The organism is Streptomyces sp. EDA2-14 (assembly GCF_054963755.1).
In genome coordinates, this window is sequence record NZ_JBUEGE010000027.1 from 56,157 (window position 1) to 102,855 (window position 46,699).

The following is a 46,699-nucleotide window of genomic DNA, read 5'->3' on the forward strand; positions in this document are numbered from 1 at the left end:
GCGTCGGTGAGGCGGGACACCTCCGGGTCGGCGGCCCGCATGCCGCCGGTCTCGACGACAGGTCGGTGACGTGTGTCGGTGACCACGAGTGCCTCCCCGTACAGCCGGGTGTAGCGGCGCGCCTCCGCGACGACCGCGGAGGTGTCTCCCGTCGTCGCGGCCTGGTCCATGAGGGAGCCGAAGCGGTCGAGGTCGGAGCTGCGGGCCAGCACCAGCTCCTGCGTACGGTCCGAGGCGGTGACCACGAGCAGCGGTACGGCGAACGCCGCGACGGCGAGCACCACGAAGGCGAGCAGCGCGGCCTGGACCCGGTTGCGCACGGCGTGGCTCCTCAGCCCGTCGCGTCGCCGAACCGGTAGCCGAAGCCCCGGATCGTGGTGAGGAGGTCGGGGCGGCTCAGCTTGGCGCGGAGCTGGGTGAGGTGCACGTCGAGGGAGCGGGACACTCCGTGGTGGGCGTCGCCCCACACCTGGTCGAGGACCTGCTCGCGGCTGACGGCGGTGCCGGCGCGCGCGGCGAGGACCGCGAGGATGTCGAATTCCTTGGTGGTCAGCTCGATGTCTGTGCCTCCGGCCGTGACCCGGCGTGCGTCGAGGTCGATCTCGACGTCGCCGACGCCGACCTTGCGGGCCCCGGGTGCGCTCCGGGCCGCCGTGCGGCGGGTGACGGCGTCGATCCGGGCGAGCAGTTCCGCGAGTCGTACCGGTTTGACCAGGTAGTCGTCGGCTCCGAGGCGCAGCCCGCGCACCACCGAGCGTTCGTCGCCGCGGGCGGTGAGCACCACCACCGACATGTCACTGACCGCCCGCAGCGAGCGCAGTACCTCCAGTCCGTCGATGTCGGGCAGGCCGAGATCGAGGAGCAGCAGGTCGGAGCTGCGGTGGTAGGTCAGCACGTCCGAGCCGTGCGTGACCCGCCTGGTGTCGTGTCCGTGGTCGTAGAGGACCTCAAGCAGCGCGCCGGCCACTCCGTCGTCGTCCTCGGCCAGCAATATGTGCACGTTTCCCGGCCTCCCCTCAGCGGTGTCTGTGCGGTTGCCGCCGGCCTACGAATGTAGACCACGTCCCTGAGACACGTGTCTCGGGTGACCGCCGGGTCCCGCATGTTAAGGGACGGTTAGTTCCGTGTGCGGGGCGCTCGCACGGTCCGTACGGCGGGGTCAGGGTGCGGTCGTCGACGACGATCCGTACCTCCGAAGGACACCACCATGATCATCGACTGTCACGGTCACTACACGACCGCGCCACCCGCGCTCGCCGCCTGGCGCGAGCGGCAGATCGCCTCGCTCACGGATCCCGCCGCGGCCCCCGCCCGCGCGGACCTGAGGATCAGCGACGACGAGCTGCGGGAGACCGTCGAGCCGAACCAGCTGCGGCTCATGGACGAGCGCGGCATCGACCTGACCGTCTTCTCGCCGCGCGCCTCCTTCATGGCGCATCACGTCGGCGACTTCGCCACCTCGGCGGCCTGGGCGTCGATCTGCAACGACCTGTGCCACCGCGTCGCCCGGCTGTACCCGCGGCGATTCGCCCCCGCCGCGATGCTGCCGCAGTCCCCCGGCGTCGACCCGGCCACCTGCGTCCCCGAACTCGTGCGCTGCGTGGAGGAGTTGGGCGCGGTCGCCCTCAACCTCAACCCCGACCCGTCCGGCGGGCACTGGACGGCGCCGCCGCTCACCGACCGCTCCTGGTACCCCGTCTACGAGAAGATGGTGGAGTACGACATCCCGGCCATGGTTCATGTCAGTACGAGCGTGAACCCCGCCTTCCACACCACCGGCGCGCACTACCTCAACGCCGACACCACGGCGTTCATGCAGCTCGTCCAGGGCGACCTGTTCACCGACTTTCCCACGTTGCGCCTGGTCATCCCGCACGGCGGCGGCGCCGTCCCGTACCACTGGGGGCGCTTCCGCGGGCTGGCGATGGCCCTCGGCAAGCCGCCGCTGGAGGAGCACGTCCTCGGCAACGTCTTCTTCGACACATGCGTGTACCACCAGCCGGGCTCGGACCTCCTGTACGACGTCGTACCGGCCCGGAACATCCTCTTCGCCTCGGAAATGATCGGCGCCGTCCGGGACATCGACCCGTGCACCGGCCACCACTTCGACGACACCCGCCGGTACGCGGAGGCGGCACGGCTGCCCGCGGACGATCTGGCGGCCGTCCAGGAGCACAACGCCCGCGCCGTGTACCCGCGCCTGGACGCGCTGCTGAAGAGCCAGGGCCGCTGACCACCGGCCGCCACTCCACCACCGCGAGAGACCGGCGGCCACCCCACACACCGCGAGGGATCAGACCCGTGCACACACTTTCCCCCAAGACCCCCGGCTGGCTGGACTGGTACCAGAACCCGTCCGAGCCGACATTCCGGCTGCCCGCAGGAGCCGTGGACACCCACTGTCATGTCTTCGGCCCGCAGGCCTCGTTCCCCTTCGCGCCGGAGCGCAAGTACACACCCTGCGACGGCGGCAAGGACCAACTCTTCGCCCTGCGGGACCGCTTGGGCATCACCCGCAATGTGATCGTGCAGGCCACCTGCCACGGCGCGGACAACTCCGCGATGGTCGACGCCGTGCGCGCCGCGGACGGCAGGGCCCGCGGCATCGCCACCGTCCGCCCCGACATCACCGGGCGCGAGCTGCGCGACCTCGACGCCGCGGGTGTACGCGGCGTGCGCTTCAACTTCGTACGGCGCCTGGTGGACACCTCGCCCACGGAGGCGCTCACCACCATCGCGCGGAAGATCGCCCCACTGGGCTGGCACATCGTCCTCTACTTCGAGAGCGTCGACCTGCCCGAACTGGAGGGATTCTTCGGCTCGTTGCCCACTCCCCTGGTGATCGACCACATGGGGCGCCCGGACGTGCGCCAGCCCGTGGACGGCCCCGGGTTCAGCCGGTTCCTGCGCTTCGTGGACCGTCATGACGTGTGGGTGAAGGTGACCTGCCCCGAGCGCCTCAGTGTCACAGGACCCGCCGCGCTCGACGGGCAGCGGCGCGCGTACACGGACGTCGTCCCCTTCGGCCGCCGCGTGGTCGAGGAGTTCGGCGACCGGGCTCTGTGGGGCACGGACTGGCCCCACCCCAACCTCACCGACCACATGCCCGACGACGGACTCCTGGTCGACCACGTGCCGCAGGTGGCGGTGACCGAGGAGGAACAGCGCAGGCTCCTCGTCGACAACCCGATGCGCCTGTACTGGCCCGGCGAGCCCCTCTGAGTCCTGCCCCTCCCCCTGAACCCACTCACCTGACTCATCTGACGAAGGCGTCACATGTCCCCCTCCAACGCACTCAACCGGATCGACAGGCTGCCGATATCCCGGTTCCACAAACTCACCCTGCTCGCCGTGTCGTTCGCCTACTTCTTCGAGTTCGCGGACATCAACAGCTTCGCCGTCACGGCGCCGAAGCTCGTGACCATCTGGGGAGTGACGGTCAATCAGATCGCCTATGTCACCTCCCTCTCCTTCGTCGGCATGTTCATCGGTTCGGTCGTCGGTGGCGCCGTCGCCGACCGGTGGGGGCGCAAACGGGCGCTGGTGCAGACGACGTTCTTCTTCGCCTTCTTCTCGTTCGCCTCGGTCTTCGCCTGGGACCTGGTGTCCCTCGGTGTGTTCCGCATCCTGACCTCGGCGGGCCTGTCGGCGATGACCGTCGTGGCCGTCGTCTACGTCAATGAGCTGTATCCGGCGGCGGTGCGCGGCAAGTACCAGGCCTACGCCATCGTCATCGGCATCTGCGGCACGCCGGTCACCAACCTGATCGCCAGCGCGGTGGTCCCGCTCAGCGACTGGTCGTGGCGACTGGTCTACCTGTGGGGGTCGCTCGGCATCCTGCTGGTCCTGTTCACCCGGCACCTCAAGGAGTCGCCGCGCTGGCACGAGAGCCGGGGCGATCACGCGGCGGCCGACCAGGTGCTGTGTGAGATCGAGGAGCAGGTCGCCGCGGAGAAGGGCCCGCTGCCCGAGCCGGCACCGCCGATCGAGGACGTCCCCGCCCAGAAGGCGCCGTTGAAGCTGCTCCTGCAGAAGAAGTACCTGCTTCCGACGCTCCTCCTGACGGTCCTGTGGGTGACCCAGACCATCGGCTTCTTCGGCTACTCGAGCTGGGCGCCGACACTGCTCGCCAAGGAGGGCTTCAGCGTAGAGAAGTCCGTCTTCTACGTGGCGCTCACCACGGTCGGCGCGCCGCTCGGCTCGTATCTGGCGTCCCTGGTCACGGACCGCTTCGAGCGCAAGTGGTCGCTGACGGTGTTCGGCACGGTCATCGCGGTGTGCGGCCTGCTGTACGGGCTCACCTTCAGCCCGGCCTTCATCGTGGTGTTCGGCTTCCTGGTGAACTTCTTCGAGCGCGGCTACACGGCGCTGGCGTACGCCTACTCCCCCGAGCTCTTCGACACCCGTGGCCGCTCCCTGGGCACGAGCATCTCCTACGGCCTCGGCCGGCTGTCGAATGCCGCGGGCCCGCTCATCGTGGCAGCGCTCTACAACGGGCACGGGTACCGGAGCGTCTTCTACTTCATCGCCGGGACCTGGATGGTCGGCGCCGTCGTGCTGGCACTGTTCGGCCCGCGCACCCGCCGGGCCCGCCTCGTCCTGGCCGAGGCACGCGGAGCGGCGGCCGCGTCCGGCCCTCGTCGGGAGGCCGGGTCGCCAACCTCTCCGGGGCAGTGACGCGGCGCATGGACCGCGGGCACGGGGTACCCGCGCAATCAGCCGCGTGCCGCAGCGCGGCTGCGCCCTCACCGTGGTCAGCTGGAACGGACTCAGCGGGTTCGGGAGCAGCCGGCCCGCCTGCCGCGCCGGTGCTCGCCGGTCCGCCGATCCGCCGATCCGAGGGAGATGTTGCCGCCATGTCTTTCGCGGACGCGTTCGTGGAGCGTCTGGACCCGGAACTGTGCGTCGTCACCGCCGCGGTTGACGGCGAACGGGCGGGGTGCCTGGTCGGCTTCTCCTCACAGTGCTCGATCCGCCCCGTCCGCTACCTCGTGTGGCTCTCGAAGGCCAACCGGACGTACGGGATCGCCAAGAACGCCGACCACCTCGCCGTACACCTGCTGGGACGTGATCAGTACGCCCTGGCCCGGCTGTTCGGCGGCGAGAGCGGCGACCACGTGGACAAGTTCGCGGCGGTTGCCTGGGCCCCGGGTCCGCACGCGACCGTGGTGCTCGGCGCGGCCCGGGCCTGGCTGGTGGGCCGCGTGGTGACGCGGCTCGACGAGGGCGACCACGTGGGATTCGTCCTCGCCCCGGAGGCCGCGGGCACCGACGGCGCGCCCGAGCGGCAGCCGTTCAGGCTCTCCGACGCCGAAGGCATCGCACCGGGCCACCCGGTCGACTGAAGACACCTGCCGACAGGACCGGGCCGCTGGGCACCATCGGCTCAGGCCTGGTGTGTCGTCGGCGTCGCCCCGTCGTGGTCGCCCTGCGGGCACAGCACGGTGATGCCCGAGCGGCGGGCGGCGCCCTCGGCGAACAGCAGGGGTACGGCTTCCTCCATCCCGACCGCGTGCGTCACGAGATCGGCCGGCCGCAGCACCCCACGCTCGACCAGGTCGAGCAGTTCCGGGTAGTCGCTCGCCGCCATGCCGTGGCTGCCCAGAACATCGAGTTCCCGGGCGAGCACGCGGTCCAGCGGGATCGCGGGGGGCGGCCCCGCCAGGAGCCCGATCTGCACATGGCGTCCGCGCCGGCGCAGCGACCGGATGCTCATGTCGATCACCTCGGACGCCCCCACCGCGTCCACGGCGACATGGGCTCCCCCACCGGTGAGTTCCACGATCTCCGGGACCGTGCTGTCCGAGACGGTCAGCACGTGTGCGGCACCGGCCTTCGCCGCGAGCGCCAGCGCATCGGCCGAGTGGTCGATCGCGATCGGCCGCGCGCCGAGCGCGACGGCGACCATGACGGCGCTGAGCCCGACGCCCCCGGCCCCGAAGACGGCCACCCACTCGCCGGCCCGCACCTGCCCGCGCGCGGACACGGCACGGTAGGCGGTGGCGAACCGGCAGCCGAGGCCGGCCGCCGCGGCGTCCGAGACGGTCGGGGGGACTGCCACCAGGTTCACGTCGGCCGCCCGCACGGCGACCAGCTCGGCATGCGAACCCCAGTGGGTGAAGCCGGGTTGCGTCTGGTCGGGGCAGACCTGCGCGTTCCCGCCCTTGCACCACTCACAGATTCCGCACCCGTTGACGAAGGGAGCGGTCACCCGGTCCCCCACGGACCAGTTCCGTACCTTCGCGCCCACGGCCTCGACCCGGCCGACGAACTCGTGCCCGGGGATCTGCGGCAGGGTCACCGTGTCGTCGTGCCCGGCCCAGGCGTGCCAGTCGCTGCGGCACAGGCCGGAGGCCGCGACGCGCACCACGGCGCCGTCCTCCGGAACCTGCGGGTCGGGGACCGTCTCGACGGCGACAGGGCCTCCGAAGCGGTGGTAACGCAGCGCCTTCACTTCTTTCCTCCTCCGACACAGGCCGACCCACGAAGGGGCGTGAGAACCCTCATGCGCACCTTGTCCCACGCCTTCGTGCTCCATCCTGCCCCTCGACGATGCGGAGCGAGGGAATCCCCGGTGAAGGACGTACTGACAGGGCATCCCTCACAGCGGCGCGGCGCTTTAGCGTGGAACGCATGGATGCCAGGATCGAAGCACGGGAGTACCTCATGTCCCGTCGAGCGGTGGGTGCCCCGGGACCGCATGACCCGACCACGACCCAAGAGGGCTGACCATGCACACCAGAACACTCGGACAGGGCCTGGAGGTCTCCGCGATCGGGCTCGGCGCGATGGGCATGTCCCAGAGCTACGGCCCCAATCCCGGCAGCCGCGACGACATGGTCGCGGTGCTGCGTTCCGCGGTCGACGAGGGCGTGACCTTCTTCGACACCGCCGAGGTCTACGGGCCCTACGTGAACGAGGAGCTGGTCGGCGAAGCGCTGGAGCCGATCCGCGACCAGGTCGTGATCGCCACCAAGTTCGGATGGGACATCCAGGGCGGCCGGAGCGTCGGCCTCGACAGCCGCCCCGAGCAGATCCGCCGCGTCACGGAGGCGTCGCTGCGGCGGCTGCGTACCGACACGATCGACCTGCTCTACCAGCACCGCGTCGACCCCGACGTGCCGGTCGAGGACGTCGCGGGCACGGTCGGCGAGCTGATCGCCGAGGGCAAGGTCAGGCACTTCGGGCTCTCCGAGGCCTCGGCCGCCACCGTCCGCGCCGCGCACGCCGTCCAGCCCGTGACCGCGGTCCAGAGCGAGTACTCGCTCTGGACACGGGACCCGGAGGCCGAGGTGCTGCCCACGCTCGCCGGGCTCGGCATCGGGTTCGTGCCGTTCAGCCCCCTCGGCAAGGGCTTCCTCACCGGCACCGTCGACACCTCCACGACCTTCACCGACGGGGACATCCGCCGGCGGGTCCCGCGCTTCGAGGCGGAGAACCTCACCGCGAACCAGGCGCTCGTCGACCACGTCCGCCGGCTCGCCCACGTAAAGGACGCGTCGCCGGGACAGATCGCCCTGGCCTGGCTGCTCGCCCAGCAGCCGTGGATCGTGCCGATCCCCGGCACCCGCCGCACGGCACGCATCCAGGAGAACAACGCCGCGACGGCCCTCGCGCTGTCCGCGGACGAGGTCGCCGACCTCGACGGCCTTGCCCGGCGCGTCGGCGTCAGCGGCGACCGCTACAACGCCCAGCACATGGCCTACGTCAATCGCTAGGCGAGACACGCTGAACAGCGGGACGCGCTGAAGCGCTGAACCAGAAAGAAAGCACGACATGACTGTCAACGGATTCGACCAGATCTTCCCGCTCGGGGAGAAGAACGACGCCTTCGCGCAGTACTTCACCGGCCAGAGCTACCTGGCCCCGCTCGCCTCGGGGAGCGTCCCCGTCAGCAATGTCTCCTTCGAGCCGGGCTGCCGCAACAACTGGCACATCCACCACGGCACGGGCGGCGGCGGTGACCAGGTCCTGCTGTGCACGGCGGGCAGCGGCTGGTACCAGGCCGAGGGCGAGGACCCCGTCGGCATGGAGCCGGGAACGGTGATCCGCGTCCCGGCGGGCACGAAGCACTGGCACGGCGCGAAGGCCGACTCGTGGTTCTCCCACATCGCCTTCATCACCCCGGGCGAGAACGTCAGCAACGAATGGCTCGAGCCGGTCACCGACGAGGTGTACGGCGAGCTGCCGAGGAACGGAGCAACCGCATGACCATCCTGGACGAGACCCTCACCCTGTCCAACGGCGTCCGGATCCCGAAGCTGGGGCTCGGCACCTGGTTCATCGACGACGACCAGGTCGCCGAGGCGGTCCGCGCGGCCGTGGAGCTCGGCTACCGCAACATCGACACCGCGCAGGCCTACGGCAACGAGCGCGGCGTCGGCGAGGGCGTGCGCGGCGCCGCGGTCCCCCGCGACGAGCTGTTCGTGTCGACCAAACTCGCCGCGGAGGTCAAGGACTACGACCGGGCGGTCGCCGCGATCAATGCGTCGCTGGAGAAGCTCGGCATCGAGTACATCGACCTGATGCTCATCCACAGCCCGCAGCCGTGGGACGACTTCCGCGGCGGCGACTACGCCGAGGGCAACCGGGCCGCATGGCGCGCGCTCGAAGAGGCGTACCAGGCCGGCAGGATCCGCTCCATCGGGGTGTCCAACTTCCAGCAGCAGGACCTGGAGAACCTCCTCCAGGGCGCGACCGTCGTACCGCACGTGAACCAGCTGCTCGTGCACGCCGGCAACACCCCCTCGGAGCTCCTGGACTACTGCGAGGGCAAGCAGATCCTCGTCGAGGCGTACTCGCCGATCGCACACGGAGCGATCCTGAAGAACGCCGAGGTCCAGGCGATGGCGGAGAAGTACGGCGTGTCCGTCCCGCAGCTGTGCATCCGCTACACCCTGCAGCTGGGCACGGTGTCGCTGCCCAAGACCGCGAACCCCGCGCACATGCGCACCAACGCCGAGGTCGACTTCGAGATCTCCGGCGACGACATGGACGCCCTGCGGGGGCTGCGCGATGTCGACTACGGCGAACACAGCGCGTTCCCCGTCTACAGCGGCAAGTGACGGCAGCCGAGCGGCTCGACGCGGACCACCGCCCCGCCCGCTGGCGGACGCGGCGCTTTGCGGTCAGCGTGAGGGAATGAGGCTGACCTTGCGGGCGCAGGGCGCCGCGGACGTGGACACGGTGTGGCTGCGGTATGCCCGGCCCGCTCTCTGGCCGACGTGGGCACCGCAGATCCGGTCCGTGGAGGCAGGCCCCGAGCTGCGCACCGGGATGCGGGGGCGGTTGCGTCCCGTGGCGGGGCCGGCCGTGCGGTTCCTCGTCACGGACGTCGATCACGAGGCCCGCACGTGGAGCTGGCGCGTGCGGATGGGCCCCGTCCGCATGCGGCTGGGGCACGCCGTGGACAGCTTGGCGGGATCGGGCGTCTCGACGCGGCTGACCATCGAGGGGGCCGCGCTCGTCGTTCTCCTCTACGCCCCACTCGCCCGTCGCGCCCTGCGCCGCCTCGTACGTCCCTGAGACGGGCCTCTCCCCCTCAGTCGGCCGAGTGAGTCGAGGCGCTCCATGGTGTGCCGTACTTGTGGGCGAGGTCCTGCGCCTCCTGCGGCGTGAGCAGTCGGGGCGGGAGGTCCCCGAGGGAGAGGAGGAGGGCGGCGGTCTCCTCCAGCTCGACGGCGGCGTCGACGGCGCCTGCGACCGTGGTTCCGGACACCACCGGGCCGTGGTTCTGCAGGAGCGCGGCGCGGAACGGGAAGGGCAGCTTTTCGAGTGCGTCGGCCTGCTGGACGTCTCCCGGGGGCGCGTAGGGCAGCAGGGGTGTCTGGCCGACGCGCATCACGAAGTACGGGGTGAGGGGCGGCAGCGCGCTGTGAGGGGACCACGCGGGGCGGCAGGAGATGGCCGCGGCGTGGCGCGAGTGCAGGTGGACGACCGCCCGGGCGTCGGGGTCGCGTCGGTAGAACGCGGTGTGGAGCGGGAATTCCTTGGACGGCCGGGGGCCGTCGAGGTGTGTGCCGTTCAGGTCGAGTGCCGTCAGGTGGTCGGGGTCGAGGGAGGTGAGGTTGGCGCCGGTGGGTGTGATGAGGACGCGGTCGCCGTCCCGGACACTGAGGTTTCCCGAGGAGCCGGGGCTCAGGCCGAGTGCGGCCAAGTGGGCTCCGGCCGCGGCGAGTTCGTGGCGGAGGCTCATGCGAGGTGGTCCCAGGCCGTGGTGAAGATGTCGGTGCCGCCGAAGTTGCCGGACTTGAGGGCGAGGTCGATGCCCTCGGACACCCCGCCGGCTCCCGGCTGGGTGCGGGCCCAGGCGACGCCCGGGGCGATCTGCTGTCCGATGCGCAGGGTGCGGCTGTCCAGGGCGGTGGTGACGGCCCCGGAGGTCTCGCCGCCGGCGACGAGCAGCCGCCTGGCTCCGGCGGCCACGAGTGCGGTGGCGCAGTCGGCCAGCGCCTGTTCGATGAGTTCGGATGCGGGGGTCGCACCGGCGGGGGTGTCGTGTTCGAGGTCGTCGAGCGAGGCGGCGGCGTAGACGAGCGGGGGCAGCTTCGGGTCGCGGTGCCAGCAGGCCCGGGCGAAATCGACGAGGCCGGCCACGGTCGCCGCGGGGTCCGCGCGCAGCGCCGCGATGTCGAGCTTGCGGTACGGCAGGTGCTGTTGCGCGTGGGCGACCTGGGCTCGGGTGGCGGCGGAGGCGCTGCCGGCCAGGACGGCTCCGTACGCACCGGATGCGGAGGCCGCGGTGGCGCGGGCGGTGCCCTGGTGCGGTCCTGTGAGGCCGAGGGCGAGGCCGGCCGCGCCGGTGATCAGGCGCATGCCGCTGGTGGCTTCGGCGATGGTGCGCAGGTCGTCGTCGCTGGTGGCATCGACGACGGTGAGGGCCCCGGAGAACTCCGGGGCGGTCAGGGCGTCGCGCACCGGCAGGAAGCCGGAGCGGACGGTGTCGAGGCCGACGGCGCGCACCGGGCGCCGGGTCTGCGGCGCGAGGAGCCGTCCGACGTGTGAGTCGTGCATGGGCGTGAGGGGGTGGTGGCGCATCGGGCTCTCGTCGAGCAGTTCGTCGTGGACGAACAGGCGCGACTTGTAGACGGTGCGGCCGGTGGCGGGGAAGGAGGGGACGACGACGGTCGCGCTCTCCCCCAGGGCGTCGAGGAGTGCGTCGGTGACCGGGCCGATGTTGCCGCGGGACGTCGAGTCGAAGGTCGAGCAGTACTTGAAGTAGAAGCGCTCGCAACCCGCGCCCTTCAAAGCCCGCAGGGCGGCCAGGGACTCGTGGACGGCCTCGTCGACCGGGGTCGTCCGGGTTTTGAGCGCGACGACCACGGCGTCCGCCTCGTTCACCTCGAGAGCGTCGGGCCCGTCGTCGGTCAGGCCGTCGGAGCCGACGGCCACCACCGTCCGGAACCCGCGGGCGACGAGCGTGGTGGCGAGATCTGTGGCTCCGGTGAAGTCGTCGGCGATCGCTCCGAGCAGTGGCATCGGACCTCCATGGTGCGGTGGGTGTGACGTCGGTGTGTGCTCCCGACGTTCCTGCGTGTGAATTTATGTTAACAACCTTTACTCGGATGGGAATGGCTGATACATGTTGTTAACCGGTGGGAGTACATCCAGCCACCGTCTGTCGACCCCTGGCCCCTTGTGCCGAGGTCACGTCTGCCTGTGAGCACTCATCGAGGAGGGCCCGTGAACCTGCACCACCTGTTCGCCGCTACCGAGGGCCGGAGCGTGCGCTACGCACTGTCCGGCGCCGGCGGCGGATTCGCCCGCACCCTCCTCGCGCAGACCCTCCGGATCGAGGCCCTGCAGCCGTCCGTGCTGTGCGACCGCGACCTGCCGAGGCTGCGCGCCATGCTCGGCGAACTCGGCTACGACACGGCCCGCCTCGCCGACTGCCCCGACGAGGCGGCCGTCGCCCGCGCCCGGCGCGAGGGACACATCGCCCTGGTCGCCGACGGAGCCCTCCTCGGCGCGGCCGACTGGGACATCCTGGTGGAGGCCACCGGCAGCCCCGTGCACGGCTACGCCATGGCCAAGGAGGCACTGGAGGCCGGCCGTCACGTGGCGATGGTGAGCAAGGAAGTCGACTCCGTCGCCGGACTCCACCTGGCCGAACTCGCCGAGCGGGCGGGCCTCGTCTACACGACCGCCGACGGGGACCAGCCCGCCAACCTGATCGGGCTTGTCACCTGGGCGCAGTTCCTCGGCCTCGACATCGTGGCCATCGGCAAGTCGAGCGAGTACGACCTCGTGTTCGACCCGGAGCAGGGCACCGTCACCCAGCTCGACACCACCGTCGCCGCCCCGGACCTCGGCGCGCTCCTCACCCTCGGCGACGACGCGCCGGGCACCCTCAAGGCCCGCGCCGAAGCCGTGTCCGCCCTGCCCCAGGGCGCCACCGCCGACTACTGCGAGATGGCCGTCGTCGCCACCAACACCGGATTCAAGCCCGACACCGAGCGGCTGCACTACCCCGTCGCCCGCATCGCGGAACTGGCCGACATCTACCGGCTGCGCGAGGACGGCGGCGTGCTGCGCCGCGACGGCGCGGTCGACGTCTTCAGCGCCCTGCGCCTGCCCGACGAGGCCTCCTTCGCGGGCGGCGTCTTCGTCGTCGTGCGCACCGGGGACCCCGAGACCTGGGAGACACTGCGCGGCAAGGGCCACGTCGTCAGCCAGGACGGCGGCTACGCGGCCGTCTACCTGCCGTACCACCTGATGGGCGTCGAGACCCCGCTGTCGCTGCTGTCGGCGGTGCTCCACCACCGCCCCTCCGGCGGCACCGATCCCCGCGGCCACGCCGTGCTGGCCGGCCGCGCCCGCCAGGACCTGCCCGCGGGCACCGTCCTCGACATGGGCGGGCACCACCACGACGTCACCGGTGTCCAGGCCGTGCTGCTGCGCGACGAGGACTCCCCCACCGACGTCGCCCCGCTCTACCTCGCCGCGCACACCACGCTGGCCCGCCCCGTCGCCGCCGGCGAACTCGTCCGCCTCGGCGACCTCGCCGACGCCGACACGGACCTCGCGCAGGCCTGGAACGCCGGCCGCGCCGCCCGCCCCGCCACCCCGGCGGTGCGGTCGTGAGCACCGACGTCCAGCACCTGCTGCTCGGCGCCGCGGCCGTCGCCGTGCTCGTCGTGCTCATCACCAAGTTCAAGCTCCACCCGTTCCTGGCGCTCGCGCTGTCGGCCCTCGGCCTCGGCCTGGCCGCCGGCATCTCGCCCGGCAAGACCGTCGAGCACTTCCAGGACGGCTTCGGCGACGCGCTCGCCAGCAGCGGCCCCACCATCGGCCTCGGCACCCTGCTCGGCGGCATCCTGCTCGGCTCCGGCGGCGCGGACCGCATCGCGACCGTCTTCATCGGAGCGCGCCCGGTCAAGTGGATCCCGACCGCGATCACCGCGGCGGCCCTGCTCATCGGCATGCCGCACCTCTTCGACGTCAGCTTCGTCATGCTGGTGCCGCTGGTCTACGCGGTCGCCAAGCGCACGAACACGCATCTGCTGTACGTCGGCCTGCCGATGGCCGCGGGCCTGTACGTCTCGCACGGCCTGCTGCCCCCGCACCCCTCGCCCACCCTCGCCGTGTCCGCCTACAGCGCGAACACCGGCCTCACCATCCTGTACGGCCTGCTGATCGGCATCCCGCTGGCCGTCGTCACGGGACCGCTGCTGACCAAGGTGGCCTCCCGGTGGTTCGGCCCGGCCCCCGACCTGGACCGCGGCCCCGTGCCGCAGCCCGACCCGGCGCCGGACAACCAGCGGCGCCCCGTCTCCTTCGCGCTCGCCCTGATCACGGTCCTGCTCCCGCCGGGCCTCATGCTCATCGGCACCCTGGGCACCTCGAACACCGCCGAGGGCACGCTGCCGTACTACTTCTTCGAGGCCTGCGACTCCTCGGTCCTCTCGCTGCTCGCCGCCGTGGTCTTCGCCTTCTTCGCGCTCGGCGTGCGCTCCGGCTTCGGCCTGACGCAGCTTCAGAAGATGGCGGGCAAGGGGCTCGGGCCCGTCGGCGCGATCGTGCTGATCCTCGGCGCGGGCGGCGGACTCAAGGAGATGCTGACCGCGACCGGCATCGACAAGATCATCTCCGACTACGCCGTCGACTGGTCGATACCGCCGCTGCTGCTCGCCTGGCTCGTCGCCGCCCTGCTGCGCATCTGCCTCGGCTCCGCGACCGTCGCCACGGCCGCCGCGACCGGCATCGTCGCCCCGCTGCTCACCGCCTACCCCGGCGTCTCCCCGGAACTGATGGTGCTCGCCACCGCCTCCGGCGCCGTGATGCTCTCCCACGTCAACGACTCCGGATTCTGGCTGTTCAAGGAGTACTTCCAGCTCTCCGTCTCCCAGACGTTCCGCACCTGGACCCTCATGCTGTCCCTGCAGTCCCTGCTCAGCCTCGGCGGCGTCCTGCTGCTCAGCACCTTCGTCGGAGGCTGACGCACCGACGGAGCAGCATGATCATCGGCTAACGTCACATACGAATCACAGAGGAGAGTGACGATGACCGCTCAGGAGCACCTGCCGCTCATCCCGGACCAGCGGCGAGAGCGACTCCTGCGCCACCTGCGCAAGGAGGGCGTGCTCAGCGTCCAGCAGATCACGCAGCTGTTCAACGTCTCCCACATGACCGTACGACGGGACATCGCCGAGCTGGAACGACAGGGGCTGGTCGTCTCGGTGCCCGGTGGCGTCAGGATCGCCAGCCACGTCAGCACCGAACCCAGCTTCCAGGACAAGACCCACGTCGAGCAGCCCGCCAAGGGGGCCATGGCCGCCGAGGCCGCCCGCCTCGTCACCGACGGCATGACCGTCTACCTCGACGCGGGCACCACCCTCCTCGCCATGGTCCCGGCCCTGGCAGGGCTCAACGACCTGACGGTCGTGACCAACGACTTCGCCACGGCCGACGAACTCATGGCCGCGCCCCACCTCGACGTCGTCCACACCGGCGGCCGCATCGACAAGGCGAACCGGTCCAGCGTCGGTCGGCTCGGGGCCGCGACACTGCGTCAGCTCGCCCTCGACATCGCCTTCATCAGCACCAGTTCCTGGGACCTGCTGCGCGGTGTCACGACCCCGTCGGAACCCAAGGTCGACGTCAAACAGGCGGCCATGGAGTCCGCGGCGAGTTCGGTCCTGGTCGCGGGCTCCTCGAAGTTCGGCACCTTCGGCAAGTACCGGGTGGCTCCGCTGGCCGCGTTCGACACGGTCATCACCGACACCGCCCTGGCCGAAGGCGCCGCCACGGGAGTCCGCGACAGCGGCTGCGAACTCCGCCTGGCCCAACCCTGAAGAACAGCGGTCCCGGTGCCGCTTTTCCCCCGCAGGGATGCGCAGGGACGTGCAGGGATGCGCAGGGACGCTAATCCAGCGGGCAGCTCGTGAGCAGCGTCGCGGTGTCCGCGTCGTCCGGGCGCGGCACCGTGTGGTCGGCCGGGGGCCGCGCCGCTCCCGAAACCCACTTCTCCATGCCTTCGAAGGCGGAGCGATAGCACGGGAGGACCGGGCGGAGCCTGTCCGGGAAGCTGTCGACGAGGGAGTCGACGTGGGTGCCGTCCTCCACGCGGTAGTAGCGCATCAGCGCCCCGCGTCCGGCTGTGCGCACCATGTCGGCGTAGACGTCGGAAGTCTTGGTGATGGGCAGGAGCACGTCCAGGGTGCCCTGCAAGGTGATCAGCGGTTTGCCGATACGTCCCGTCAACGCGATGCGGTCGACGGCGCGCCGGACCTCGGCGGGCCTGGCCGCGTAGTCGTAGTCCGCGTCGCACCCCGCGGTCCCCGGCGCGCAGTACGGGGTGCCCGCCTCCGTCGCGCCGTCGTAGTCCGGGTCCAGTTCCTCGCGGTAGATGCGCTGCGTCAGGTCCCAGTAGACCTTGTGGTGGTAGGGCCACAGGAACTCCGAGCCGGCCGGGTAACCGGCCTTGTGCAGGGCCTGCCGCGCGGCCTCGGCGCCTTCTCCCCCGGCGGCGTACGTGGGGTAGTCGCGCAGGGCGGGCGGCAGGAACGTGAGCAGGTTGGGGCCCTTGGTGCGCCACAGGGTGCCCTCCCAGTCCACTCCCCCGTCGTAGAGCTCGGGGTGGTTCTCCAGCTGCCAGCGCACCAGGTAGCCGCCGTTGGACATGCCGGTGGCGAGGGTGCGGGTGGGCGGGCGGTGGTAGCGCTGGGCCACCACCGCCTTGGCGGCGCGGGCGAGTTGGGTGACGCGGTCGTTCCACTCGGCGATGGCGTCGCCGGGGCGGTCGCCGTCGCGGTAGAAGGCGAGGCCGGTGTTTCCCTTGTCGGTGGCGGCATAGGCGTAGCCCCGCTTGAGGACCCAGTCGGCGATGGCGCGGTCGTTGGCGTACTGCTCGCGGTTGGCCGGGGTGCCGGTGACCACCAGGCCGCCGTTCCAGTGGTCGGGCAGCCGGATCACGAACTGGGCGTCGTGGTTCCACCCGTGGTTGGTGTTCGTGGTCGAGGTGTCGGGGAAGTACCCGTCGATCTGGACACCGGGGACGCCGGTGGGTGTGGCCAGGTCCTTCGGCGTGAGGCCGTTGTAGTCGGCCGGGTCCGTGTGCCCGGATTGCACCGTGCCCGCCGTCGTCAACTCGTCGAGACAGTCAGCCTGTTGGCGTTCCGCACCCGGTACGCGCAGTTGGGAGCGGCCCGCGCAGTGGCCGCCGGGCGGCGCCGCGGGCGTCGTCGCTGCGGACGCGGCGACCAGTGAGCAGGCTCCGGCCAGCGAGAGAGCCGCGAGGGCGACCCTCCGTCTGCGGGGTGTCCTGGTGGCCGTACGAAGCGAGAGCATCGGTCTCCTCCAAGTCGCGTGGTGCGAACGGCCCGGAGGCTAGGCCCTCGGTGCCCCTGTGCGACATGTGTGGGCCCGCCATGGTCCGGGCGCCGATCGCGGCGCCGGACACCATGGCGGGCCGTGCCCCGTACTACGGCAATGCCCCTGAACCGCGGGCGGCTCAGGGGCATTCGCGACGGTGGGCCGCGCTACGCGTCGGACACCACGTCGTCGCGCACGCGCAGTCGTGCGCCCAACAGGCCGCCCAGCGCGGTCAGCAGTGAGATGGCGGCCAGCAGCACCGCGGCCGGCCAGGACACCGAACCCCCGGCCGCGTTCAGCAGCGCCGTGGCGATCATCGGCAGGAAGCCCGTCACCGCGCCGGCGATGTTGTAGGCCAGGGCCACCCCGCTGTAGCGCAGATGCGCGGGGAAGAGCTCGGTGAGCAGGGCGCCCGAGACGGCGTAGGTCACCGCGAGGAGCGCGATGCCGAGCGCAACAGCGAGGATCACGGCGATGTGACTGCCGGTGTCGATCAGCCAGTACACCGGGAAGGCGCACACCGCGGAGGCGACGCCGCCCCACAGGGTCACGCGGCCCGCGCCGATCCGCTCGGACAGCCTGCCCATGGCCAGGATGACGAAGATCTCCACCACGGCGGCGACGAGCGTCGCGTTGACCATCAGCCCCTTCGGCAGGCCGAGGGTGTCGGTGCCGTAGCTGATGACGAACGTGGTCAGCAGGTAGAAGCCGCCGACGCCCAGCAGGGCCGAGGAGATCGCCACGAGCAGGCGGCCCCAGGCCGTACGGAACACCTCGACGGCCGGCACCTTGGCACGCTGGTCCTTGCGGAGCAGCTCGTCGAAGAGCGGGGACTCCTCGACCTTGCGGCGGAAGAGGTACGCGAGCGCGGTCAGCGGGAAGGCGAACAGGAACGGCAGGCGCCAGCCCCACGAGTCGAAGGCGTCCTCCGGCATCATCAGCACCAGCGCGAAGGCACCGGAGGACATCAGCGTGCCGACGGGCGAACCGATCTGCGGCAGCGCCGCGTACCGGCCGCGCTTCTCGGGCGGCGCGTGTTCCACGGCGAGCGTGACGGCGCCGCCCCACTCACCGCCGACGGCGACGCCCTGGAGCAGCCGCAGGAAGACCAGCAGCAGCGGTGCGGCGAGACCGATGGTCGCGTAGCCGGGCAGCAGGCCGATGACGCCGGTCGCAATGCCGATGCTGACCACGGTGATGAGCAGGGCCGGGCGGCGTCCCATGCGGTCGCCGAGCCAGCCGAACAGGACGGCGCCGAGGGGCCGCGCGGCGAAGCCGACGCCGAACGTGCCGAACGCGGCGAGCGTCGCGGTCGCCGGGTCGAGCGACGAGAAGAACTGGCTGTTGAAGACGATCGCGGCGGCGGTGCCGAAGAGGAAGTAGTCGTACCACTCCAGGGCGGTGCCGACGAACGCGGCGAAGGCCACGCGTCCGGCCTCCTTGCCGGTGACCACGGGGCCGCTCGCGGCCGGGTCGGTCCCGCCCGGTGGCGCCTGGCCCGCCTCGGCCTGCGTGCGGTCGAGTTGCGTCATGGGGTGCTCCTTGTGCGGTGTCACGCGCTGGGCCGCGCGGGGGCAGGGACGGGAACGGCGGGACGGGTACCGGTCGCGGGGCCGAGGTCGTCCAGGGCGTCGGCACCGTGCACGCAGGCGCCCTCGACGAAGGTGGCGAGGACCTCGACAGCCGCGATCCGGGCCGGGTCCACAGTGACCGGGTCGTCGGACAGCACCACGAAGTCGGCGTACTTGCCGGGCGTGAGGCTGCCGCGCCGGTCCTCCTCGTGGCTCGCGTACGCGGCGTCCAGGGTGTAGGCGCGCAGGGCCTGTTCGGCGGTGGCCCGCTCGTCGCCCGCGAGCAACAGGCCCTCGCGGCTGAGCCGTTCGACCATCGACTGCATGCCGAGCAGCGGCGCGCCGGGGGCCACCGGCCGGTCCGAACTGCCGGGCACCCGCAGCCCGTGCTCCAGGAACGAGCGGTGCCGGTACAGCCAGCCGACGCGCTCCGGGCCCAGCGCCTCGGCCATCGTGTCACCGACCGCATGCAGGAAGTGCGGCTGCGGTACGGGGATGACGCCGAGGTCGGCGTAGCGGCCGAGCTGGTCGGGGCGGACCACACCGGAGTGCTCGATGCGGTGGCGGGCGTCGGGCCTCGGCAGCGCCTGCTGCGCGCGGGCGAAGGCGTCGAGGGCGAGGTCGATGGCCTCGTCGCCGATGGCGTGCGCGGCGACCCGCCAGCCGGCCCGGTGCGCGGCGACCATCAGGTCCCGCATGTCGTCCGGGCTGCCCTGGTAGACGCCGTGGTGGCCGTGCCCGCACAGGGGCTCGGTGACGGCGGCGGTGCGGCCGATCAGGGAGCCGTCGAGCCACAGCTTGACCGGGCCGATCCGCAGCCGGTCGTCGCCGAACCCGGTGCGCAGGCCGAGGTCGATGCCGGTGGTGATGCCGTCCGACTCGTGCGCGGCGAGCGCGTGGAGGTTGTCGCCCGCGACCATCATCTCGACGCGCACCGGCAGTGTGCCTCGCTCACGGGCGAGCTGGTACGCGGCGGCCTCGACGGGGCTGCGCCCGATCAGGCCCTGGCCGATGCCCGCCTCGGTGACGTGGGTGAGCCCCTCGGCCGTGTAGACGGCGGCCGCCTTGGAGATCGCGTCGGCGAGACCCTCCACGGAGACCGGCAGGGTGAAGGAGGTGACCAGGTTCTGTGCGCGTTCCTGGAGCAGTCCGGTGGGGCTGCCGTCGGCGTCGCGGACGACGACACCGCCGTCCGGCTCGGGCACGCTGCCGTCGAGCACGCCCACCCGGTCGAGCACGGGGCTGCTGACCACGCACATGTGTCCCGACCGGTGCTTGAGCCACACCGGGCGGCCGCCCGCGGCCCGGTCGAGGGCGCCGCGGTGCGGGTGCGCGCCCATGACGGTGTCGTCGTACCCGGCGCCGACCAGCCACGCGTCGGCGGGCAGGGTGGCGGCGCGTGCCGCGACCATGTCGTAGAGGGCCTCCAGGGTGGCGGCGCCCGACAGGTCCAGCTCGTCGAGGGTCTGTCCGAACCACGCCATGTGGTTGTGCGCGTCGGCGAAGCCGGGCACGACGGTGGCGCCGTGGAGGTCCACGGTGGTGCGCGCCGGGAGGTGGGCGATGTCGTCGTCCAGGCCGACGATCCGGCCGTTCAGCACCCCGAGCGTGTGGGCGGTGGGCCGCCGGTCGTCGACGGTGCGGATGCGGGCGTTGGTGAGTTTCAGATCGATCATGAGCCTCGGGCCTGGTGGTGCGGCCGGACGAGCGGGGCCGGCGACGGACGGACACGGACGGAGCGGAGGGCGGGTCCGCGGGCGGTCCACGGGGGTCGGCCCCCGGTCCGGGTCCGCCGCCCAAGACGATTGGGCAATGGCCAGTGAACTTCGGGGGCCTCCGTGAACGCACTCCGCTCACAACCAGCAGAATGCCTGGTGAACAGCGCTGCGAACAGTGGCGGACCGCTTACGGTTCACGGCGCCATAATGGGCAAATGCACAAGCCGACCGACGCGAGGACGGAGAGGGCCACGGACACCACAAACCCGACCACGGACCCGACCTCGGACTCCACCCCAGCGGTGGCCACGTCCACAGCCACGGCCGCGGCGACATCCGCGGTCACATCCGCGGTCACATCCGCGGTCACATCCGCGGTCACATCCGCGGTCACGGAGACGGCTCGGGAGCGCGGGACGTCCGAGCCGGTGACCCGGGCGCTGCACGCCCTCGTCCGCGACTGCCTCGACGACCTGGACCGCCTCGTCGAGCGCTACGTGGACGAGATCTCGCAGTTCGACGGCTACCGGGGAGCCGTCGACCGGCCGGAGCTGACGCAGATCGGCCGTACCTGTTACGAACTCCTCCTGCGCCTCATCGCGGACCTGCCCACCTCCCCGGAGCTGCTGGCCACCTCCGAACAGCTGGGCCGCCGCCGCGCCCACCAGGGCGTGCCACTGGACGCGCTGATGCAGGCGATCCGCACGGACTTCCGGGTGCTGTGGACCGAGTTCCTGGAGCGCACCCCCACCGCCGGGCTGCCCGACCTGACCCGGAGCGCGGTGCGGGTCTGGGAGGCCGTCGAGTACCACGCGGTGCACACCCATGCCGCGTACGTCGACGAGATCGCGGTGATGGACCGCGAGCGCGCGCGGGAACGGGCCACGCTGATCGGACGACTGCTGTCGTCGGACGGGCGCGACCCGCAGCTCCTCGCGCAGACCGCGACGCTGCTCCAGGTGGAGGCCACCGGCGACTTCGCGGTCGCCATCGCGCCGCCCGAGTCCCAGGCACGGCTGCGGGAGGCCGTCGACGCCCACCTCAGCGACCGGGGCACGCATCTGCAGCAGCACCACGGCATGCTCGTGCTGATCACCGCGCTGCCGCCCGGCGCGGACGGTCGTCCCCCGCGGTGGCTCAAGGACGTGGCGTGCGCGTTCGGCCCGACGGCGCACGGTCTCGCCCGGATCCCCGACGCGGTGCGCATCACGGAGGCCATCGCCTCGGTACTCCCCCCGGACGCGGCGGGACCGGTCACCCTCGCGGACGTCTGGATGCCGGTGGCCGTCGCCCGCCTCGGCCCCACGGCCGCCGTCCTGGCCCGCACGGTGCTGGCCGGCCTCTCCGACCTGGCGCCACACGAGCGTGAACGCCTGGTCGAGGCGGTCACCACCTACTGCGACACGGGTTCGGCGAGCGCCGCGGCCCGCGAGCTGTACTGCCACCGCAACACGGTCCTGAACCGCCTGTCCCGCTTCGAGTCCCTCACCGGCTACCGCCCCACACGCCCCGCGGACGCGGCCACGATCCTCTTCGCCCTCCGCGCCGAAACCCAAACCACGTAACACCGTCCTGGGCCCGTCGGCGACTTCGTACGGGCCACTGATCGCGGGCAGAGATCGACGCCACGCATGTGCGGGCAGCCCTGCGGGCCCAGTAATGACGTATCGCCGTCGGCAAATCCGGGGAGATGCGAACGGGGTCGGCGGTACCCTCGATGCCCGCGAGCACACAGGGAGCGGTGCAGTGGACGTACTGACGTTGGTCTCCGCGTTCGTGGCGCTGGGCGGCGCTGCCACGACGGCGGTGCTCGGCTACTGGACGCAGCGGCGCCTGCGTCTGGTGGAGCAGCGGAACCTGATGGACTCCTACGGGGCCTCGCTGGCCTGGGCCGCATACGACCTGCAGTCCAGGTTGTACAACATCCTGCGCGGTCACGAGACCGATCAGTCACCGGGGCCGCACCACGGCTTCGTCAGCTCCTTTCATGTGCAAGGCACGCCGAAGCAACGGGAGTTCGTACGCCGGAGCACGGTGTTCGTGCTCGCCGAGTACCTGGGATGGGTGGAGATTCTCCGGCGGGACATCCAGTTCCTCGACCTCGGTCAGTCACAGACCAATCGGAACGCTGTGGGGGTCATCTCGTCCATCAGTACAGCTCTGAACCGGACTGTTACTCGGCACGACGACATACTGCGTCTTTGGCGTGTCGAGCAACGGGCCATCGGAGAACTGATGGTGCATCCGAATGGCGAGCCAGGCCGTCGCAAGTGCCTGGGCTACGCCGAGTTCTGCGAGAAGCTCGAGAGTGACGACGTGTTCCGCCGGTGGTTCACTCCACTCCTTGAGGACGTCGACCGGCTCGCCGAGGACACCGCGCGAGCTGCACCACGCCTCGCCGAACTCCAGCAGAAGCTCATCAACCTCATCGACGTGCTGGATCCGAAGGCGGAGCGATTCCCACAGTTCCGCCAACGGGCCAGCGCGGAGCTGAGCGCCGGAAGGGGCGACTGAAGCGCTCCATGACCCGTTGCCTCAGGGATGTTTCGGTGTCTCAAGGGCACGCCCAGATCGTCATCACCTCGTAACTGCGCTTCCCCCGAACACACTCGATCAGGCAGGCTCAAGATCGAACAAGGGCACGGCCCGGCCGACCGACCGGCCACACGTCCCTACACCAACACACCAACGGGGAGCCACATCATGCTTCGCAACCACCGCCGCAAGGCCGTCCTCACCGCCGCCGCTCTGATGGCCACGACCACGTTGCTCACGGCTTGCCAGGGAGGTGCGGACGGCGGCGACGCGTCGAGCGGTTCCGGGTCGCCGACCACGGCCGCGGACGCGAAGGACACGTCCGGAGCCGACGGTGCGGGTTCCACGGGCGGCACGGAGTCGCAGGCCGGCAGCGGTTCGGGGGGTACGGCTCAGGGCAAGGGCGTGAGCGGAACCTGGTTCGGCACCGTCTCCTACCTGGCGCCCGGCAAGTACACCGTCAGCGACTTGAAGGACACCAAGCAGGCCTTCTTCACCTCGACCGACACCGACATCCAGGGTGCAGGACGCATCTGCGGCGACTCCGAGGGCCAGGCCGCCACCAAGTGCACCGAGGCGGAGCTCGAGGCCGCGTCCAAGAAGGGCGTACCCGCCACGGTGAAGATCAAGAACGGCACGGCGGTCAGCATCGTCGAGGACCACTCCAGCAGCGGTGGCGGCGACTCGGACACCGGCAACCCGAGCGGCCTCCGCTCCGGGGAACTCGGCTACCTGGCCCCGGGCAAGTACACCCTCGAGGACAACGAAGGCATCAAGACCGCGTTCTACACCACCACTAACACGACCATCAACGGCAGCGGCTGGATCTGCGGCGAGGACCGCGAGATCACTCAGTGCACCGAGGACGAGCTCGAGGCCGCCGCCAAGAAGGGCGGCGTACGGATCGTCGTCAAGTTCGACAAGGTCGCCGCCGTCACCATCGACGAGGAGCACAACTGAGCCTCGTCCTGACCGGCGATGCGCACGGCGGCCCGGAGCGCGACGGCCCTCAACGAACTGGCTCGCGACCGGGTCGAGCTCGACCTGGCAACTGGGCTACAACGTAGGGGCGTTGGAGCCTCCGGGTGACCTGGTAAGGCACAAGGCCACCTCGAGGCAGAAGCTCCGGCGCCGCGCGCTGTCGTACACCCATCAGGGCAGCTCGACGACCCACCGGGCGCGCGGATGCCGCTCGGCGACCTCACAGCACGGTCGGCACATCGGAATCGACACCTCCTCCCCGTCGTCGGGTTCGTCGGCCTTCGCCCCGTGCACGGCCATCACCACGAACATCTGCGTCCGGCCCGTGCACAACCCCGGATCGTCCCGGTGCGCCGCACGGCACACACACATGCACCCCCCCGCGGGCCACGAATCAGTCCCGCTCGTCGACGCGGGCGCCGCAACACCCGTCGCACCAACGATTCATGACGTCCCCCTCCGGATCGAGGGGCACGGAACCGACGGCCGCGTAACACCCCCGTCGCCAGGACAGCATGTGCCGGGCGTGTTGGCCATCCTGTTGGCCGTCCTTGGGGCGCGCTCTCAGCAGTTCCTCATGTGATGCGGCGTCCCGGGCCGGGCCGACCGCCCGGTCAGGACGCCCTGGTCCGCTCCCCGAACAGCGCCAGCAGCGTGCCGAGCAGCACCAGGACCACCGTCAGGTACCCGAACACGGCCCCGAAGCCGAAGCCCGAGTAGACACCCGCCACGATCATGCTGCCGATGATGCCGGAGAAGCGGCCGAGGCTGTTGGCCAGTCCCGAACCGATGCCGCGCAGTGAGGTGGGGAAGATCTCCGGGAGGTAGGTGTAGAGGACGGCAACCGTCGTCTGCATCAGCATCATGCTCAGGAAGCCGGCGACCATGATCAGCGCGGGTTCCTGCGCCAGGCCGAAGAGGAGCACGAAGACCGCCGCGGTCGACGCCGTGCACAGGATGATGTTCCGCCGCTCGAAGCGGTCGACGAACGGCCAGGCGAGCAGGGCGCCGGGGACGGCGGCGATCGACAGGACCAGGGAGTAGGTGAGGCTCTCGGTCTGCGTGTAGCCGCGCTCCACCAGCAGCGTCGGCACCCAGGAGCTGAAACCGTAGTAGGCGAGGATCAGGCAGACCATCACGGCGGCGCTGACCACGGTGCGCTTGACGTACCGCGCGGTGAACAGTTCGCGGATGTGGCCGGTGGGCTCTTCCCGCACGGTCTCGGTCGGCTCGGGGAGTTGACCACCGGCCGCGGCGCGCGCCTCGCCCTCCAGGCGACGCAGCAGCGGTTCGGCATCGGCGGCACGGCCGTGCGCGGCCTGCCAACGGGCGGACTCGGGCAGCAGCTTGATGGCTGCGGCCACGCCCAGCGCCCCGCCCGCGCCGACCACGAACACCCAGCGCCAACTCCCCTCCCCCATGGGGATGATGACGCGTGAGGACGCGGCGACGATCGGCACACCCACCAGACCGATGGCGAGGATGAGCGACTGGAACCGGCCGCGCTTGGCGGGCGGGAACATCTCACTGACGAAGACCAGCAGGACTCCGGTCATGGCCTGCAGGCCGATCCCGGTGACGATGCGGGTGGCGCCGAGGAAGACGATGTCGGGCGCCACGGCGCTGAGCAGCGATCCGATCGAATAGACCGCGCCTGCCACGAGCATGACGGGTCGTCGGCCGAAGCGGTCGGCGAGTCTGCCGCCGACCACACCTCCGACGAACATGCCGAAGAACGAGGCCGAGGTGACCACCCCGACCGTGCCGATGGACAGCCCCCACTCCGCGCGGATGGCGGAGGCCGCGTAGGCGAAGGTGTTGAGGTCCACCAGGTCGAAGGCGAACAGGAAGCCGAGTAGCACCATCCAGATCCAGTGGGTCCGGGTGGGGACGGTGAGGCGATCGAGTCGCGCGTCCGGAGAGTGGGACAACTGCGCGGTGGGTGGAACGGGCGTGACATCCATGGCACTCCCAGGGTCCGAATCGAGGTCCGTGTCGCAAAGATCTGACATTAGGGCCATGGGGCTGTCAAGGCTTCCTGCAAGGGTTGTCTGCTTGGACCAGGCATCTCCAAGAGGCCTCTATCTTTAAATGTCGGACGTATTGATCGCGGGGTCCGTCCGGGGGCATACTCGTCGCTCGTCGGCCACCGGGATCAGCGTCCCGATGGCCTTGACGACCCATCCATGGGCGGCGGTCCGGCCTCGGGCCGGGCAGGAGGCCGCCTGCGAGAAGGAGGTTGCGGACGTGGCGGTGCACACAGGCTGGCAGGGGCGCTTCTACGAGGACTTCGAGGTCGGGGACGTCTACCGGCACCCTCTGGGACGCACCATCAGCGAGGCCGACAACACGTGGTTCACCCTGCTGACGATGAACACCCACCCCGCGCACTTCGACGCGCACTACGCCGCGGGCACACCGTTCGGAAAGATCATCGTCAACTCGGGCCTGACCATCGCCATGCTGATCGGGCAGAGCGTCACCGATGTGAGCCAACGCGCGGTGGCCAACCTGGAGTTGACCAACGTAAAGCTCACCCACCCGGTCTTCGTCGGCGACACCCTGTACGCGGAGTCGCTGTGCACCGCCAAACGGGAGTCCCGGTCCCGGCCCTACGCGGGTCTGATCGGCGTGCGCACACGGGCGTTGAACGCCGAGGGCGACGAGTGCCTGTCCTTCGAGCGGACGGTGCTGATCTACCGCCGCAGCCACGCCAAGGAGATCGACTCCTTCCCCGAGGCGAAGAACGGCCCGATGACGCTCGCCGCGGGCGCAGACACCGAGGCCGCGGAGGCGCGCGCATGAGCCAGACACCTCCTCTCCCCCTCCAGGACATCCGCATTCTCGCCGTGGAGCAGTACGGCGCGGGGCCGTTCGGCTCCGTGCATCTGGCCGACCTGGGCGCGGAGATCATCAAGGTCGAGGACCCGCGCAACGGCGGCGACGTGGGCCGTTCCACGCCGCCGTACGCCGAGGAGGGCGACTCGCTCTTCTTCGAGGCGTTCAACCGCAACAAGCGCTCGGTCGCGCTCGACCTCTCCAACCCCGAGGGCCGGCGCACCTTCGAGGAGCTCGTCCGCAACTGCGACGCCGTCTACTCGAACCTGCGCGGCGACGTGCCGGGCAAGATCCGCATCCGCTACGACGACCTCAAGCACCTCAACCCGCGCATCGTCTGCTGCTCGCTGTCCGGCTACGGCATGACCGGGCCGCGCTCGGCCCAGCCCGGCTACGATTACATGCTCCAGGGCCTTGCCGGATGGATGTCGGTGACCGGGGAGCCGGACGGGCCGCCCACCAAGTCCGGTCTGTCGATGGTGGATTACACCGGCGGACTGGTCGCGGCGATCTCGATGCTGTCCGCCGTGCACGCCGCCCGCCGCGACGGCAAGGGCATGGACTGCGACGTCAGCCTGTACGACACCGCGCTCGGCATGCTCACGTACCTGGCCACCTGGCACCTCAACCGCGGTTTCGAACCGGCCCGCACCCACCACTCGGCGCACCCGAGTCTCGTGCCGTTCCAGAACTTTCCGACCGCCGACTCGTGGATCGTCATCGGCTGCGCGAAGCAGAAGTTCTGGGAGCGCCTGATCGCGGCGTTCGGTTCGCCCGCGTGGGCCGCCGAGGACCGCTTCGCCACTCCCGCGCTGCGCTACGAGAACTCCGCCGCCTGCGTACGCCTGCTGGAGGCCGAACTGGCCCGGCGCACCACTCAGGAGTGGCTGCCGGCACTCGAGGCCGCCGGGGTGCCGTGCGCACCGATCAACACGGTGCCGCAGGCACTGCGCGAGGAGCACACCGAGGCCCGCGGCATGATCGTGACGACGAGTCATCCGCGCTTCGGCGAAGTACGCCAGGTCGGCTCGCCGGTGCGGGCCGGAACCCCGAAGGCCGAGCACCGACGCGCCCCCTCGCTCGGCGAGGACACCGCGTCGGTGCTCGCCGAACTCGCCGGGCTCGGCCCGGACGACCTGAAGAAGCTGGCGCGCGAGGGCGCCTTCGGACCGGACGGGAGCGTCTCGTGGATTTCCAACTGAACGAGGACCAGAAGCAGTTCCAGTCGATGCTGCGCTCCTTCGTGGACTCCGAGATCGTCCCGGTGGCCAGGGACTGGGAGCACGAGGGGCGCTACCCCACCGAAATCGTCGAGCAGATGCAGGAGTTGGGCCTGTTCGGCCTGCTCATCCCGGAGGAGTACGGGGGCGCCGCCGCGGACTTCGTCTCCTTCACGTTGATGTTCGAGGAGATCGCGCGCGGCTGGATGGGCGTGGCCGGCATCCTCGGCAGCCACTCGCTGGCCAGCTGGATGATCGCCCGGCACGGTACCGAGGAGCAGCGTAAGCGCCATCTGCCCGATCTCGCGGCGGGCCGCCGCCGTACCGGCATCGCGCTCACCGAGCCGGACGCGGGCACCGACCTCCAGGGCATCCGCACCACCGCGGTCCGCGACGGCGACCACTACGTCGTCAACGGCGCCAAGATGTGGATCACCAACGCCCGTTACGCCGACCCGCTGCCGGTGCTGGTGAAGACGGACCGCGACGCGAGCCCGGCGCACCGCGGCATGAGTGTTCTGCTCATCGACGCGGACTCCCCGGGTTTCGAGGTCACCCGCGACATCCCCAAGCTCGGCTACAAGGGCACCGAATCCTGCGAGGTCGTCTTCACGGATGTCCGGGTGCCGGTGGAGAACCTGCTCGGCGGGGTCGAGGGCCGGGGCATGCAGCAGGTCCTGTCCGCCCTGGAGGTCGGCCGGCTCAACATCGCCGGGCGCAGCCTCGGCATCGCCCAGCGGTCGTACGACGAGGCGCTGGCCTACTCCGGTACCCGCCGCGCGTTCGGCAAGCCGATCCACGACTTCCAGGCGGTCCAGCTCCGGCTGGCCGAGATGGCCACGCAGTTGCAGGCGGCCCGCCTGCTGACGTACTGGTCGGCGGCCGAGCTCGACCGCGGCGAGCGGGCCGATCTGCAGACCGGCATGGCCAAGCTGTTCGCCTCCGAGACGGCTCTCCAGGCCGCGCAGGACGCGATGCGGGTGCACGGCGGGTACAGCTACTCCACCGAGTACGAGATCGAGCGCCTCTACCGCGACTCGATCCTGATGACCATCGGCGAGGGGACGAGCGACATCATGCGCACCGTCATCGCCCGCTCGCTGACCTCGGGCCGGGGGAAGGTCGGATGGTGAATCCCGCGCCAACACCCGTCCCACGGAGCTGGCTGTTCTGCCCCGCCGACCGTCCGGACCGTCTGGTCCGGGCGGTCGGCGCGGCCGATGTGGCCGTCGCCGACCTGGAGGACGCGATCCCGCTCGGCGCGAAGGAGACGGCGCGGGCGGGCCTCGCCGCATGGCTGCGCGCCGATCCCGCCCGCGCCGAGCAGGTCTGGGTGCGGATCAACAGCGAACCCGCACTGGGCGAGGCAGACCTGGCCGAACTGGGCCGCGCCGAGACGCCGTTCGGCGGAATCGTGCTGCCGAAGGCGGAACTGTGCCGGGTGACCGAGGTCGCGGAAGCGGCCCGCGGGCGCCGCCTCCCGCTGCTCCCGCTGATCGAGACCGCCACGGGCGTGTACGAGGCTCCGCGGATCGCCGCGACCCCCGGGGTGCGGACGCTGAGCATCGGCGAGTACGACCTCGCGGCCGAACTCGGCACCTGCGCACCGGACGTGGACCCGGCCCCGCTGGCCTGGGCCAGGTCCCGGGTGGTCGCCGCGGCCTCGGCCGCCGGTCTCGCGCCGCCGCCCGCTCCGGTCCTGGCGGAACTGCGCGACCTGGACCGCTTCCGGCGGGACACCGAACAGACCGCGCGCTGGGGCTTCTTCGGGCGCATGTGCGTGCACCCCGGCCAGGTGGAGGTGGTGCACGCGGCGATGCGGCCGACCGAGGACGAGACGGCACGGGCCCGAGCGGTCGTGGCCGCGGCCGAGGAGGCCGCCGCGAACGGTTCGGGGGTGACGGTGCTCGACGGGCGCCTTGTGGACGCACCGGTGGTGCGACGGGCGCGGCACACCTTGGCCCTCGCCGGGGTCGATTGACGACAGCCCGCCGCGCATGCCGCGTAGGGGAAGGGGAGTTGATGTGGCAGCATCAACTCCCCTTCCCCTACGCGGCGTTACCGCACTACCGCGTTACCGCGCTACCCAGCCCTGCATGCCTCGGCGAACGCTCGGGCGGTGCGGTCGGCCGGGCCGGTCGCGGCGCCCGTGTCACGCCCCAGCCCGAGCACGGCCCGCTCGACGCGGTCCGGGTCCGTGGGGCCGTTCGCCACCGCCATCGACTCGCGGAACTTGGCCCGGATCTCTTCGTTGGTCAGCGGGCGCTCGTCGTGCCCGCGGTTGATGTGTTCCCGGTGGGCGAGCGTGCGGCCGTCCGCGGTGCGGATCTCGACCGCGCCGGAGTACGCGTGCGGGAAGGCGCTGTCCGGGTCCTCCACCACCTCGACGCGGCGGGCGAGTTCGAGGACCTCCGGGTCCGCCAGTGCCTCGTCCGCGAGCTCGGCCAGCGTGAACCTGCCGTGGACCAGCATGGTGGCGACCACGTACGGCAGGCTGAACTTGGCGTCGTACTCGTTGCGGGGCGCGAGCTTGTCCTCGGCCGGCTCGCACACCACCTTGCCCGGCGTCGGGTGGATGGCGCAGCGCACCGAGGCGATGTCCTCGGCGCGCAGTCCGCCGGACTCGCGCAGGACGCGGGCCGCGTCGGCGAAGGCGTGGATGAAGTGGCAGACCGGGTACGGCTTGACGGCCGTCCGCAGCACCTCCCAGCGGTCGCCGAGCGCCTCGGCGACCGCCTCGGGCCGGTGCTCGCGTCCGGCGAGGTGGGTGTTGAGGAGGCCGAAGCGGCCCTCGTAGACGGCGGGCGGGCCGCTCCAGCCTGCGCGGGCGAAGGTGGCCGCTGTGATGCCGCAGCTCGCGGCCCAGCCGGGGTGCAGCCGCTTGGTCCAGGCGCCGTCGGCGAGGAACTCCAGCAGGCCGCCGGTCATCGAGCCCACCACGCCCTGCGCGGTGGCGAGCCCCGCGGCGTCCAGGCCGGCGATGCGCCCGGCCGCGACGGCGCTTCCGAAGGCGCCGGCGACCGCGGTCGGATGCCAGCCGATGTCGTGGAACGCGCCGGCCCCGGCGAGGCCGACCCGGGCGGACACCTCGACGCCGAGGATGTAGGCGGTGAGCAGTTCGGCCTCGTCGGCGCCCGCGGCCACGGCCGCGGACAGGGCGGCCGGGAGGGCCGCGGCCGAGACATGGGTGACGGCCGGGATATTGGTGTCGTCGAAGTCCAGTCCGTGGATGAGGACTCCGTTGAGCACGGCGGCGCCGCGCGCGTCGAGCAGGTCCTTGGTACCGAGGACCGGGATGTCTCCGGACCCCAGGGTGGTCAGGGCCTCGCGGGCGACCTCGGGGAAGGGGTAGGCGGTCGAGGCGAAGGCGAGGCCGATGGAGTCGAGGATCAGATGGCGGGCCCGCTCGAGCACCTCCTCGGGTATGTCGGCGACGGTCGTGCTCGCGGCGAACTCGCCGACCTGCTCGGCGAGGGTGGGGCGGGAATTCTCAGGCAACGCGTCCTCCTTGACGGCGTGGCATGGCGCCTCAAATCTAAAAGTCGGACGTTTTTAGGTCAACCGTCACTGCACCCTCAAGTGAACCTTCAGTGGCTGCTTTTCAGCCGCCGAAGGGACAGACAGCTCAAAGTTCGGACTTTTATGGTGGAGCGGTTCGCAGCAAGCGGTACGGCTGATCCACTGATGGCTTACTCTGGGGCGCACGCCCGCACGGGCGTCACCAGGACGAGAGGGGGCCGCATGCCTGGCAGGGAGACCGTCGACGGGCCGCAATTGAAGGTGCAGCGCGTCCAAGCCGCCTACCGCCAGGTCGCCGACCAGCTGAAGCAGCAGATCATCAGCGGTGCGCTGCCGCCCGGCACCCGGCTGCCCAGCGAGGCGGAGCTGACCCGGATGTTCGGGGCCAGCCGCGGCACGGTCAGGGAGGCCCTCCGGCTGCTCGCCAGCCAGCACCTGGTGGTCACCACGCGAGGGGTGACCGGCGGCAGCTTCGTCTCGACGCCGAGCGCCAGCAGCGTCGCGGAGAACCTGGGCGGTTCGCTCGGACTTCTCGTCAACGCCGAGAACCTGACGGTGGGAAACCTGCTGGAAGGCCGTCTGATCCTGGAGCCGGTGGCCGCGGGACTCGCCGCCGAACGCTCCGACCGTGATGCCCTGGAGACACTGCGAGCGGCCGCTGCCAGCACCGCCGACCTCGCCCCGGCCCGCGGCTTCACCGTCCACTGGGACTTCCACGCCGCTCTGGTCTCGGCCACCGGCAACCCGCTTCTCACGCTCATGTGCCGGCCCATCAACGAGGTCCTGAGCGGCCGCCTGCACCGCGACCGCGTCGCGCGCGAGCAGTGGGACGAGGTGGACGACGACCATGTCACGATCCTGCGCGCCGTCGAGGACGGCGACGCGGCCGCGGCCGAACGCCTCACCCGTGAACACCTGATGCGCCTGCGCCACCTGTACGAACAGATGGAAGCGCCGGCGCCGGAAAGGTCCTAAACCGCCAGGGCGACAGCCAGCGCCACGACGATCAGTCCGCTCGCCACGCCGACGAGCACGAGGCGCAGCGCGGCGCCCTGCGAACCGTCGACGCGGTCGCACTCACAGGCAGACCCGCCATGCCCGAGGACGGGCGAGTCGAGCCAGTACGGGTCCGTCAGTTCAGCCGTCTCGCTAGCGCGCGCCGTATCACTCCTGCCGGGGAAACGAGCCTGCACCGCGCGCGGATTCAGCCCTGCCTGAACCGTTACGACACTGTGCGCGGCGCAGGGCTCACCGTGGAATCCGTCGTCCGCGCCGGGCGGATGCCCGGCCCACGGCCAGACCCGCCTCTCAGCAAATGCGTGGCAGTTGCTCCCCCAGCGGCATGTCCACGATGCGTCGCGAGCCGACGAGCGTACGCAAGGTCACCTTGCCCGGCAGGTCCTCGACCGCCTCCCCGATACGGGTGGCCAGGCGGCCCTCCGGCAGCCTTCGCAACGCCTCCAGCGCCGCCTCGGCCGACCCTCGCGCCACGAAGGCGACGAAGCACCCCTCGTTCGCGACGATGAGCGGGTCGAGGCCCAGAAGATCGCAGGCGGCGCTCACTTCGGGCGGCACGGGCAGGGCGCTCTCCTCGATCTCGACGCCGACCCCGGCGTCCCGGGCGATCTCGTTCAGCACGGCGGCGACCCCTCCACGGGTCGGATCCCGCAGCACGTGGACATCGAGGCCGAAGGGGGCAAGCGCGGCAACGAGCCGGTGGAGCGGCCGCGTGTCGGAGGCGACGGCGGTTTCGAAGCCGAAGCCCTCACGGGTGGAGAGCACCGCCGTACCGTGCAGCCCGATGGGTCCCGAGACGAGGATGTGGTCTCCGGCCCCGGCGCGGGCGGCGGACGGTTCCAGGCCGGGGATCCGGCGGCCGATGCCGGTGGTCGTGAGGAAGAGGCGGTCGGCCGCGCCGCGTCCGACGACCTTGGTGTCACCGGTGATCACCGGGACACCGGCCTCGCGCGCCGCCTTCCCCGCAGACTGCAGGGCGGCGCGCAGTGCGGCGAGCGGGAGCCCCTCCTCGGCGATGGCCGCGAGGGCGAGGGCGACCGGCAGGGCCCCGCGCATGGCGAGGTCGTTGACGGTGCCGTGGACGGCGAGCGAGCCGATGTCACCGCCGGGGAAGACCAGGGGATCGACCACGAATCCGTCGGTGGACAGCACCAGCCGACTGTCTCCGGGCAGCAGCGCCGCGTCCTCCAGCACGCCGTCGGGCGGGGCGCCGAGCGCGGGCAGGACGACCTCGTCGAGGAGTTCGGCGGTCAGTCGCCCGCCCGCGCCGTGGCCCAGCATCAGGATCTCCTCCTCGTGGTGCGGCGTGGGGCAGGCCGGGGTCATGGTGCGCTCCTCGTGGTGGACTCGGCCCGGGTGCGGCCGGCGGTGTGGAAGGCGGCACACGTGCCCTCCGCGGACACCATCGGGGCGCCGAGCGGAGTGCGGGGTGTGCATCGGGTGCCGTACGCGGGGCAGTCGGTGGGCAGCGCTGCGCCGGTCAGGACGGCGCCCGCGATACAGGCGGGGTCCTCGACGGGGCGCAGATCCGCGACGTCGAAGCGCCTGGCCGCGTCGAACCGGGCGTAGGACGCGGCGAGTTCGAGTCCGCTGTCCGGCAGGGTGCCGATGCCGCGCCAGGCGCGGTCGGTGATGCGGAAGACGCGGGAGATCGCCTGCCGGGCCTCGGTGTTTCCGTCGCGCCGCACGGCGCGCGCGTACTGGTTCTCGACGACGTACCGCTCGCTCTCCAGCTGTCGTACGGCCATGAGGATGCCCTCCAGCAGGTCGAGCGGCTCGAATCCGGTGACCACGACGGGGACCCGGTAGTGGTCGGCGATCGGTTCGTACGCGCGCCAGCCCATGACCGCGCAGACGTGCCCGGCGGCCAGGAAGGCCTGCACCTCGCAGTCGGGGTCGTCGAGCAGCGCGGTCATCGCGGGCGGTACGAGGACGTGGCTGACCAGCAGGGAGAAGTTGGGCAGCCCGAGCCGCGCCGCTTGGAGGACCGCCATGGCGTTGGCCGGGGCGGTCGTCTCGAACCCGACGGCGAGGAACACCACCTCTCTGTCCGGGAGTTCGGCGGCGAGGCGGACCGCCTCCATGGGGCTGTAGACGACACGGATGTCCGCTCCTCTTGCCCGCAGCGACAGCAGGTCCGTCGTCGAACCGGGCACCCTCAGCATGTCGCCGAAGCTGGTGAACAGGACTCCGGGGCGGGCGGCGATCGACATGGCCCGGTCCAGGGTCTCCAGCGGGGTGACACAGACGGGGCAGCCGGGACCGTGGATCATGCGGATGCCCGCGGGCAGCAGTTCGTCGATGCCCTGGCGGACGAGGGTGTGCGTCTGCCCGCCGCACACTTCCATGATCCGCCAGGGCCGGGTGGCGGTGGCCGCCAGGTCGGCGAGGAGGTGCCGGGCCAGGACGGGATCACGGTATTCGTCGAGGTACTTCATCGCCGCTTCGGGGCCGAGTCGGTGAAGTTCATGCGAAGGTCCACCACGCCTTCGAGCAGCCCCTGCGCTGTGACGACCTGGAGCCGCCTGATCCGGCGCGGAACCATTCCTCGGGCGGCGTCGCTGACGATGTGCGGGCTGTCGGTCACGGGAACCTCCTACGGTGCGGGGTCGCGGTCGACGGTGAGGTCGAGGAAGTGGGTGGAGCAGGAAATGCACGGGTCGTGGTTGCGGATCGCGCGCTCGCACAGGTGCGTCAACTCCGCGTCGTCGCAGCGGGTTCGCACGAGCGCGTCCTCGGCGATGCGGCGCAGGTCCTCCTCGATCGCCCCCTGGTTCTGGGCCGTGGGCGGGACGAGGCGGGCATCGGTGACGGTCCCCTCCGCGTCGAGCGCATAGCGGTGATAGAGGAGCCCGCGGGGTGCCTCGGTGGCTCCGTGGCCGACGCCCGCGCGGGGCGGCACCTCGACGTACGGGCGAGGGGGCGTCTCGTAGGTGTCGATGATGCGCAGGGCCTCCTCGACGGCGTACACGACCTCGACGGCTCGCACGAGGATGCTGCGGAACGGGTTGCGGCACACGGCGCCCTCGCGCGGGTCGCCGAGTCCGGCCTCCCGCGCCGCTTCCAGCGCGGTGGGCGACAGGAGTCGGCCGTTGATCGCGTACCGCGCGAGGGAGCCGGTGAGGTGGCGTCGGCCGCGAAGCGTGGCGTGCAGGGCCGTGGAGTACGGGACCTGGGTCTCGACGACCTCACGGGTGAAGTCGGCGAGCGCGAACTGCCGGGTGTCGGTCGTGCCCGCCTGCAGAGCGGTGGGCGCACCCGCGTCGATGGCGTACCGGTCCGGCTCGGACAGGGCCAGGAAGTCGTGCGGGCTGTCGGCGTCGGGGAAGTCGAACCCCGCCACCCACCGCACCGTCGCCCACGCGTCGTCGAGAGCCCGGCACAACTGCTCGGCGAGCGGCAGCAGTTCGGCCCTGGTCGGCGCGCGGTAGAAGCCGCCGACACGGACGTTGACGGGGTGGATCGCCCGGCCGCCGAGCAGGTCGAGCAGGGCGTTTCCAGCCTGCTTGAGGCGCAGTCCGCGCTCGACCTCGGTGCGGTGGGTGCGGGCGAGATCGACGGCGCCGTCACGACCCAGGAAGTCGGGGGCGTGCAGGAGGTAGATGTGCAGCGTCTGGCTCTCGATCCACTCCCCGCAGTACAGCAGCCGCCGCAACTCCTTTATTTCGTCCGTCACATGAATGCCGCAGGCGTGCTCGATCGCCGCGCAGGCGCTCAGCTGGTAGGCGACCGGGCAGATTCCGCACACGCGGGCGGTGATGTCGGGCGGTTCGGTGTGAGCGCGGCCGCGGAGGAACGCCTCGAAGAAGCGCGGCGGCTCGTAGATCCGCAGCCGGGCCGAGGTGACGGCGCCGCCGTGCACGGTGAGATGCAGGGCGCCTTCGCCCTCCACGCGGGCGAGGGAACCGACGTGCAGCACGCGGGTGCCGCGATGGGTCACGGCCGTACCCCCTTGTCCCGGGTGTCGTATCCGGCGAACGCGGCGGCGTTGAAGGTGCGCAGCAGCCGCTCGGTGTCCCGGTCGTCGAGGCCGTCGCGTTGCAGCACCGGGATGAGGGCGGGCAGGTTCACCGACCCGGACGGGCCGAAGCAGCCGTAGCAGCCACGCCCGTACGCGGGGCAGATCGCGCCGCATCCCGCGTGGGTGACGGGACCCAGGCAGGGTGTGCCGTGGGCGACGGTGACACAGACCGTGCCGCGCCGCTTGCACTCGAAGCACACGCTGTGGTTCGGGACGTCCGGCTTCCGGTGGGCGAGGAACGCCGTGACGACCTCGACGAGCTGGCGCCGGTCGATGGGGCAACCGCGCAGTTCGAAGTCGACGTCGACATGGGCGGAGACCGGGGTGGAGTCGGTCAGGGTGTCGATGTAGTCGGGGCGCGCGTAGACGGTCCGCCGGAACTGCTCCACGTCGGCGAAGTTGCGCAGTGCCTGGATGCCGCCCGCCGTCGCGCAGGCCCCGATGGTGACGAGGTGGCGGGAGGCCGCGCGGATGTCGCGGATGCGGGTGGCGTCGGCGGCCGTGGTGATCGAGCCCTCGACGAGGGTGAGGTCGTACGGGCCTGCCAGCACCTCGCTGGACGCCTCCAGGAAGTGGGCGATCCGCACCTTCCCGGCGAGCGCGAGGAGTTCGTCCTCGCAGTCCAGGAGAGTGAGCTGGCAGCCGTCGCAGGAGGCCAGCTTGAACACGGCGAGCGTCGGGGCCTCGGCCATCGTCATCACAACTCCCGTACAGCCATGAGGGTTTCGGCCCGGTCGTAGCGGAGCACGGGCCCGTCGCGGCAGAGCAGCACCGGGCCGAGCTGACAGTGCCCGCAGTGGGCTGTCGCGCAGCGCATGTTCCGTTCCAGGGAGACCCGGATGCGTTCGGGCGGCACGCCCCGGTGGACCAGGTCGCGGGCGGTGGCTCTGATCATCGGCTCGGGCCCGCACACGAACGCCGCCGTGCGCGGCGGGTCGAAGTGCGCCCCGTCCAGGAGCCGCGTGACCAGGCCGATCTCGCCGCGCCAGGTGGCGTCGGGGTGGTCGACGGTGACTCCTGTGTACGCGACGGCCCACGTGCCGGTCTCCGTGCGGTAGACGAGATCGGACGGGGTGCGGGCGCCGATGAGCACGTTGGTCCGTCCGTACGCCCCCGGCTCGCGCACGGCATGCCGGATCAGCGGCCGCAGCGGCGCGATTCCGATCCCGCCGGCGACCACCACGAGGTCCCGGCCGTGCGCCTTCTCGATGTCCCAGCCGACGCCGAAGGGGCCGCGCAGCCCGACGACGTCGCCGACCCGCATGCCGCACAGCGCTCTCGACACGGCGCCGACCGCGCGGATCGTGTGGACGAGGCCGCCCCCGGTCCTGGCGATCGCGCTGACGGAGACCGGGATCTCGCCCACCCCGAACGCGTACACCATGGCGAACTGCCCCGGAGCGAACGGAGGGAGGGGCGCGTCCGTCGGGTCCAGGCGGAGCGTGACCGTGTCCCGTGTCTCGTCCTGGCGCTCGACCACGCGGTACGGGACGGGCGCGGCGCTCATCGTGGCGGGCCGGTGCCGTACGGAACGTACAGGTCGAGAGCGGCGGTGCCGGTGCGGATGTTCCAGAGCCGGCGGGAGCCGGAGAGTTCCTGGAGCATTCGGCGAGTCGTCGTTGCGGTCATCGCGCGGCCTCCTCTGCCAGGGCCTTGACTTCCTCGGTGATGTCGATGCCGACGGGGCACCAGGTGATGCAGCGCCCGCAGCCCACACATCCGGTGGAGTCGAACTGGTCGTACCACGTGGAGAGTTTGTGGGTGAGCCACTGCCGGTAGCGGCTGCGCGGTGTCGCCCGGACCGGGCCGTCGTGGATCCGGGAGAAGTCGAGGTCGAAGCAGGAGTCCCAGCGCTGCCACCGCTCCGCGTGGTCCCCCGTGAGGTCGGTGACGTCCTCCGTGGTGGTGCAGAAGCAGGTGGGGCAGACCATGGTGCAGTTGCCGCAGGTCAGACAGCGCGCGGCAACGTCGTCCCAGCGTTCGGCGGCCGGGCTCGCGCCGAGCAGTGCCCGCAGGTCGACCGGGGGCATCGACCGGCCCATCCGGTCACGGGCGGCGTCGACGGCGGAGCGGGCGGCCTCGACCGACGTCATGTCCCCCCGGGTGTACGGCACGTGGATCAGGATCCGCGCGCCGTCCGTACTGCCGACGCGCACGAGGAAGCGGTGGCGGCGGGCGTCCACGAGTTCGGTCAGGGCGAGGTCGAACCCGGCGTCGGCACCGGGGCCGCTCCCCATCGACACACAGAAGCACGTCTCGCCGGGCTCGGTACACTCGACGGCCACCAGGAACGCCTTCCTGCGCCGCGCCGCGTAACCGTCGTCCTTGAAGTACCCACCGGCCAGGACCCTGTCCTGGATGGCGATGGCCCGCAGATCGCAGGGGCGGACTCCGAGGAAGGCGTAGGCGGTCTGGTCCGGCGGGGACGGGCGCACGGTCAGCCGGCCGCTGTCCGGGTCGCGGTCCGCCTCCCACTGCTTCTCGCGCTGCGGATGCAGGAAGGACTTCCAGGACTGCGGTCCCGAGGTGTGCGCGAAGGCCGCTCCGTCGTCCCGGCGCACCAACCGGTAACGCCCCGCGTCCAGTTCGGTCCCCCAGCCCCACGGCAGCGCCTCGGCCCCGTCGAGTTCGGCGAGCACCACGGCGCCGTCGCGCACGGTCGGCCCGACGACCGTGCGTCCGTCGGCGGCCAGGGCCGCGATGAGGGCGTCGAGTCCCTGCCGGTCCAGGATTGCCGTGGCTCCGGTGGGGAGAACCGGTGTGGCTTCGCTGGGCTCCATGGCCGCCTCCCGGGTCGGATGTCCGGTCCGTCCTCCACGTTCGGCCTGCCGGGGCTTCATGGGTATGGGCCGAGCGGCCCTGATCCGGCCGCCGTGCACGGGCCGGCCGGAACCGGGTCAGCGCAGGCGGCGCAGATACGGGTCCCTGGCCCGGGCCGGTGTCAGGCGCACCCGTGCGTCGAGGACCGTCACACCGTCGGCCCTGGCGAGGAGCGGGTTGAGGTCGGCCTCGGCCAGCTGGGGCAGATGGCTCGCCATCGTGGACAGGCGCAGGAGGAACCGTTCCAGCCCCTCCAGGTCGACCGGACCCTCCCCGCCGTGCCCGAAGAGCAGGGGGGCACAGCGCGGGGCGGTGATCAGGTCGTGCACGTCGTGGTCGGTGAGCGGTGCCAGGCGGGCCGCGTGGTCGGCGAGGACGTCGGTCGCGGTGCCGCCGAGTCCGAACAGGACCAGCGGGCCGAACACGGCGTCCTGCACGACCCCGGCGAACAGTTCAGTGCCGCGCGCGGCCAGCGGCTGCACCACCACGCCGGTCATGAGTCCGGCGAACCGGGTCTCCAGGTCCCGCCAGGCCGCGCGGACCTGGGTGTCGCCGCGCAGGTCGAGGTGGAGGGCGTGCTCCCGGGTCTTGTGCAGCAGTCCTGGCCAGTACGCCTTGAGGACGACCAGGCCGCCGGGGCCCTTGACGCGTTCGGCCGCGAGGACCGCGTCGTCCTCCGTCTCGGCCCAGGCCCAGGGCAGTTGCGGGATGCCGTAGCAGCCGAGGAGTTCGGCGCAGGTGCGCGGGTCGAGCCAGCCGCCCTCCTCGTGCGCCGCGAGGTACTGCTGGACGACGGTCTCGGCACGGGCCCGGTCGGTGTCGGCGATCTCGGGGACCGTGCCGGGCGGCCGGGCCAGCCACCGGGCGCGGGTCACCGCGTGCGCGAGGGCGCGGGCCGCGGACTGCGGGTCCGCGTATGCGGGGACGTGCCCTTCGCCAGCCGGCAGCAGCCGTACGGAGACGCCCTGATCGAGCAGGACCGCGGCGGTCGTCCGGGCACCGGGGTCCGGCGGCGCCCCCGGGCCGCGGGCCAGCGAGCGGACGAGATCGTCCCCTGTCGCCGCGGCGACGGCGGTCGGCACCAGGGCCACGAGGACGGCGTCGACGGCGCCGCTGGCGGTGAGCCTGTCGAGGCAGGCACGCAGTTGGTCCTCGGAGACGGACGCGGTGCAGTCGACGGGGTTGGCGGCCGTGGCACCCGGCGGCAGGGTCGCCAGCAGCTCTCCGACGAGTGCGGAGGGCAGCTCCGGCAGGGCGAGCCCCGCCTCGGCACAGGCGTCCGCGGCGAGCACCCCGGCGCCGCCCGCGTTGGTGACGACGGCGACCCGGCTCCCGTTCGGCAGCGGCTGGGTGTGCAACAGGGCGGCGGTGTCGTGGAGTTCACGGACGGTCCGGGTCGCGGTGATCCCGGCCTGCGTGAACAGGGCCTGGCGCGTCATGGTGCGGGTGGCCGCCGCGGCCGTGTGCGAGGCGGCGGCCCGCCGGCCGGCCTCGGTGCGTCCCGCGTCGACGGTCAGCACCGGCATCCGTCGGGTGACGCGGCGCGCGGTACGGGAGAACGCGCGCGGGTTGCCGAAGGACTCCAGGTGCAACAGCGCCAGGTCGGTACGGCCGTCGCTCTCCCACCACTGCAGGAGGTCGTTGCCGCTGACGTCGTACTTGTCGCCGAGCGACACGAAGCTGGAGACGCCGATACCGAGCCGGTCCAGGCCGCTCAGGAGGGCGATGCCGACCCCTCCGGACTGCACGGCGACCCCGGCGGTGCCGGGGCGCGGAGGTGCGGCGGCGAAGGTGGCGTCGAGGCCGAGCCCCGGCTCGGTGTTGGCAAGCCCCAGGCAGTTGGGGCCGACACACCGCATACCGTGGGTTCGGCAGGTCGCCAGCAAAGTGGCGGCCCGGGCGGCGTCGAGACCGGCGGTGACCACCACCAGGGACCGCACGCCGGCCTTGCCGCACTCCTCGGCGACGGTGCAGACCTCATCGGCGGGCACGGCCACGACGGCAAGGTCCGGGGGCGCGGGCAGAGCGGCCACTGACGGGCTCGCATGCACTCCGAGAACGGCGGCGGCCCGGGGATGGACCACGTAGACGCGTCCCGTGTATCCGCCGGAGCACAGGTTGCGCAGGATCGCCCTGCCGACCGAGCCGGGCTTACGGCCCGCGCCGATCACCGCCACCGATCGCGGCCGCAGCAGGGGGACGAGGCTGGCCACGTCCGCGGCGCGCCCGCGCTCCTCAACCTTCGACAAGTAACCGCCGTCCTGGGCGAGTTGCACGGTGCAGTGCACCTCGGGTCCGTCGAAGCGGCGGGCCGTGCGCAGGCCCAGGTCGGCGAAGACCTTCAGCACCTCGTGGTTCTCCGAGAGGGCGTCCGCGGTGAACGCGGTGATGCCTTCCTCGCGCGCGGCGGCGGCCAGGTGTTCCAGCAGCAGCGTGCCGATGCCCCGGTGGTGCCACTCGTCCGAGACCGCCAGCGCGATCTCGGCGAGGTCCCCGCCCGCGGTCCGCTCGTACTCGGCGACGCCCACCAGTTGTTCGTGCACTTCGGCGAGCAGCCCCTGGTGGCCGGGGGGACGCAGAGGCGCGCACATGCGGTCCGCCGCCGTCCGCGCCGAGTTCCGACTCAGGCCGAAGAAGCGCAGCCGCAGGTTGTGGTCCGACATCTCCTCGTACAGTCCCTGCACGGCGTCGTGGTCCGAGCCTCGAGCCGGGCGGATCCGGACGGTCGTCCCGTCCGCGAGCAGTGCGTGCGTGTCCCCCACGGCTTCTCCTCTGTCCGGCGGGGACCGGCGCGGAGTCGGCCACCGGTCACTTGCAGGGTCCGGCGCCCGTGCCCCGCTCCCCAGGTGCCGGGCGGGCACCGCCGTTGGGCCGTCCGGCCCTTGCCGTCGTGCCGTCCGGCTCGGCGGCGGGCAGCGCCTCGCCGAGTTCGCCCTCGACCGCGCCGCCCATGGCGCGCAGTACGTCGAGGGTGCGCCGCGCCTCGGCCTCGTCGACGGTGGTGATGGCGAAGCCGACGTGCACGATGACGTAGGTGTCCGTGCCGGCTTCCGGCGTGTACGTCAGGCACACCTCGCGGCGCACCCCGCCGAAGTCGACGGTCGCCATGGGCAGTCCGTCGCTGTCGTGGACTTCCTTGATCTGTCCGGGGATCCCCAGGCACATGACGGGCGCTCACTCCTTCGTCCTTGCGAGGCGGGCGGCGGCGACGGCCGCCTGCCCGTAGCTGATGCCGCCGTCCCCGACCGGCACGTCCTTGCCCACGAGGACCCGCAGCCCCTGGGCGCGCAGCAGGCGTCGTACGTCGGCGAGGAGCCGCTGGTTGACGAAGCAGCCGCCGGCCAGACAGACCGTGCGCGGGAGGCCCGATTCGACGGCTCTGCCGACGAGTTCGGCGGTGACCTCGACGAGGGTGGTGTGGAAGGCGGCGGCCAGGTCGGGCACGCTCGCGCCGCCCGCGCGGCCGGCCAGCAGGTCGACGAGCGTGGGCGCGGAGTCGTACACCCACAGCCCCTGGGCCCGGACAAGACGGTGGGCGAGCGGTGCTGCGCGGTGTCGGCCCGCGGCCGCCTCCAGGGCGACGGCGGCCTCGCCCTCGTACGTCACGCTGTCGACGAGGCCGAGGAGGCTCGCGGCCGCGTCGAAGAGGCGGCCCGCACTGGAGGCCCGCGGGCAGTTGAACCGGCGCTCGACCATGGCGCGCACGGTGGCGACGGCGTCCGGCGGGAGGTGCGCGGTGAAGGAGCGGATCAACTCCGGTGCGGGGCCCGGCGATCCGAGTGGTTCGGCGCCGTGCAGCTGTCCCAGAGCGGTCCGCCAGGGGTGTCGTACGGCCGCGTCGCCGCCGGGCAGGGGCGCGGTCGCGAAGCGGCCCACGCGCCGGTACGAGACGAGGTCGGCGACCATGATCTCGCCGCCCCACAGCGTTCCGTCGTCCCCGAGGCCGAGCCCGTCGTAGGCGACTCCGGTGAACGGCCGGGTCAGTCCGTGTTCGGCCGCGCAGGCCGCGAGATGCGCGTGGTGGTGCTGCACCGGGAAGAGCGGCAGCGCCCTGGCCCGCGCCCACTGCGTGGACAGATAACCGGGGTGCGGGTCGTGGGCGACGGCTTCGGGGGCGACGCCCGTCAGCGCGCTCAGGTCGCGGTACGAGGTCTCGAAGGCGTCGTACGTTGCGCGGCTCGCCAAGTCGCCGATGTGCGCGGAGATGTGGGCCCGGTCGCCTTCGGCGAGCGTGAAGGTGTGCTTGAGCTGGGCGCCCGCTCCCAGCAACGGGATCGGGGCCCTCCGGGGCAGCCGCAGCGGAGCCGGGGCGAGGCCCCTCGCCCGGCGCACCGTGATGACGCCGCGCCCCGCCACCGCGACCACCGAGTCGTCGTAGCGGGCGCGCACGGGCCTGTCGTGGCCGAGGAAGCCGTCGGCGATCGCGCCGAGGGACCGGCGTGCCGCCCGGTCGTCCACGGCGATGGGTGCCTCGGCGCCATTTCCGCTGGTGACGACGAGCGGCCCCGCGCACGCGCGCAGCAGGAGGTGGTGCAGTCCTGTGGTGGGCAGGAACAGGCCGATCCGGTCCGTGCCCGGGTGGACGGCCGCCGGGAGGCGGTGGCCTCCGGTGGGCAGCAGCACCACCGGCCGGACCGGCGACGTGAGCGCCGCGCGGGCGGTCGCGCCGACGCGGGCCAGGCGCCGGGCCTCGTCGAGGTCGCGCACCATGACGGCGAGGGGTTTGACCGGACGGTGCTTGCGGCGCCGCAGGGTCGCGAGGGCCGCCGCGTCCGTGGCGTCGCACACCAGCTGGTAGCCGCCGATCCCCTTCACCGCGACGATGCCGCCCGCGCGCACCGCCTCGACCGCCGCCCGCAGCGCCTTCTCGCCGCGGAGCCCCTCCCAGGACAGGGTGGGCCCGCAGTCGTGGCAGGCGATCGGCTCGGCGTGGAAGCGCCGGTCCGCGGGGTCCGTGTACTGGGCCGCGCAGGCATCGCACATCGGGAAGCGGCGCATCGTCGTGCGGACGCGGTCGTAGGGCAGGGTCTCGATGATCGTGGCGCGCGGGCCGCAGTCGGTGCAGTTGATGAACGGATAGCGGTGCCGCCGGTCCTTGGGGTCGAACAGCTCTCCCAGGCACGCCGCGCAGATCGCCGCGTCGGGCGGGATCTCGCGCGGGGCGAGGTGCGCACCGCCCGGCCCCCCGCTGGCGAGCACGGCGAACCCGCTGCCCGGTTCGGGGGCGCCGGCTGCCCCTTCGGACATCCGGACCGAGCGGACACGGGCCAGCGGCGGCGCCGCGTGCGCCAGCCGGTGTGCGAACTCGTCGACGGCGCCTGCCGGACCGGCGACCGTACCCGCGACGTGGCCGTCCGTGTTGGCGACCCAGCCGTCGAGGCCGAGGGCCGTCGCGGTGCGGTGCACGAACGGCCGGAAACCCACGCCCTGAACGATGCCCACGGCCTGAAATTCCCGCACGATGCGGCGCATGGGCTCACCCCCGGGCGGCGGCGTCGCGGTGCCGGACGATCTCGTCCTCGACCGAGGCGGCGAGCGGACCGACCACTGCCGCCACGGCCCCCGACATGTGCGTGCCGAGCGAACTGTCGCCTCCCTCGACCGCGTACACGACGAGGCGCCCCGGCAACCGGCCCAGCACACGGGCGAGTTCGACGGCCTCGCCGAGCCCCAGTCCGTGCGAGCTGGTCGTGGGCGGATGGTTCAGCCGTTCGGCGTCGAGCTCGATCCGGTGCACCCGGCCGGGCTGTGCGGGGTGGGCGTGCGCGGCGTCGACGACGACCACCAGGTCCGCCCCCTCCCACAGGCCGAGCAGCCGGCCCGGATCGCCGTCGCACGTGGCGAGCACCGTGCCCGCCGGCAGCGGCCGCCGCACGGCGTGCTCACGCAGGCGCTCCACGACGGCCCAGCCCACGGCGTCGTCGCACCGGAACTCGTTGCCCACCCCGATCACCGCGATACGGGTCGCTTCGGCCGCGTCGGACCGCCTCATCGACCTCACTCCCTCTGTGCTGCCGGCCTGCTGGTTCGGACGTGCACGCCGCTCACGCGATGCTGAGGATCTCGCTCACCGGGCGGCGCGGAGTGACCGGCCCCGACGGCCCGTAGCCGAGCCGCAGGAGCATCTGGATGTGCCCGGTCGTCGACAGCGGATCACGGGCGAGGCTGCGCAGATCCGGCCATTCGAGCGGGTGTGAGGTGAGCGAGGTCGCCAGGCCGTTCAGGGTGGCGACGAGCAGGACCCTCTCCATCGCCTGGCCCGCCCGCAGCCAGTCCGTCGGCCGGTCCCCCGCCGTCCCCAACAGGGCGAGATGCGGTACGCGTTCGAACGTGGTGGTGCCGCGGTCGGCGACCGCGTGCCGGCCGGCGAAGTCCCGGACCGACGCGCCGCCCTGGCGCTTCCTCGGCCCGAAGGCGTACTCGGGAACACCCTCGGTGGACGCGTCGGCCTCCGGCCCGATCCGGGTCCACCGTTCGATGTCGTCCAGGCGTCCGCGGTCGTCCCGGTCCCGCCCCTCCGCGTCGTGGACGAGTTCCTGCAGCATCTCTGTGTGCCACGGCCCGGGAAAGAGCAGCTGGGACTGTTCCGTAAGGGCGGCTTCGACGAGCGCGTCCCGTACCTTCTGCGGGATCTCGGTCTCGGCGAACGGCCAACGGCTGGTGTGTCGTTGGTGAACCGCGGGATACAGCTCCGCCAGGGATTCGACGTCGTCTGCCGCGGCGGGTTCCCCGAAGTGGACCGTGGCCATCAGCAGGGGCTCCGCCGGGTCGGGCAGAAGCCGTACGCCGGGATTCCGGCCGGCGTGGGCGGCGGACACCCGCAGATTGAACAGGGCGGCCCCGCAGCCGATGTGCAGCGCACGGTGATCGGGGTCGGCCGTCGGCATGGCACGGGCGGGATCGGCGATGATCCGCAGCGTCCGGTCGTCGGGCACGAAGTGGAAGCGCCAGGGCTGTGCGTTGTGCATCGAGGGGGCCGTGACGGCGTCCCGGACGAGCGCGGTGAGGACCGTGGGATCCAGCGATGGTGCCGGCATGACTCCTCCTGAGCGATGGCTCGTTTCCGCCACTCACGGGCCCGGCGACTCGACACGCTCACGGGGCCCGGTCGGCCCACTGCTGCCACGGAGCCCGGAGCGCGCAGGGCGGATGTGAGCGGACTCCGCCTCGCCTGTGCCCTTCGCCCATGGTGCGCATCAGCGCCGCACACCGGAATGGGCCGGACGTCCCCTGCGGGGATGCCGATCGGGCCCTGCTCACCGGCACCGGCCCGGTGGCAGCGTGAGGACGGCGGGCCCCGCACGCGGGCCCGGCAGTAAGGAGGCGGGAGCGGTGGAGCGAGAGATGATCGTGGGGATCGACGGCTCGGACCCGAGCCTGCAGGCGCTGGACTGGGCGGTCGACGAGGCCGCCCTGCGGAACGCGGAGCTGCGCGTCGTGTACGCCTCGCGCTGGGAGCGCTACGAGGCCGTCCAGCCGTCGTCCGGACTCACCAGGGGCAACCTGCGCCGGCACGCCGAACACCTCGTGGCGCAGGCGCTGGAGCGGGCCCGGCAGCGCGCCCCGGGGGTACGGCTCGCCAGTGACATCGCGGAGAAGGACCCGGTGTCCGCGCTCGTGGATGCTTCGCGCGAGGCGAGTGCGGTG

44 protein-coding genes (1 of these 44 running past the window's edge) are annotated in these 46,699 nt (G+C 71.8%); 20 read left to right on the forward strand and 24 right to left on the reverse strand.

What is annotated here, in order from left to right; all coding sequences use genetic code 11:
• Positions 1-320, reverse strand: partial view of a sensor histidine kinase gene (locus ACY34M_RS38570; RefSeq protein WP_462723020.1) — the beginning only. It extends 1,087 nt beyond the left edge of the window; 320 of the gene's 1,407 nt are visible here — the first part of the coding sequence; it begins with the start codon at positions 318-320; the stop codon falls past the left edge of the window.
• Between the two features lie 11 nt (positions 321-331).
• Positions 332-1,000 carry a response regulator transcription factor gene (locus ACY34M_RS38575; protein WP_462723019.1) on the reverse strand — a complete coding sequence of 223 codons (669 nt, stop codon included), beginning with the start codon at positions 998-1,000 and terminating at the stop codon, positions 332-334.
• 207 nt (positions 1,001-1,207) lie between these two features.
• Between ACY34M_RS38575 and ACY34M_RS38580 the strand changes: the two genes are divergently transcribed.
• The 4 genes from ACY34M_RS38580 to ACY34M_RS38595 all read left to right on the forward strand — a co-directional run bounded on the left by ACY34M_RS38580 (position 1,208) and on the right by ACY34M_RS38595 (position 5,345).
• Positions 1,208-2,233: an amidohydrolase family protein gene (locus ACY34M_RS38580; protein ID WP_462723018.1), complete on the forward strand. Its 1,026-nt coding sequence runs from the start codon at positions 1,208-1,210 to the stop codon at positions 2,231-2,233.
• A gap of 68 nt (positions 2,234-2,301) precedes the next feature.
• The gene (locus ACY34M_RS38585) at positions 2,302-3,222 is read left to right on the forward strand and encodes an amidohydrolase family protein (RefSeq protein WP_462723017.1); all 921 of its coding nucleotides are present in this window, start codon (positions 2,302-2,304) and stop codon (positions 3,220-3,222) included.
• Between the two features lie 54 nt (positions 3,223-3,276).
• On the forward strand, positions 3,277-4,677 hold the full coding sequence (locus tag ACY34M_RS38590; protein ID WP_462723016.1) for an MFS transporter: 1,401 nt from the start codon (positions 3,277-3,279) through the stop codon (positions 4,675-4,677).
• 179 nt (positions 4,678-4,856) lie between these two features.
• Complete coding sequence (locus tag ACY34M_RS38595; protein WP_462723015.1) at positions 4,857-5,345, forward strand: flavin reductase family protein; 489 nt, start codon at positions 4,857-4,859, stop codon at positions 5,343-5,345.
• Between the two features lie 41 nt (positions 5,346-5,386).
• Here the strand turns inward: ACY34M_RS38595 and ACY34M_RS38600 are convergent, their stop codons facing one another.
• Positions 5,387-6,454, reverse strand: coding sequence for a zinc-binding dehydrogenase (locus ACY34M_RS38600; RefSeq protein ID WP_462723014.1), 1,068 nt, complete (start codon positions 6,452-6,454; stop codon positions 5,387-5,389).
• Between the two features lie 277 nt (positions 6,455-6,731).
• Here ACY34M_RS38600 and ACY34M_RS38605 point away from each other — a divergent pair, with 277 nt between their 5' ends.
• From ACY34M_RS38605 to ACY34M_RS38620, 4 genes are all read left to right on the forward strand, one after another.
• Positions 6,732-7,718, forward strand: coding sequence for an aldo/keto reductase (locus tag ACY34M_RS38605; RefSeq protein ID WP_462723013.1), 987 nt, complete (start codon positions 6,732-6,734; stop codon positions 7,716-7,718).
• A gap of 58 nt (positions 7,719-7,776) precedes the next feature.
• Entirely contained in the window at positions 7,777-8,211 is a 435-nt protein-coding gene (locus tag ACY34M_RS38610) for a cupin domain-containing protein (protein WP_462723012.1), read from the forward strand.
• A complete protein-coding gene (locus ACY34M_RS38615; protein ID WP_462723011.1) occupies positions 8,208-9,065 on the forward strand; it encodes an aldo/keto reductase in 858 nt (285 codons plus the stop codon). The genes ACY34M_RS38610 and ACY34M_RS38615 overlap by 4 nt, the downstream gene beginning before the upstream one ends.
• Before the next feature lie 76 nt (positions 9,066-9,141).
• Positions 9,142-9,525, forward strand: coding sequence for an SRPBCC family protein (locus tag ACY34M_RS38620; protein ID WP_462723010.1), 384 nt, complete (start codon positions 9,142-9,144; stop codon positions 9,523-9,525).
• A 16-nt stretch (positions 9,526-9,541) separates the two neighbouring features.
• On the opposite strand, the gene ACY34M_RS38625 is transcribed toward ACY34M_RS38620, so the two are convergent.
• On the reverse strand, positions 9,542-10,195 hold the full coding sequence (locus tag ACY34M_RS38625) for a class II aldolase/adducin family protein (RefSeq protein WP_462723009.1): 654 nt from the start codon (positions 10,193-10,195) through the stop codon (positions 9,542-9,544).
• Entirely contained in the window at positions 10,192-11,478 is a 1,287-nt protein-coding gene (gene otnK, locus ACY34M_RS38630) for a 3-oxo-tetronate kinase (RefSeq protein WP_462723008.1), read from the reverse strand. Before otnK ends, ACY34M_RS38625 begins: the two co-directional genes overlap by 4 nt.
• A gap of 204 nt (positions 11,479-11,682) precedes the next feature.
• Here otnK and ACY34M_RS38635 point away from each other — a divergent pair, with 204 nt between their 5' ends.
• The 3 genes from ACY34M_RS38635 to ACY34M_RS38645 all read left to right on the forward strand — a co-directional run bounded on the left by ACY34M_RS38635 (position 11,683) and on the right by ACY34M_RS38645 (position 15,293).
• Positions 11,683-13,083, forward strand: a complete 1,401-nt coding sequence (locus ACY34M_RS38635) for a homoserine dehydrogenase (protein WP_462723007.1) — start codon at positions 11,683-11,685, stop codon at positions 13,081-13,083.
• On the forward strand, positions 13,080-14,438 hold the full coding sequence (locus tag ACY34M_RS38640) for a GntT/GntP/DsdX family permease (RefSeq protein WP_462723006.1): 1,359 nt from the start codon (positions 13,080-13,082) through the stop codon (positions 14,436-14,438). The genes ACY34M_RS38635 and ACY34M_RS38640 overlap by 4 nt, the downstream gene beginning before the upstream one ends.
• A gap of 63 nt (positions 14,439-14,501) precedes the next feature.
• Positions 14,502-15,293, forward strand: a complete 792-nt coding sequence (locus ACY34M_RS38645; protein WP_462723005.1) for a DeoR/GlpR family DNA-binding transcription regulator — start codon at positions 14,502-14,504, stop codon at positions 15,291-15,293.
• A gap of 70 nt (positions 15,294-15,363) precedes the next feature.
• Here the strand turns inward: ACY34M_RS38645 and ACY34M_RS38650 are convergent, their stop codons facing one another.
• The 3 genes from ACY34M_RS38650 to ACY34M_RS38660 all read right to left on the reverse strand — a co-directional run bounded on the left by ACY34M_RS38650 (position 15,364) and on the right by ACY34M_RS38660 (position 20,059).
• Positions 15,364-16,788: a 3-hydroxybutyrate oligomer hydrolase family protein gene (locus ACY34M_RS38650; protein ID WP_462723004.1), complete on the reverse strand. Its 1,425-nt coding sequence runs from the start codon at positions 16,786-16,788 to the stop codon at positions 15,364-15,366.
• A gap of 191 nt (positions 16,789-16,979) precedes the next feature.
• Positions 16,980-18,344, reverse strand: a complete 1,365-nt coding sequence (locus ACY34M_RS38655; RefSeq protein WP_462723003.1) for an MFS transporter — start codon at positions 18,342-18,344, stop codon at positions 16,980-16,982.
• A gap of 20 nt (positions 18,345-18,364) precedes the next feature.
• Complete coding sequence (locus tag ACY34M_RS38660; protein WP_462723002.1) at positions 18,365-20,059, reverse strand: amidohydrolase; 1,695 nt, start codon at positions 20,057-20,059, stop codon at positions 18,365-18,367.
• Between the two features lie 257 nt (positions 20,060-20,316).
• Here ACY34M_RS38660 and ACY34M_RS38665 point away from each other — a divergent pair, with 257 nt between their 5' ends.
• From ACY34M_RS38665 to ACY34M_RS38675, 3 genes are all read left to right on the forward strand, one after another.
• On the forward strand, positions 20,317-21,666 hold the full coding sequence (locus ACY34M_RS38665) for a PucR family transcriptional regulator (RefSeq protein WP_462723001.1): 1,350 nt from the start codon (positions 20,317-20,319) through the stop codon (positions 21,664-21,666).
• A gap of 181 nt (positions 21,667-21,847) precedes the next feature.
• A complete protein-coding gene (locus ACY34M_RS38670; protein WP_462723000.1) occupies positions 21,848-22,615 on the forward strand; it encodes a hypothetical protein in 768 nt (255 codons plus the stop codon).
• A gap of 189 nt (positions 22,616-22,804) precedes the next feature.
• Positions 22,805-23,596: a hypothetical protein gene (locus ACY34M_RS38675; protein WP_462722999.1), complete on the forward strand. Its 792-nt coding sequence runs from the start codon at positions 22,805-22,807 to the stop codon at positions 23,594-23,596.
• A 192-nt stretch (positions 23,597-23,788) separates the two neighbouring features.
• Here the strand turns inward: ACY34M_RS38675 and ACY34M_RS38680 are convergent, their stop codons facing one another.
• Together ACY34M_RS38680 and ACY34M_RS38685 are read right to left on the reverse strand one after the other, a co-directional pair.
• A complete protein-coding gene (locus tag ACY34M_RS38680) occupies positions 23,789-23,989 on the reverse strand; it encodes a hypothetical protein (protein WP_462722998.1) in 201 nt (66 codons plus the stop codon).
• Positions 23,990-24,231: 242 nt separating this feature from the next.
• Positions 24,232-25,581 (reverse strand): MFS transporter, encoded by a 1,350-nt coding sequence (locus tag ACY34M_RS38685; RefSeq protein ID WP_462722997.1) that lies wholly within the window; start codon positions 25,579-25,581, stop codon positions 24,232-24,234.
• Between the two features lie 283 nt (positions 25,582-25,864).
• On the opposite strand from ACY34M_RS38685, the gene ACY34M_RS38690 reads away from it, so the two are divergent.
• From ACY34M_RS38690 to ACY34M_RS38705, 4 genes are read left to right on the forward strand one after another with little or no spacing between them, the layout of a single operon-like run.
• Positions 25,865-26,422, forward strand: a complete 558-nt coding sequence (locus ACY34M_RS38690) for a MaoC family dehydratase (protein WP_462722996.1) — start codon at positions 25,865-25,867, stop codon at positions 26,420-26,422.
• Positions 26,419-27,657, forward strand: a complete 1,239-nt coding sequence (locus ACY34M_RS38695; protein ID WP_462722995.1) for a CaiB/BaiF CoA transferase family protein — start codon at positions 26,419-26,421, stop codon at positions 27,655-27,657. The genes ACY34M_RS38690 and ACY34M_RS38695 overlap by 4 nt, the downstream gene beginning before the upstream one ends.
• The gene (locus ACY34M_RS38700) at positions 27,642-28,808 is read left to right on the forward strand and encodes an acyl-CoA dehydrogenase family protein (protein WP_462722994.1); all 1,167 of its coding nucleotides are present in this window, start codon (positions 27,642-27,644) and stop codon (positions 28,806-28,808) included. Before ACY34M_RS38695 ends, ACY34M_RS38700 begins: the two co-directional genes overlap by 16 nt.
• Positions 28,805-29,656 (forward strand): HpcH/HpaI aldolase/citrate lyase family protein, encoded by an 852-nt coding sequence (locus ACY34M_RS38705; RefSeq protein ID WP_462722993.1) that lies wholly within the window; start codon positions 28,805-28,807, stop codon positions 29,654-29,656. The genes ACY34M_RS38700 and ACY34M_RS38705 overlap by 4 nt, the downstream gene beginning before the upstream one ends.
• Positions 29,657-29,757: 101 nt before the next feature.
• Here ACY34M_RS38705 and ACY34M_RS38710 read toward each other — a convergent pair whose 3' ends face one another.
• The gene (locus ACY34M_RS38710) at positions 29,758-31,173 is read right to left on the reverse strand and encodes an MmgE/PrpD family protein (RefSeq protein WP_462722992.1); all 1,416 of its coding nucleotides are present in this window, start codon (positions 31,171-31,173) and stop codon (positions 29,758-29,760) included.
• Positions 31,174-31,416: 243 nt separating this feature from the next.
• Here ACY34M_RS38710 and ACY34M_RS38715 point away from each other — a divergent pair, with 243 nt between their 5' ends.
• Entirely contained in the window at positions 31,417-32,169 is a 753-nt protein-coding gene (locus ACY34M_RS38715) for a FadR/GntR family transcriptional regulator (protein WP_462722991.1), read from the forward strand.
• Positions 32,170-32,502: 333 nt separating this feature from the next.
• Here the strand turns inward: ACY34M_RS38715 and hypE are convergent, their stop codons facing one another.
• The 13 genes from hypE to ACY34M_RS38780 form a co-directional block, all read right to left on the reverse strand.
• On the reverse strand, positions 32,503-33,537 hold the full coding sequence (hypE, locus tag ACY34M_RS38720) for a hydrogenase expression/formation protein HypE (protein ID WP_462722989.1): 1,035 nt from the start codon (positions 33,535-33,537) through the stop codon (positions 32,503-32,505).
• A complete protein-coding gene (gene hypD / locus ACY34M_RS38725; protein ID WP_462722988.1) occupies positions 33,534-34,649 on the reverse strand; it encodes a hydrogenase formation protein HypD in 1,116 nt (371 codons plus the stop codon). Before hypD ends, hypE begins: the two co-directional genes overlap by 4 nt.
• Positions 34,646-34,798, reverse strand: coding sequence for a hypothetical protein (locus ACY34M_RS38730; protein WP_462722987.1), 153 nt, complete (start codon positions 34,796-34,798; stop codon positions 34,646-34,648). The genes hypD and ACY34M_RS38730 overlap by 4 nt, the downstream gene beginning before the upstream one ends.
• Positions 34,799-34,807: 9 nt before the next feature.
• Positions 34,808-36,151, reverse strand: a complete 1,344-nt coding sequence (locus tag ACY34M_RS38735) for a Ni/Fe hydrogenase subunit alpha (RefSeq protein WP_462722986.1) — start codon at positions 36,149-36,151, stop codon at positions 34,808-34,810.
• On the reverse strand, positions 36,148-36,930 hold the full coding sequence (locus tag ACY34M_RS38740; protein WP_462722985.1) for an NADH-quinone oxidoreductase subunit B family protein: 783 nt from the start codon (positions 36,928-36,930) through the stop codon (positions 36,148-36,150). The genes ACY34M_RS38735 and ACY34M_RS38740 overlap by 4 nt, the downstream gene beginning before the upstream one ends.
• On the reverse strand, positions 36,930-37,739 hold the full coding sequence (locus tag ACY34M_RS38745) for an FAD/NAD(P)-binding protein (RefSeq protein ID WP_462722984.1): 810 nt from the start codon (positions 37,737-37,739) through the stop codon (positions 36,930-36,932). Before ACY34M_RS38745 ends, ACY34M_RS38740 begins: the two co-directional genes overlap by 1 nt.
• A complete protein-coding gene (locus ACY34M_RS38750; RefSeq protein ID WP_462722983.1) occupies positions 37,736-37,861 on the reverse strand; it encodes a hypothetical protein in 126 nt (41 codons plus the stop codon). The genes ACY34M_RS38745 and ACY34M_RS38750 overlap by 4 nt, the downstream gene beginning before the upstream one ends.
• Positions 37,858-39,012 carry a 4Fe-4S dicluster domain-containing protein gene (locus tag ACY34M_RS38755; RefSeq protein WP_462722982.1) on the reverse strand — a complete coding sequence of 385 codons (1,155 nt, stop codon included), beginning with the start codon at positions 39,010-39,012 and terminating at the stop codon, positions 37,858-37,860. The genes ACY34M_RS38750 and ACY34M_RS38755 overlap by 4 nt, the downstream gene beginning before the upstream one ends.
• A gap of 117 nt (positions 39,013-39,129) precedes the next feature.
• On the reverse strand, positions 39,130-41,814 hold the full coding sequence (locus ACY34M_RS38760; RefSeq protein WP_462722981.1) for a bifunctional acetate--CoA ligase family protein/GNAT family N-acetyltransferase: 2,685 nt from the start codon (positions 41,812-41,814) through the stop codon (positions 39,130-39,132).
• A gap of 46 nt (positions 41,815-41,860) precedes the next feature.
• The gene (locus ACY34M_RS38765) at positions 41,861-42,217 is read right to left on the reverse strand and encodes a HypC/HybG/HupF family hydrogenase formation chaperone (protein ID WP_462722980.1); all 357 of its coding nucleotides are present in this window, start codon (positions 42,215-42,217) and stop codon (positions 41,861-41,863) included.
• Positions 42,218-42,226: 9 nt separating this feature from the next.
• A complete protein-coding gene (hypF, locus tag ACY34M_RS38770; protein WP_462722979.1) occupies positions 42,227-44,524 on the reverse strand; it encodes a carbamoyltransferase HypF in 2,298 nt (765 codons plus the stop codon).
• Between the two features lie 4 nt (positions 44,525-44,528).
• Positions 44,529-45,044 (reverse strand): hydrogenase maturation protease, encoded by a 516-nt coding sequence (locus tag ACY34M_RS38775; RefSeq protein ID WP_462722978.1) that lies wholly within the window; start codon positions 45,042-45,044, stop codon positions 44,529-44,531.
• A gap of 52 nt (positions 45,045-45,096) precedes the next feature.
• Positions 45,097-46,089, reverse strand: coding sequence for an Acg family FMN-binding oxidoreductase (locus ACY34M_RS38780; RefSeq protein ID WP_462722977.1), 993 nt, complete (start codon positions 46,087-46,089; stop codon positions 45,097-45,099).
• Positions 46,090-46,384: 295 nt separating this feature from the next.
• Here ACY34M_RS38780 and ACY34M_RS38785 point away from each other — a divergent pair.
• A partial coding sequence (locus tag ACY34M_RS38785) for a universal stress protein (protein WP_462722976.1) occupies positions 46,385-46,699 on the forward strand: 315 nt, incomplete at its 3' end.

Coding starts and splice junctions, on each gene's coding strand:
- ACY34M_RS38580 (WP_462723018.1), top strand. CDS start 1,208: ATGATCATCGACTGTCACGGTCACTACACGACCGCGCCACCCGCGCTC.
- ACY34M_RS38590 (WP_462723016.1), top strand. CDS start 3,277: ATGTCCCCCTCCAACGCACTCAACCGGATCGACAGGCTGCCGATATCC.
- ACY34M_RS38595 (WP_462723015.1), top strand. CDS start 4,857: ATGTCTTTCGCGGACGCGTTCGTGGAGCGTCTGGACCCGGAACTGTGC.
- ACY34M_RS38605 (WP_462723013.1), top strand. CDS start 6,732: ATGCACACCAGAACACTCGGACAGGGCCTGGAGGTCTCCGCGATCGGG.
- ACY34M_RS38610 (WP_462723012.1), top strand. CDS start 7,777: ATGACTGTCAACGGATTCGACCAGATCTTCCCGCTCGGGGAGAAGAAC.
- ACY34M_RS38615 (WP_462723011.1), top strand. CDS start 8,208: ATGACCATCCTGGACGAGACCCTCACCCTGTCCAACGGCGTCCGGATC.
- ACY34M_RS38620 (WP_462723010.1), top strand. CDS start 9,142: ATGAGGCTGACCTTGCGGGCGCAGGGCGCCGCGGACGTGGACACGGTG.
- ACY34M_RS38625 (WP_462723009.1), bottom strand. CDS start 10,195: ATGAGCCTCCGCCACGAACTCGCCGCGGCCGGAGCCCACTTGGCCGCA.
- otnK (WP_462723008.1), bottom strand. CDS start 11,478: ATGCCACTGCTCGGAGCGATCGCCGACGACTTCACCGGAGCCACAGAT.
- ACY34M_RS38645 (WP_462723005.1), top strand. CDS start 14,502: ATGACCGCTCAGGAGCACCTGCCGCTCATCCCGGACCAGCGGCGAGAG.
- ACY34M_RS38650 (WP_462723004.1), bottom strand. CDS start 16,788: ATGCTCTCGCTTCGTACGGCCACCAGGACACCCCGCAGACGGAGGGTC.
- ACY34M_RS38655 (WP_462723003.1), bottom strand. CDS start 18,344: ATGACGCAACTCGACCGCACGCAGGCCGAGGCGGGCCAGGCGCCACCG.
- ACY34M_RS38660 (WP_462723002.1), bottom strand. CDS start 20,059: ATGATCGATCTGAAACTCACCAACGCCCGCATCCGCACCGTCGACGAC.
- ACY34M_RS38665 (WP_462723001.1), top strand. CDS start 20,317: ATGCACAAGCCGACCGACGCGAGGACGGAGAGGGCCACGGACACCACA.
- ACY34M_RS38675 (WP_462722999.1), top strand. CDS start 22,805: ATGCTTCGCAACCACCGCCGCAAGGCCGTCCTCACCGCCGCCGCTCTG.
- ACY34M_RS38680 (WP_462722998.1), bottom strand. CDS start 23,989: ATGTGTGTGTGCCGTGCGGCGCACCGGGACGATCCGGGGTTGTGCACG.
- ACY34M_RS38685 (WP_462722997.1), bottom strand. CDS start 25,581: ATGGATGTCACGCCCGTTCCACCCACCGCGCAGTTGTCCCACTCTCCG.
- ACY34M_RS38695 (WP_462722995.1), top strand. CDS start 26,419: ATGAGCCAGACACCTCCTCTCCCCCTCCAGGACATCCGCATTCTCGCC.
- ACY34M_RS38715 (WP_462722991.1), top strand. CDS start 31,417: ATGCCTGGCAGGGAGACCGTCGACGGGCCGCAATTGAAGGTGCAGCGC.
- hypE (WP_462722989.1), bottom strand. CDS start 33,537: ATGACCCCGGCCTGCCCCACGCCGCACCACGAGGAGGAGATCCTGATG.
- hypD (WP_462722988.1), bottom strand. CDS start 34,649: ATGAAGTACCTCGACGAATACCGTGATCCCGTCCTGGCCCGGCACCTC.
- ACY34M_RS38740 (WP_462722985.1), bottom strand. CDS start 36,930: ATGACGATGGCCGAGGCCCCGACGCTCGCCGTGTTCAAGCTGGCCTCC.
- ACY34M_RS38745 (WP_462722984.1), bottom strand. CDS start 37,739: ATGAGCGCCGCGCCCGTCCCGTACCGCGTGGTCGAGCGCCAGGACGAG.
- ACY34M_RS38750 (WP_462722983.1), bottom strand. CDS start 37,861: ATGACCGCAACGACGACTCGCCGAATGCTCCAGGAACTCTCCGGCTCC.
- ACY34M_RS38755 (WP_462722982.1), bottom strand. CDS start 39,012: ATGGAGCCCAGCGAAGCCACACCGGTTCTCCCCACCGGAGCCACGGCA.
- ACY34M_RS38765 (WP_462722980.1), bottom strand. CDS start 42,217: ATGTGCCTGGGGATCCCCGGACAGATCAAGGAAGTCCACGACAGCGAC.
- hypF (WP_462722979.1), bottom strand. CDS start 44,524: ATGCGCCGCATCGTGCGGGAATTTCAGGCCGTGGGCATCGTTCAGGGC.
- ACY34M_RS38775 (WP_462722978.1), bottom strand. CDS start 45,044: ATGAGGCGGTCCGACGCGGCCGAAGCGACCCGTATCGCGGTGATCGGG.
- ACY34M_RS38780 (WP_462722977.1), bottom strand. CDS start 46,089: ATGCCGGCACCATCGCTGGATCCCACGGTCCTCACCGCGCTCGTCCGG.